55 protein-coding genes and 1 riboswitch (1 of these 56 cut by a window edge) are annotated in these 57,397 nt (G+C 62.7%); of the genes, 31 read left to right on the forward strand and 24 right to left on the reverse strand.

The window, feature by feature from the left end:
* The 3 genes from BJI47_RS14160 to BJI47_RS14170 all read right to left on the reverse strand — a co-directional run.
* Positions 1-1,162, reverse strand: a 1,162-nt coding sequence (locus BJI47_RS14160; protein ID WP_176224864.1) for a cbb3-type cytochrome c oxidase subunit I, incomplete at its 3' end; no start/stop codon positions are given.
* Positions 1,163-1,285: 123 nt separating this feature from the next.
* The gene (locus BJI47_RS14165; RefSeq protein WP_254900601.1) at positions 1,286-1,858 is read right to left on the reverse strand and encodes a DUF6764 family protein; all 573 of its coding nucleotides are present in this window, start codon (positions 1,856-1,858) and stop codon (positions 1,286-1,288) included.
* Between the two features lie 433 nt (positions 1,859-2,291).
* The gene (locus BJI47_RS14170; protein WP_176224865.1) at positions 2,292-2,756 is read right to left on the reverse strand and encodes a tRNA (cytidine(34)-2'-O)-methyltransferase; all 465 of its coding nucleotides are present in this window, start codon (positions 2,754-2,756) and stop codon (positions 2,292-2,294) included.
* A 33-nt stretch (positions 2,757-2,789) separates the two neighbouring features.
* On the opposite strand from BJI47_RS14170, the gene BJI47_RS14175 reads away from it, so the two are divergent.
* From BJI47_RS14175 to BJI47_RS14185, 3 genes are read left to right on the forward strand one after another with little or no spacing between them, the layout of a single operon-like run.
* Positions 2,790-3,398 (forward strand): pentapeptide repeat-containing protein, encoded by a 609-nt coding sequence (locus tag BJI47_RS14175; protein ID WP_088944334.1) that lies wholly within the window; start codon positions 2,790-2,792, stop codon positions 3,396-3,398.
* 54 nt (positions 3,399-3,452) lie between these two features.
* Entirely contained in the window at positions 3,453-4,322 is an 870-nt protein-coding gene (locus BJI47_RS14180; protein WP_217808544.1) for a bifunctional methylenetetrahydrofolate dehydrogenase/methenyltetrahydrofolate cyclohydrolase, read from the forward strand.
* 6 nt (positions 4,323-4,328) lie between these two features.
* Positions 4,329-4,604 carry a DUF3017 domain-containing protein gene (locus BJI47_RS14185; RefSeq protein ID WP_088944336.1) on the forward strand — a complete coding sequence of 92 codons (276 nt, stop codon included), beginning with the start codon at positions 4,329-4,331 and terminating at the stop codon, positions 4,602-4,604.
* Between the two features lie 20 nt (positions 4,605-4,624).
* Here the strand turns inward: BJI47_RS14185 and BJI47_RS14190 are convergent, their stop codons facing one another.
* Both BJI47_RS14190 and BJI47_RS14195 read right to left on the reverse strand, forming a co-directional pair.
* A complete protein-coding gene (locus BJI47_RS14190) occupies positions 4,625-5,779 on the reverse strand; it encodes a homoserine O-acetyltransferase (protein WP_088944337.1) in 1,155 nt (384 codons plus the stop codon).
* Positions 5,776-7,113: a bifunctional o-acetylhomoserine/o-acetylserine sulfhydrylase gene (locus BJI47_RS14195; RefSeq protein WP_088944338.1), complete on the reverse strand. Its 1,338-nt coding sequence runs from the start codon at positions 7,111-7,113 to the stop codon at positions 5,776-5,778. The genes BJI47_RS14190 and BJI47_RS14195 overlap by 4 nt, the downstream gene beginning before the upstream one ends.
* A 159-nt stretch (positions 7,114-7,272) precedes the next feature.
* A riboswitch (SAM riboswitch) is annotated at positions 7,273-7,399 on the reverse strand.
* A 344-nt stretch (positions 7,400-7,743) separates the two neighbouring features.
* Here BJI47_RS14195 and BJI47_RS14200 point away from each other — a divergent pair.
* The 5 genes from BJI47_RS14200 to BJI47_RS14220 all read left to right on the forward strand — a co-directional run bounded on the left by BJI47_RS14200 (position 7,744) and on the right by BJI47_RS14220 (position 13,738).
* Entirely contained in the window at positions 7,744-8,967 is a 1,224-nt protein-coding gene (locus tag BJI47_RS14200) for an NADP-dependent isocitrate dehydrogenase (protein ID WP_088944339.1), read from the forward strand.
* Positions 8,968-9,252: 285 nt separating this feature from the next.
* Entirely contained in the window at positions 9,253-10,404 is a 1,152-nt protein-coding gene (locus BJI47_RS14205; RefSeq protein WP_088944616.1) for an MFS transporter, read from the forward strand.
* Between the two features lie 102 nt (positions 10,405-10,506).
* Positions 10,507-11,181, forward strand: coding sequence for a response regulator transcription factor (locus tag BJI47_RS14210; RefSeq protein WP_088944340.1), 675 nt, complete (start codon positions 10,507-10,509; stop codon positions 11,179-11,181).
* Positions 11,178-12,179, forward strand: coding sequence for a HAMP domain-containing sensor histidine kinase (locus tag BJI47_RS14215; RefSeq protein WP_254900602.1), 1,002 nt, complete (start codon positions 11,178-11,180; stop codon positions 12,177-12,179). Before BJI47_RS14210 ends, BJI47_RS14215 begins: the two co-directional genes overlap by 4 nt.
* A gap of 53 nt (positions 12,180-12,232) precedes the next feature.
* Positions 12,233-13,738: a DUF4173 domain-containing protein gene (locus BJI47_RS14220; protein WP_088944341.1), complete on the forward strand. Its 1,506-nt coding sequence runs from the start codon at positions 12,233-12,235 to the stop codon at positions 13,736-13,738.
* Positions 13,739-13,991: 253 nt separating this feature from the next.
* On the opposite strand, the gene BJI47_RS14225 is transcribed toward BJI47_RS14220, so the two are convergent.
* A complete protein-coding gene (locus BJI47_RS14225) occupies positions 13,992-14,276 on the reverse strand; it encodes a hypothetical protein (protein ID WP_088944342.1) in 285 nt (94 codons plus the stop codon).
* 265 nt (positions 14,277-14,541) lie between these two features.
* Between BJI47_RS14225 and BJI47_RS14230 the strand changes: the two genes are divergently transcribed.
* From BJI47_RS14230 to yhjD, 6 genes are all read left to right on the forward strand, one after another.
* Complete coding sequence (locus tag BJI47_RS14230) at positions 14,542-14,829, forward strand: DUF6412 domain-containing protein (RefSeq protein WP_254900603.1); 288 nt, start codon at positions 14,542-14,544, stop codon at positions 14,827-14,829.
* A 63-nt stretch (positions 14,830-14,892) separates the two neighbouring features.
* Positions 14,893-15,519, forward strand: a complete 627-nt coding sequence (locus BJI47_RS14235) for an ABC transporter ATP-binding protein (protein ID WP_088944618.1) — start codon at positions 14,893-14,895, stop codon at positions 15,517-15,519.
* Complete coding sequence (locus BJI47_RS14240) at positions 15,507-16,895, forward strand: DUF6297 family protein (RefSeq protein WP_088944344.1); 1,389 nt, start codon at positions 15,507-15,509, stop codon at positions 16,893-16,895. The genes BJI47_RS14235 and BJI47_RS14240 overlap by 13 nt, the downstream gene beginning before the upstream one ends.
* 44 nt (positions 16,896-16,939) lie before the next feature.
* Positions 16,940-17,755 (forward strand): exodeoxyribonuclease III, encoded by an 816-nt coding sequence (locus tag BJI47_RS14245; protein ID WP_088944345.1) that lies wholly within the window; start codon positions 16,940-16,942, stop codon positions 17,753-17,755.
* 45 nt (positions 17,756-17,800) lie between these two features.
* On the forward strand, positions 17,801-18,841 hold the full coding sequence (gene trpS / locus BJI47_RS14250) for a tryptophan--tRNA ligase (protein WP_088944346.1): 1,041 nt from the start codon (positions 17,801-17,803) through the stop codon (positions 18,839-18,841).
* 41 nt (positions 18,842-18,882) lie between these two features.
* Positions 18,883-19,911 carry an inner membrane protein YhjD gene (gene yhjD, locus BJI47_RS14255; protein ID WP_088944347.1) on the forward strand — a complete coding sequence of 343 codons (1,029 nt, stop codon included), beginning with the start codon at positions 18,883-18,885 and terminating at the stop codon, positions 19,909-19,911.
* A 9-nt stretch (positions 19,912-19,920) separates the two neighbouring features.
* Here the strand turns inward: yhjD and BJI47_RS14260 are convergent, their stop codons facing one another.
* The 5 genes from BJI47_RS14260 to sdhC form a co-directional block, all read right to left on the reverse strand.
* Positions 19,921-21,222: a D-alanyl-D-alanine carboxypeptidase family protein gene (locus BJI47_RS14260; RefSeq protein ID WP_088944619.1), complete on the reverse strand. Its 1,302-nt coding sequence runs from the start codon at positions 21,220-21,222 to the stop codon at positions 19,921-19,923.
* A 165-nt stretch (positions 21,223-21,387) separates the two neighbouring features.
* Entirely contained in the window at positions 21,388-22,167 is a 780-nt protein-coding gene (locus tag BJI47_RS14265) for a succinate dehydrogenase iron-sulfur subunit (protein ID WP_084349039.1), read from the reverse strand.
* Between the two features lies 1 nt (position 22,168).
* Complete coding sequence (gene sdhA, locus BJI47_RS14270; protein WP_088944348.1) at positions 22,169-23,920, reverse strand: succinate dehydrogenase flavoprotein subunit; 1,752 nt, start codon at positions 23,918-23,920, stop codon at positions 22,169-22,171.
* A gap of 16 nt (positions 23,921-23,936) precedes the next feature.
* Positions 23,937-24,392, reverse strand: coding sequence for a succinate dehydrogenase hydrophobic membrane anchor subunit (locus tag BJI47_RS14275; protein WP_084349041.1), 456 nt, complete (start codon positions 24,390-24,392; stop codon positions 23,937-23,939).
* Positions 24,392-24,802 (reverse strand): succinate dehydrogenase, cytochrome b556 subunit, encoded by a 411-nt coding sequence (gene sdhC / locus BJI47_RS14280; protein WP_088944620.1) that lies wholly within the window; start codon positions 24,800-24,802, stop codon positions 24,392-24,394. Before sdhC ends, BJI47_RS14275 begins: the two co-directional genes overlap by 1 nt.
* Positions 24,803-25,064: 262 nt before the next feature.
* On the opposite strand from sdhC, the gene BJI47_RS14285 reads away from it, so the two are divergent.
* The 3 genes from BJI47_RS14285 to BJI47_RS14295 are packed head-to-tail and all read left to right on the forward strand — an operon-like array spanning position 25,065 to position 27,924.
* The gene (locus tag BJI47_RS14285) at positions 25,065-25,478 is read left to right on the forward strand and encodes a cytidine deaminase (protein ID WP_088944621.1); all 414 of its coding nucleotides are present in this window, start codon (positions 25,065-25,067) and stop codon (positions 25,476-25,478) included.
* Complete coding sequence (locus BJI47_RS14290) at positions 25,471-26,754, forward strand: thymidine phosphorylase (protein WP_088944349.1); 1,284 nt, start codon at positions 25,471-25,473, stop codon at positions 26,752-26,754. Before BJI47_RS14285 ends, BJI47_RS14290 begins: the two co-directional genes overlap by 8 nt.
* Positions 26,755-26,799: 45 nt before the next feature.
* Positions 26,800-27,924: an adenosine deaminase gene (locus BJI47_RS14295; protein WP_088944350.1), complete on the forward strand. Its 1,125-nt coding sequence runs from the start codon at positions 26,800-26,802 to the stop codon at positions 27,922-27,924.
* Between the two features lie 7 nt (positions 27,925-27,931).
* Here the strand turns inward: BJI47_RS14295 and BJI47_RS14300 are convergent, their stop codons facing one another.
* The 5 genes from BJI47_RS14300 to BJI47_RS14320 are packed head-to-tail and all read right to left on the reverse strand — an operon-like array spanning position 27,932 to position 31,312.
* Complete coding sequence (locus BJI47_RS14300) at positions 27,932-29,185, reverse strand: primosomal protein (RefSeq protein WP_088944351.1); 1,254 nt, start codon at positions 29,183-29,185, stop codon at positions 27,932-27,934.
* A gap of 15 nt (positions 29,186-29,200) precedes the next feature.
* The gene (locus BJI47_RS14305; protein ID WP_254900604.1) at positions 29,201-29,506 is read right to left on the reverse strand and encodes a YbaB/EbfC family nucleoid-associated protein; all 306 of its coding nucleotides are present in this window, start codon (positions 29,504-29,506) and stop codon (positions 29,201-29,203) included.
* Positions 29,503-29,826: a hypothetical protein gene (locus BJI47_RS14310; protein WP_088944353.1), complete on the reverse strand. Its 324-nt coding sequence runs from the start codon at positions 29,824-29,826 to the stop codon at positions 29,503-29,505. Before BJI47_RS14310 ends, BJI47_RS14305 begins: the two co-directional genes overlap by 4 nt.
* On the reverse strand, positions 29,823-31,016 hold the full coding sequence (locus BJI47_RS14315; RefSeq protein ID WP_088944354.1) for a C40 family peptidase: 1,194 nt from the start codon (positions 31,014-31,016) through the stop codon (positions 29,823-29,825). The genes BJI47_RS14310 and BJI47_RS14315 overlap by 4 nt, the downstream gene beginning before the upstream one ends.
* The gene (locus BJI47_RS14320; protein WP_088944355.1) at positions 31,013-31,312 is read right to left on the reverse strand and encodes a type VII secretion target; all 300 of its coding nucleotides are present in this window, start codon (positions 31,310-31,312) and stop codon (positions 31,013-31,015) included. The genes BJI47_RS14315 and BJI47_RS14320 overlap by 4 nt, the downstream gene beginning before the upstream one ends.
* 97 nt (positions 31,313-31,409) lie before the next feature.
* Here BJI47_RS14320 and upp point away from each other — a divergent pair, with 97 nt between their 5' ends.
* Positions 31,410-32,033, forward strand: coding sequence for a uracil phosphoribosyltransferase (gene upp / locus BJI47_RS14325; RefSeq protein ID WP_088944356.1), 624 nt, complete (start codon positions 31,410-31,412; stop codon positions 32,031-32,033).
* Positions 32,034-32,086: 53 nt separating this feature from the next.
* The gene (locus BJI47_RS14330; protein WP_254900605.1) at positions 32,087-32,932 is read left to right on the forward strand and encodes a DUF2797 domain-containing protein; all 846 of its coding nucleotides are present in this window, start codon (positions 32,087-32,089) and stop codon (positions 32,930-32,932) included.
* Here the strand turns inward: BJI47_RS14330 and BJI47_RS14335 are convergent.
* On the reverse strand, positions 32,914-34,533 hold the full coding sequence (locus BJI47_RS14335) for a phospho-sugar mutase (RefSeq protein ID WP_088944357.1): 1,620 nt from the start codon (positions 34,531-34,533) through the stop codon (positions 32,914-32,916). The genes BJI47_RS14330 and BJI47_RS14335 overlap by 19 nt on opposite strands.
* On the reverse strand, positions 34,530-35,342 hold the full coding sequence (locus tag BJI47_RS14340; RefSeq protein ID WP_254900628.1) for a purine-nucleoside phosphorylase: 813 nt from the start codon (positions 35,340-35,342) through the stop codon (positions 34,530-34,532). Before BJI47_RS14340 ends, BJI47_RS14335 begins: the two co-directional genes overlap by 4 nt.
* Positions 35,343-35,485: 143 nt before the next feature.
* Between BJI47_RS14340 and BJI47_RS14345 the strand changes: the two genes are divergently transcribed.
* The 3 genes from BJI47_RS14345 to BJI47_RS14355 are packed head-to-tail and all read left to right on the forward strand — an operon-like array spanning position 35,486 to position 38,573.
* Complete coding sequence (locus tag BJI47_RS14345; protein ID WP_088944358.1) at positions 35,486-36,190, forward strand: enoyl-CoA hydratase/isomerase family protein; 705 nt, start codon at positions 35,486-35,488, stop codon at positions 36,188-36,190.
* A 50-nt stretch (positions 36,191-36,240) separates the two neighbouring features.
* Positions 36,241-37,413, forward strand: coding sequence for a M20 family metallopeptidase (locus tag BJI47_RS14350; RefSeq protein WP_088944359.1), 1,173 nt, complete (start codon positions 36,241-36,243; stop codon positions 37,411-37,413).
* Positions 37,414-37,418: 5 nt separating this feature from the next.
* Complete coding sequence (locus BJI47_RS14355) at positions 37,419-38,573, forward strand: M20 family metallopeptidase (protein WP_088944624.1); 1,155 nt, start codon at positions 37,419-37,421, stop codon at positions 38,571-38,573.
* Between the two features lie 3 nt (positions 38,574-38,576).
* Here the strand turns inward: BJI47_RS14355 and BJI47_RS14360 are convergent, their stop codons facing one another.
* Positions 38,577-39,041 carry a gamma-glutamylcyclotransferase gene (locus BJI47_RS14360; RefSeq protein WP_084346807.1) on the reverse strand — a complete coding sequence of 155 codons (465 nt, stop codon included), beginning with the start codon at positions 39,039-39,041 and terminating at the stop codon, positions 38,577-38,579.
* Between the two features lie 171 nt (positions 39,042-39,212).
* On the opposite strand from BJI47_RS14360, the gene BJI47_RS14365 reads away from it, so the two are divergent.
* The 3 genes from BJI47_RS14365 to BJI47_RS14375 all read left to right on the forward strand — a co-directional run bounded on the left by BJI47_RS14365 (position 39,213) and on the right by BJI47_RS14375 (position 44,091).
* Positions 39,213-40,616, forward strand: a complete 1,404-nt coding sequence (locus BJI47_RS14365) for an NAD(P)H-quinone dehydrogenase (protein ID WP_088944360.1) — start codon at positions 39,213-39,215, stop codon at positions 40,614-40,616.
* Positions 40,617-40,776: 160 nt separating this feature from the next.
* Entirely contained in the window at positions 40,777-41,958 is a 1,182-nt protein-coding gene (locus BJI47_RS14370) for a PLP-dependent aminotransferase family protein (protein ID WP_088944361.1), read from the forward strand.
* 525 nt (positions 41,959-42,483) lie between these two features.
* Positions 42,484-44,091: an AMP-binding protein gene (locus tag BJI47_RS14375; protein ID WP_088944625.1), complete on the forward strand. Its 1,608-nt coding sequence runs from the start codon at positions 42,484-42,486 to the stop codon at positions 44,089-44,091.
* A 152-nt stretch (positions 44,092-44,243) separates the two neighbouring features.
* Here BJI47_RS14375 and glpK read toward each other — a convergent pair whose 3' ends face one another.
* On the reverse strand, positions 44,244-45,749 hold the full coding sequence (gene glpK / locus BJI47_RS14380; protein WP_088944626.1) for a glycerol kinase GlpK: 1,506 nt from the start codon (positions 45,747-45,749) through the stop codon (positions 44,244-44,246).
* Positions 45,750-45,847: 98 nt separating this feature from the next.
* Here glpK and glpD point away from each other — a divergent pair, with 98 nt between their 5' ends.
* Positions 45,848-47,605, forward strand: a complete 1,758-nt coding sequence (gene glpD, locus BJI47_RS14385; protein WP_088944362.1) for a glycerol-3-phosphate dehydrogenase — start codon at positions 45,848-45,850, stop codon at positions 47,603-47,605.
* A gap of 18 nt (positions 47,606-47,623) precedes the next feature.
* On the opposite strand, the gene BJI47_RS14390 is transcribed toward glpD, so the two are convergent.
* The 3 genes from BJI47_RS14390 to BJI47_RS14400 all read right to left on the reverse strand — a co-directional run bounded on the left by BJI47_RS14390 (position 47,624) and on the right by BJI47_RS14400 (position 53,575).
* Positions 47,624-48,166: a hypothetical protein gene (locus tag BJI47_RS14390; protein WP_088944363.1), complete on the reverse strand. Its 543-nt coding sequence runs from the start codon at positions 48,164-48,166 to the stop codon at positions 47,624-47,626.
* Positions 48,167-48,234: 68 nt separating this feature from the next.
* On the reverse strand, positions 48,235-49,017 hold the full coding sequence (locus BJI47_RS14395; protein ID WP_088944364.1) for a DNA-formamidopyrimidine glycosylase family protein: 783 nt from the start codon (positions 49,015-49,017) through the stop codon (positions 48,235-48,237).
* Positions 49,010-53,575 carry an ATP-dependent helicase gene (locus BJI47_RS14400; protein ID WP_088944365.1) on the reverse strand — a complete coding sequence of 1,522 codons (4,566 nt, stop codon included), beginning with the start codon at positions 53,573-53,575 and terminating at the stop codon, positions 49,010-49,012. The genes BJI47_RS14395 and BJI47_RS14400 overlap by 8 nt, the downstream gene beginning before the upstream one ends.
* Positions 53,576-53,638: 63 nt before the next feature.
* Between BJI47_RS14400 and BJI47_RS14405 the strand changes: the two genes are divergently transcribed.
* On the forward strand, positions 53,639-53,923 hold the full coding sequence (locus BJI47_RS14405; RefSeq protein ID WP_254900606.1) for a modification methylase HgiDII: 285 nt from the start codon (positions 53,639-53,641) through the stop codon (positions 53,921-53,923).
* A gap of 48 nt (positions 53,924-53,971) precedes the next feature.
* Here the strand turns inward: BJI47_RS14405 and BJI47_RS14410 are convergent, their stop codons facing one another.
* On the reverse strand, positions 53,972-54,577 hold the full coding sequence (locus tag BJI47_RS14410) for a ribulose 1,5-bisphosphate carboxylase large subunit (protein WP_088944366.1): 606 nt from the start codon (positions 54,575-54,577) through the stop codon (positions 53,972-53,974).
* A gap of 77 nt (positions 54,578-54,654) precedes the next feature.
* On the opposite strand from BJI47_RS14410, the gene BJI47_RS14415 reads away from it, so the two are divergent.
* The 4 genes from BJI47_RS14415 to BJI47_RS14430 form a co-directional block, all read left to right on the forward strand.
* On the forward strand, positions 54,655-55,839 hold the full coding sequence (locus BJI47_RS14415) for an NAD(P)H-binding protein (protein ID WP_088944367.1): 1,185 nt from the start codon (positions 54,655-54,657) through the stop codon (positions 55,837-55,839).
* Positions 55,839-56,549: a CPBP family intramembrane glutamic endopeptidase gene (locus BJI47_RS14420; protein WP_088944368.1), complete on the forward strand. Its 711-nt coding sequence runs from the start codon at positions 55,839-55,841 to the stop codon at positions 56,547-56,549. The genes BJI47_RS14415 and BJI47_RS14420 overlap by 1 nt, the downstream gene beginning before the upstream one ends.
* 83 nt (positions 56,550-56,632) lie before the next feature.
* Complete coding sequence (locus BJI47_RS14425; RefSeq protein WP_088944369.1) at positions 56,633-57,070, forward strand: Lrp/AsnC family transcriptional regulator; 438 nt, start codon at positions 56,633-56,635, stop codon at positions 57,068-57,070.
* A protein-coding gene (locus BJI47_RS14430; protein WP_088944370.1) for a YbhN family protein crosses the window boundary here: on the forward strand, positions 57,067-57,397 show its start. The gene runs 725 nt beyond the window's last position; only the first 331 of its 1,056 coding nucleotides appear in the window; its start codon is at positions 57,067-57,069; its stop codon lies beyond the right edge, outside the window. Before BJI47_RS14425 ends, BJI47_RS14430 begins: the two co-directional genes overlap by 4 nt.

The raw sequence follows: 57,397 nt of genomic DNA on the forward strand, positions 1-57,397 counted from the left end.
GGAAGTCGATCGGCGGGCTGGCGAGCAGCACTCCGGAGAGGCCGCCGAAGAGGAAGGTGATCAGAAAGCCGATAGCGAAGAGCATCGGGGTTTCCAGTGTCACCTGGCCCCGCCACATCGTGCCAATCCAGTTGAAGAGCTTCACACCGGTGGGCACCGCGATCAAGAACGACATGAACGAGAAGAACGGCAACAACACTGCGCCTGTGGCAAACATATGGTGCGCCCACACCGACATCGAGAGAGCCCCGATAGCGATCGTTGCGTAGATCAAGGTGGTGTAGCCGAAAATCGGCTTACGCGAGAAGACCGGGAATACTTCGGACACGATTCCAAAGAACGGCAACGCGATGATGTACACCTCGGGGTGACCGAAGAACCAGAACAGGTGCTGCCACAACACAGCTCCACCCGTCGCCGGATCGAACAGATGCGCACCGAGATGTCGATCCGCCGCCAATCCCAGTAACGCCGCCGTCAACAGCGGGAACGCCATAAGGATCAGGATGCTGGTGACCAGGATGTTCCACGTGAAAATGGGCATCCGGAACATCGTCATACCCGGTGCTCGCAAGCAGATGACCGTCGTGATCATGTTGACGGCACCCAAGATGGTGCCCAAGCCTGCGACGGCGAGACCGAAAATCCACAGATCCGCACCGACACCCGGCGAGTGCAACGCACTCGAAAGTGGGGTATATGCGGTCCAACCGAAGTCAGCTGCACCACCGGGGGTGATGAAGCCGGATGTAGCGACTATCGCGCCGAACAGGTAGAGCCAGTACGAGAACGCGTTCAGCCGCGGGAACGCTACGTCCGGGGCACCGATCTGCAGCGGCAAGATGTAGTTGGCGAAGCCGAACACGATCGGCGTCGCGTACAGCAACAGCATGATCGTGCCGTGCATGGTGAACAGCTGGTTGTACTGCTCGTTCGAGAGGAATTGCAAGCCCGGTACCGCGAGCTCGGCGCGAATGAGCAACGCCATCAAGCCGCCGATGAGGAAGAACGAGATGGAAGTTGCGATGTACATGATCCCCAACATTTTGGGGTCGGTCGTCGTCACCGCCTTGTGAATGAACGAACCTTTCGGTCCCATCCGCGGCGGGAAAGGTCTCACCGCTTTCACGGTGGCAGTGGGCTTGGGCTCAACAGCGGTCACTGATCCTCCTGACGATGGAAGTGACGATAATCATAAACCGCTGGAGGAGGAGTTACTACCTTTTGTCGTAGATCAACTCCGGCCAAAGCGCGCCTCGTGCGTGTGCACGAGGCGCGCCGAGGGTCAACTTCCGAGGATGCAGAACTGTCCGGAAGCGAGGTTCAACGCGAGAGAAAGTGGTCCGACGCAGTCGACGCCTGCAGCTTCGGCGGTTGCGCCGGAACCCCAACCGGCGATCGCGATGGTGGTCGAACCTGCGTCTGCCCATGAATGTGCGATGCCGCCGCCGATTGCGCCCGCATATGATGTGCCGCCTGCGCGTGACGCGCCGAGGGCCGTTCCGAATCCCGTCGCGTATGTGTTCGAGGTGCCGCCGGTTTCGGCAACGCTGACGGCCGTTCCACTGTCTGCTGCTGTGGCGGTCGAACGCGATCCTTCTGCGGACGTTGCCCCGCAGCTGGCGTTCCCGTCGACGAGAATTTGATTGGCCGACGGAGGGGATACGCACGTCACCGGAGCTGCATTTGCCACGCCGGCTCCGGCGAATCCGGCTCCGGCGAATCCGGCAGCGACGAAACCGCTGGAAACAGCGAAAACTGCTGCGGTACGGGATAACCGACTAACCGACCGTGAAAGGCCCTGTGATGTCGAGGTGAACGATGCTGAGCGGGCGAGCGAAGAAAAAGCGGAGAACAACAGGGGCTCCTTCAAGGAAACGAAATGGGTCGGTGCGGCACACCGTACCCCGGTTCTGCGCTGCGGTCATCAGTGATTTATCCCTACTCCGTGTAACGATTCGGCACGCCTTCGCGGGTCTCGTCCGGTCGCCTGAAGGCCTTGATCGTGGGAGCGCTCACCACTGCGGATCTGTTCGAGGTGGAATCTGCCGAGCACCTCAGGCAAGCACCGGGGCCGAACAACTTATGGGACGGCATTGTCGCTGGATGGAATTCGCTTCTCGACACCGGGAGAGACGCGCTGGTGGCCCTCGGCTGGGCTATTTACGTGGTTGGGAACTCTCACAGTGGGTGCTCTGGTCGTCTACGTCATCGTCGGGATCGTCCGCCGCGGCACCACCGAGAGGGTCGAGTAAGGGGAGGATGTCGAGGACGAAAAGTCGAGGTGACCGTCACACACTCCCGGCGAATCCGTGTTGGCGCCATGCCTCGTACATGACGACGGCGGCCGCGTTGGCAAGGTTGAGCGATCGTCGACCCTCGATCATCGGAATGCGCAGCTGTTCGGTGACCAGCGGATCGCGGAGCACTTCCTCGGGGAGACCTGTCGGTTCGGGACCGAACAGCAACACGTCATCGGGGCGATAGGAAACGTCCGCGTGAAACTTGCTCGCATGTGCGGTATAGGCGAACACGCGTTCCGGCGCCAGTGCCTCCCATGCGGCAGCCAGATTCTCGTGGACGGTCACCGAGGCCAGATCGTGGTAGTCCAGGCCGGCGCGCTTGAGTTTGGGCTCGGACATGTCGAACCCCAGGGGGCCGACCAAGTGCAGTTCACATCCGGTGCCAGCGACGAGTCGGATCGCGTTTCCGGTGTTCTGAGGAATGCGTGGCTGAAAGAACATGAGGCGAAACACCCGGTTCACTCTGCCATCAGCCCTACCGGGAGAATGGAAGAGGTGCACGAGAACCAGATTATCGGCGAGGACTACTCCGACGCGAGACTCGATCAACAGCAATGGCACGACCGGGAATACGTGGCGTGCAACTTTCGAGACGCCGACCTCAGCGGCGTGAAGACCACCGCGGTGGTCTTCACCGAATGTGATTTCACCGGCACGGATCTGACCGAATCGGTCCATGTCAACGCAGCGTTTCGCTCCTGCACCTTCGCACGAACCAATCTGCAACACAGCGTCTTCCGTCATTCGACCATGATCGGCTCGACCTTCGTCGATTGTCGGATGCGCCCGTCGACTTTCGACGAGGTCGACTTCACATTGGTAGGAATGGGGGGAGCTGACATGCGCGGGATGGACTTGACCAACTGCCGCATGGTCGAGGCGAACTTGGTGAACACCGACCTGCGTAAAGCGATTCTGCGTTCGGTGGATCTCAGTGGCGCACGAACCGTAGGCGCCAAGATGCAGGAATCCGATCTTCGTGGCGCTCGGATCGACGCACACCTCTGGATGTCTGCGACGGTGACGGGTGCCCGGATCGAGCTGACACAGGCGGTCGCGTACGCCCAGGCACACGGGCTTTCGGTCGAGGGCTGACTACTTGCGGACCGGCGTCCGCTCGACCCGCTGGCACCTGGAACAATAGCGAGCGTGACTGCGACGATTCTGGACGGCAAAGCAACTCGAGACGAGATCTTCGTCGATCTCACTCAGCGAGTGACAAAGCTACGAGAACACGGGATCGTTCCCGGGCTCGGCACGGTGCTGGTGGGCGATGATCCCGGCTCGGCGGCGTACGTCCGCGGCAAACACAACGACTGCGCCAAAGTCGGTATCACCTCGATTCGGCGGGATCTGCCTGCGGACATTTCACAGGCGGAGCTCGACGCCGTGATCGACGAGCTCAACGCCAATCCCGAGTGCACCGGTTACATCGTGCAGCTTCCACTTCCGAAGCATCTCGACGAGAACGCTGCGCTCGAACGGATCGACCCATCCAAGGATGCCGACGGACTGCACCCGATCAACCTCGGTCGACTCGTCCTGGGTAAGCAGGCAGCATTGCCCTGCACCCCACGAGGGATCGTCCATCTCCTCCGTCGCTACGACGTGGCGCTCGACGGAGCCCATGCCGTCGTCATCGGTCGCGGGGTAACGGTCGGCCGGCCTATCGGACTGCTGCTCACTCGTAAGAGCGAGAACTCCACCGTCACCCTGTGCCACACCGGGACCAAGGACCTGGCCGCCGAGGTTCGCCGCGCCGACGTCGTCATTGCGGCTGCGGGAGTTCCCGGAATTGTCACCGCGGACATGATCAAGCCCGGTGCCGCAGTGCTCGACGTCGGGGTTACTCGAACGGATGAGGGACTGCGCGGCGACGTTGCGCCCGAGGTGGCCGAAGTCGCCGGTTTCCTCTCGCCCAACCCTGGTGGAGTCGGTCCGCTGACGAGAGCGTTCCTACTGTCGAACGTGGTCGAGCGGGCCGAGCAGGCTCTCGCAACCACCACAGAAGCGGTCTGACCTTCGATGTGGTCCCAGATCCGCAAGAACCTGCCGCTCGTCATCGTGCTCGTGATCATTGCGGCGGCGCTCGTTCTCGTTCTTGCGGATCGGTGGCGCCGCGGTGCCTTCGTATTCGGTGTGGCGACGATAGCGGCCGCAGGCTTCCGGTTGTGTATGCCGGAGAAGAACGTCGGCCTGCTACAGGTCCGAAGTAGAACCTTCGACGTCTCGGCCATGGCGCTGGTCGGGGGAGCCATCGTGTTGCTGGCGGCGTCGATCGATCCGCTCGGCACCGACTGAGTATTCGTCCGGTCGAATACTCAGCTGGTGCGACCCGTCGAGACGCGCGCATGCTTCATCGTCTCGCCGAGTAGTGCGGATACTGCGTTGGCTTCGGTCAGAAACCCGTCGTGGCCATCACGTGACTGAATGACCTCGAGGCCGCGGCATTCCGGGAGGCCGCGGGCGAGCTCCTTCTGTAGCCGCAAGGGATAGAGTCGATCGGAGTCGACGCCGCCGACGATCGTCGGGACGGTGGCCATGGCCAAGGCGGCGTCGAATCCACCTCGCCCACGTCCGATGTCGTGTCTGTTCATAGCTTCGGTCAGCAATACGTAGGTGCTTGCGTCGAAGCGGTCGACCAGCTTGCTCGCCTGATGCTGAAGGTAGCTTTCGACCGAGTATCGTCCGCCCTGCCATGGATCTTCTTCGCCTTGACCGGAGTTGGCGAACCTCAGGTCTAGCTCGCTCTCGGTTCGGTACGTCAGGTGAGCGATTCGGCGCGCTATGCCCAGTCCGACCCGTGGGGCCCGGCCGGTTCCGTGGTAGTTGCCGCCCTGCCAGTCGGGATCGGCCTTGATCGCCTCGATTTGAGTTGTCTGCGTACCGATTTGGTCGGCAGTTGCGCGGCCTCCGACCGCGAGCACCAGAGCTGACGCGACGCGGTCCGGGTATCCCACTATCCACTCGAGCGTGCGCATGCCTCCCATCGAGCCGCCGACCACGGCTGCGAACCTTTCGATGCCGAGTGCATCGGCGAGAGCTATCTCCGCGGACACCTGGTCGCGGATCGAGATCTCCGGAAAGGTACTGCCGTAGGGGAATCCGCTCGTATTCAGCGAAGACGGTCCTGTCGTCCCACCGCAACCACCGAGCACGTTGGAGGCGATGACACACCACTCGTCCGTGTCGATCGGAGCGCCGGGCCCGACCATCCCGTTCCACCACCCGGGCAAGGCATGAGCGCCTCCGGCAGGTCCGGACACATGCGAGTCCCCGGTCAACGCATGCTCGACGAGCACCACGTTGTCGCGGTTCGGGGACAGCTCACCCCAACGTTGAACGGCGATGGTCACCTGTGGCAGGGACGCGCCGTTCTCGAGGTCCAACCGACCGATGTCGATACTGCCGAGCCGTCCGTCCGGCGCAGGAAACCCTGCGGCCGAACGGACGTCGTGCACTGAGCCGATGGTCAAGACGCCGCCGCAGCGAATCCGCGCTCGAGATCAGCGACGATGTCGTCGATCCCTTCGATGCCCACCGCGAGGCGCACCAGTCCCGGAGTGACACCCGCAGCGATCTGCTCCTCGGGTGAGAGCTGTGAGTGAGTTGTCGATGCGGGATGAATTACGAGTGAACGCACATCACCGATGTTAGCTACATGGCTGTGCAGACTCAGTGCGTCGACGAACTTCTTGCCGGCGTCGATGCCGCCCTTCAGTTCGAAAGCGACGATTGCGCCCTGCCCCTTCGGTGCCAATTCCTGGCCACGTTCGAACCACGGGGAGGACTTCAGGCCTGCGTAATTGACACTGACCACCTCACTGCGGGCCTCGACGAAGGCTGCTACCTTCTGAGCGTTCTCGACGTGGCGCTCCATCCGAAGGCTCAGCGTCTCGAGTCCCTGGCTGATCAGGAATGCGTTGAACGGTGCGACAGCGGCTCCGATGTCGCGAAGCAGTTGGACGCGAGCCTTGAGGGCGAAGGCCGGTGCGCCGAGGTCCGCGAACACCACGCCATGATAGCTCGGGTCGGGAGTGGTGAAGTTGTCGTGGCGCCCTTGGGTCCAGTCGAAAGTGCCACCGTCGACGATGACGCCTGCGATTGCCGTGCCGTGGCCCCCGAGGTACTTGGTGGCCGAATGGACGACGATGTCGGCGCCGTGCTTCAGCGGCTGAATGAGATATGGCGTCGCGACGGTGTTGTCGACGATCAGCGGAAGGCCGTTCTCGTGCGCGATCTTCGACACTCCGGGAATGTCGAAGATGTCGTTCTTGGGGTTCGAGATCGTTTCGCCGTAGAACGCCTTCGTCTTCGGCGTGATCGCGGAGCGCCACTCCTCGAGATCGTCGGGATCGGAGACGAAGCTGACGGTGATACCCAGTTTCCGCAACGTGTAGTGGAAAAGGTTGTACGTCCCGCCGTACAAGCGCGGACTCGAGACTATGTGATCGCCTGCTTCGGCGATGTTCAGGATTGCAAGAGTCTCGGCAGCTTGTCCGGAGGCCAAGAGCAGCGCTGCAACGCCACCCTCCAGCGCTGCGATGCGCTGCTCCACGGCATCCTGCGTCGGGTTCATGATGCGGGTGTAGATGTTGCCGGGCTCGGTCAGTCCGAAGAGCGCGGCAGCGTGATCGGTGCTGTCGAAGGTGTACGACGTCGTCTGGTAGATCGGTAGCGCGCGTGCGCGTGTGACGCCGTCAGCGCTCTGACCTACGTGGATTTGCTTGGTTTCGAAGCTCCACGACGCGGTGGGATCTTCGATGGGTGAGCCGGCGGCATCTACGACGTCGGGTGTGTTCTCGCTCATGGTGGGTAACTACTCCGTTTTCGATTCAAGAGTGCGATTCGGCTGGGGCTCGGCGTAGCGAGCCGGGCGGGGCGTATCGAAGCGACAACACATCGTGAACCTCCTAGGGGCTTGCAACCGAACGTGGTTGTGATCGGTTGTTGGGTTCGCCCCTGGGCGAACCCGCGCTTGTTCTCCGACTACGCGAACGCAGTCGACTAACCAGGTCTTCTCACCCGGGGCACCCCACCGCGGTTGGAGGGTTGCCGGCCAGCAAGCCGGGGCTTTGACGCTGACACTCATGACCTTTGCAGAATCCTAGCGTGTCCTCCGACACGTCGAATAGCGACACCGTTGTCGATGTCGATCGGGCCGTGACCAGCGCACTTAGTGGTCGGCGGTCGGAGCTTCCCCGAAAGGGTCACCGGCCATGCCTGAGCAGGCAAGCAGTACGCTTGTCTTGTTTCCTCGCACGCTCACGCACTGCGCGCGCGGCGTATACGTTCGAAGTCGAGTACACGCACTCGGCCCAGCAGCGAAGAGGCGTAATACGAGTGGGACCACTGATCGACCCACCACGTCGGTTCTGCGGCAACACTGGCAGCTACGGAAGACGAAACGGCATACTTCCCAGGAGGACGCGAACCCCACATGTCCAAGATCAAGGTCGAAGGCAAGGTCGTCGAACTCGACGGCGATGAGATGACACGCATCATCTGGCAGTTCATCAAGGACAAGCTCATCCATCCGTACCTCGATGTCGATCTCGAGTACTACGACTTGGGAATCGAATCCAGGGACAAGACGGACGACCAAGTCACCGTCGATGCCGCGAACGCAATCAAGAAGCACGGCGTCGGGGTCAAATGCGCGACGATCACTCCGGACGAGGCTCGCGTCGAGGAATTCGGCCTGAAGAAGATGTGGCGTTCGCCCAACGGGACGATTCGCAATATCCTCGGTGGCACCATCTTCCGGGCGCCGATCATCATTTCCAACGTCCCGCGACTGGTACCGGGCTGGACCAAGCCGATCATCATCGGCCGTCACGCCTTCGGCGACCAGTACCGCGCCATCGACTTCAAGGTGCCTGGACCCGGCACCGTGACCATCACCTACATGCCCGAGGACGGCAGTGAGCCGATCCAGCACGAGCTGGTCAGGTTCACCGAGGAGAGCCTCGGCGGCGTCGTGCAAGGTCAGTACAACTTCAACCAGTCGATCATCGATTTCGCTCGTGCGTCGCTCAACTACGGTTTGCAGCAGAACTACCCGGTGTACTTGTCGACCAAGAACACGATCCTCAAGGCCTACGACGGCCAATTCAAGGACACCTTCCAGCACATCTACGAAAAAGAATTCAAGGCGGAGTTCGACGCTGCCGGGCTGACGTACGAGCACCGCCTCATCGATGACATGGTCGCGTCGTCCATGAAGTGGGAGGGCGGCTACGTCTGGGCCTGCAAGAACTACGACGGCGACGTCCAGTCGGACACCGTCGCGCAGGGCTTCGGTTCGCTCGGCCTCATGACGTCGGTTCTGCTTACCCCGGACGGTAAGACCTGTGAAGCAGAGGCTGCACACGGCACGGTGACTCGCCATTTTCGTCAGCACCAGCAAGGCAAACCGACCTCGACCAATCCGATTGCGTCGATCTTTGCGTGGACTCGAGGTCTCGAGCACCGCGGCAAGCTCGACAGTACTCCCGAGGTCATCGGCTTCGCTCAGGCATTGGAAGACATTGTCATCAAGACCGTCGAAGGTGGCCAGATGACCAAGGATCTTGCCGCGCTCGTCGGAGGAGATCAGGGCTATCTGTCCACCGAAGAGTTTCTCGGCGCACTCGACGAAAACCTGCAGAGGGCCCTGAAGTAATTCAGTGAATCAGCTGATCACCTGCTCGGGTGAGGACAATCACCAGCTATGGACTCGGAAATCGGGTGCGTGCGGGATGAGAATCGAAGAAGGGGACGTTTCCTACCAGGGTCGTCCCTTTCTTCATGTTCGACAGTGATCGTGTTCCCATATCGATGAAAAGGTTGTTCTGCTGTGACTGTCCCCGATTCGGCGTTCGCCAGGAATGTCAGCGCTGTGCGCGAGCGGGTGTCGAACGGTCCTAGTGGCGGCCGCAGAACTTTGTCCACTCGGCGACGCTTCGCGATGCTTGCCTTGTCCATCGGCGGCTTCGGCATCGGCACCACCGAGTTCGTGTCCATGGGCCTGTTGCCCGAAATTGCGACGACCATGAACGTCTCCGAGCCGAGCGCCGGACATCTCATCTCGGCCTACGCACTCGGAGTGGTCATCGGCGCCCCCGTCATCGCGATACTGGCGGCACGGGTACCTCGCCGGGTGTTGCTGCTCGCCTTGATGGCCGCATTCACCCTCGGCAACCTCGGCACGGTCTTCGCGCCGAGTTTCTACGAGTTGATGGCGTCGCGTGTCGTTGCGGGCCTCCCGCATGGCGCCTACTTCGGTGTCGCGGCGCTGGTCGCCGCGCACTTGGCGGAGCCCGGCAAACGTGCCAAAGCGGTAGCCATGGTCATGATGGGTCTGTCGATCGCCAACGTCGTCGGGGTGCCGGTGGCCACGTGGGTCGGGCAGTCCTTCGGATGGCGTAGTGCCTTCGGCATCGTGACGGTCATCGGTGCCGTGACGGTCGCCGCGATCGCTGCGTGGATACCTCGCCTGGACGCAATGCCCACCACGCGGGCAATAACCGAGCTCGGTGCCTTGGGGCGTCCGCAAGTGTGGATGACGCTGATCATCGCCGTCGTCGGTTTCGGCGGGATGTTCGCCGTGTACACCTACATCGCAACCACTCTCACCGACGTCTCGGGCTTGTCGAAGGCTTTGGTTCCCGTTGCGCTGATGATTTACGGGCTCGGCATGGTCGCCGGCAACTATGCGGGTGGCCATATCGCGGACCGCATGCTGATTCGGGGGATGTACATCTCGTTGACCGCGATCGCCCTCAGTTTGTTCGGTTTCGTGTTCGCGGCGCAGAACCCGTACACGGCCTTGCTGTTCGTGTTTCTGATCGGCGCATCCGGTTCGTCGATGGTGCCTGGTTTGCAGACCCGCCTCATGGACGTCGCAGCCGATGCACAGACTCTTGCCGCCTCGCTCAACCATGCCGCGTTCAACCTTGCCAACGCGATCGGAGCAGCCGTCGGTGGTGCAGTGATTGCTGCCGGCTTCGGATACACCGCTCCTGCGGCTGTCGGCGGTGTGTTGGCGCTCGCTGGCATGGGCGTGCTGACTGTCGCGGTGATGATGCAGAAGAAGTCCGACGCGAAAGCCGCGCTCTAGCCGAGGCTCCGCCGGGCGGGTTGTGACTGTGCGGCGCGATCTTCACCGAACCTCCACATTTCCCGTCGTTCCCCTCCATAGCCGCCCTCTAGGGTCAGGGGCATGAACCGCACAGTCCTGGTCGTCGACGACGAACCGACTATCTCCGACGCTCTTGCCGCGCGCCTGCGTGGTGAGGGCTTCGACGTCGTGACGGCTGCTGACGGTCCTACTGCAGTAGAGGTGTGCGCGAGAACTCGGCCCGACGTGGTGGTGCTCGATGTGATGCTGCCGGGCTTCGACGGGCTCGAGGTGTGTCGGCGAATTCAGGCGCAGCGCTCGGTGCCGGTCCTGATGCTCACCGCGAAGTCCGAGGAGACCGACATGTTGGTCGGCTTGGGTGTCGGTGCGGACGACTACTTGTCGAAGCCCTTCAGCATGCGCGAGTTGGTTGCCCGCGTTCATGCGCTCGTCCGGCGCTCGGAACGCACGATGGTCGAGGAATCCGCTCCCACGTGTATCGGTTCCATTCGGATCGATCACGATGCACGCCGAGTCTCGGGCATCGACGGTGAAATTCATTTGACACGAACCGAATTCGACATTCTGAGCTACCTTGCCTCTCGGCCCCGGACCGCCGTCGGCCGTGACACGCTGCTGGCAGAGTTGTGGGGATGGGAGGACTCGGCGAGCAGTCGTACCGTCGACAGCCATGTGAAGGCATTGCGACGCAAGCTCGGTGGCGACCTCATCAGGACCGTGCACGGCGTCGGCTATGCGTTGGAGGTGCCGCGATGATCTCTGTGACCAGCGTATTCGCATCGATGACGCGCAGGTTGCCGCGCCCGCTCGATCCGCTGGGTTCGTTCAAGTTGAAGGTGTCCTTGATCGTCGGGTTGGTGCTGGCGGCGGCAAGTATCACGTTCTGGTTCGGGGCGGGTTGGCAGTTTCGCTATGCGTTGCTCGCAGCACTCGTCATCTCGTTGGTGGCGACGCAGGTTGTGGCGCACGGGATGACCTCGCCGTTGCGAGACATGACCGTGGCCGCGGGAGCGATGGCGCGAGGAGACTATTCGAGACGGGTGCGCGCTACCTCTCGGGATGAGATCGGGCAGCTCGCTGCGGCCTTCAACACGATGTCGACAGACCTCGAAGCGGCCGAGAAGTATCGACGAGAGCTGATCGGCAACGTCTCGCACGAACTGAAGACCCCTATCGCTGCGTTGCGAGCGGTACTGGAGAACCTGGTCGACGGGGTCAGTGAACCCGATCCCGCAATCCTGTCCGTTGCACTGCGGCAGACGGAAAAGCTCGGTGACCTCGTGACCGAGCTACTCGATCTGTCGCGGTTGGAAGCAGGAGTACTTGCTCTCCGCGAAGAGCGGTTCCTCGTGTACGACTTCCTGGCGGACACGACGAAGGGGCAACCCCGCGTCCATCTCGATGTGGTGCCGCCGAGCCTGTCGATCGTCGCCGACAGAGCTCGACTGACCCAGGTCGTGAACAACCTGGTGGACAACGCCGTTCGGCACGCGCCCTCTGGAACGGATGTCGCTCTCTCGGTTCGGCAGGTCGGTGGCCGACTTCTGTTCGACGTGGTCGACGACGGCCCGGGTATCGCACCCGAAGAACGGTCGAGGGTGTTCGACCGGTTCACTCGCGGTGGCTCCACCGATGGCGGCACCGGGCTGGGTCTGACGATCGCCCGCTGGGCGACCGAATTACACGGCGGCACAATCGAAGTGCTCGATCGCAGTCCCGGATGTCATATCCGGGTATCCATTCCTTGTAACTGAAACAGAAATCAGCTCACCACCACCGCGGCTTACCAGTGCCGTGGAGCTCTGTCATGCCTGCAACAGAAAGAGGTCTTCTCGTGATCATCGTAGACAAGCCCGAAGCCGTTGTGAGAAAGCAGAACTGGTCCCTGTGGCCACGTCGAGTCTGGCCGCCGCGCCGTTACGCAGCAGCGCCGCGCAATGTCTTGATCGGCGCGCTGGTCGTCGGGTGCATCGGTGCGGTCGTTCTCGGTGATCGCGGGATCGGCTACCCCATCACTGCCGTAGCGATCATCTTCGCGGCACTGCGTGCATCGAAGGGCGCACCGACGCGGTGGCAGATGGTCGGTGCTGTCGGAGTCGTCGCCCTGAGTTCGGTCGCTGCATTCCGTGCAGCAGAGTGGCTCGTGACGCTCGCCGTCGTAATGGCCGTGCTCGTCGCCGGGGTCGTGCTCTCCCGCTCGTGGACGTGGACAGGGGTCGCTCTCGGTGCACTGCTTCCCCTGCTGGTGCCGGCACGCGTACTGCGTTGGTGCACCCGCGGATCGCGCCGGATCGACATGCGGGGACTTGCGCCTGGTCGAATATTTCGCGTCGCCGCCACGACGGCCGTCCTGTTCCTCGTCTTCGCAGGTCTTTTCGCCGGAGCCGACCCGCAGTTCGCCGACGTCCTGTCCAGTGCGACACCTACAGTACGATTCGGCAGCGGGTTCACCCGAATTCTCCTCTTCGCACTGGTAGCCGCGGGGACTCTCGCGGTGTCGTACGTCGTCGCAAATCCGCCTCGATTCGATGATTTGGCCCGGCCGAGCGCGGGGTCACTCCGGCTGTGGGAGTGGGCTGTCCCGCTGGGATCGTTGGTCGTTCTGTTCACGATGTTCGTCTTCGTTCAGCTCCGAACCCTGTTCGGTGGGCAAGCACACGTCAGGACGACCGACGGATTGACCAACGCCGAATATGCACGCCAGGGGTTCTGGCAGCTTCTCGCGGTGACGGTCCTGACTTTGCTGGTGCTTGCGGTCACGATCCGAAAGGCGTCCCGCGTGTCCGGATCCGACCGCCTTGCACTGCGTCTGCTGCTGGGCGTGCTCTGCGCACTGTCCTTGGTGATCGTCGGATCGGCACTTCATCGTATGTCTCTGTACGAACAGCAATACGGATATACGACATTGAGGGTGTTCGTCACCGCGGTGGAATTGTGGCTCGGATCGGTGTTCGTCCTCCTGATGGCCACCGGAGTGTCGATGTCCGGCCGATGGCTACCCCGCGCGGTTGTGGGAAGTGCAGTTCTGACCGTCCTCGCGTTGGCAGTGATCAACCCCGACGCCTACATCGCTCGGCAGAACGTGGATCGCTTCGAGCAGACAGGAAAGATCGACACGACATATCTTTCACGTCTGTCCGCCGACGCCACCGAAGAACTCGACCGACTCGAAGAGCCTTATCGCAGTTGCGCGATCGGCAGAGCCGTCGCAGCGGAGTCGAGTTGGAATGAATGGAATCTGGCCGAGGACAATGCCCGTCGCATACTGACCGTACAACGGCAACGACAGTGCACAGACCATGCAGTCCGGTGACATCTCGAAGCGTCGAACTATGCCCTGCGTGGTGAGGGCTTCGACACGCTGATTGCTGCTGACGGTTCCACTGCAGTGAGTGTGTGCGCGAGAGTTCGGTCGTCAAGTCCCACGGCGCACAGCAAAATATGCCCACCGCCGCTGTCCCACAAACGCCGGAGGATGTACTCCTGGCCAGCATGTGTGGCGGCAGTCTGGCGACGTCTCATGGACCGTTCCTTGGAACAACCACCGAGGACCCGAGTTTCTCGGCTCAGACAGGCGCGATGTCCGCCACGCGTGCTCGTGGGCTGCCCTCGAGTGCAGGAGACTTGGCCGGATCCGACCACACCTGAGTCTCCAGGAACTGCTGAAAGCGCTGCGCGGCTTCGACAGTGGCGAACTCGAGGTCGATGAATACGTAGTGAGGGTCGTCGATGGGCTGCATGATTTTCTCGGCAAGTACGCCGCCATCTTTACGCCGCTCCGCGAACCGCCCGAAGGCGTCGTTCCAGGTGTCGAAGTCGGTGATGGAATGCTCGATACGCAGGGTGGCCATGGTACCTCCGTAATGTGCGTTGGGCGCTGCTCTCGATACTAGCGCCGAATCACCCCTGTGGAGTCGTCGCCGATGTGGTGCCACCTGTCCAGCAGAACGGGTGAAAGGGGCCTCGCTTCGCCAGGAACCGAAACAGGGCATGTGTTCGAGTGTGGTTTCACCAGCGGTCGTTGGGGTCTTCCGGAGATACCGTTGAGCAAGTATGGTCGAGACTCGCTTCTGGGATGCATCACTGCTTCACGACTGAATGTGGAAGGGGAGCCGAGTGAAGTTCCTCCACCTCGCTGCGACCTACCTCGTTCTACTCGTGGTGCTGGCGACGGTCCAAGATTCGTTGTTCGCTGCCGCATTCGGACTCGTGCTCGCAGCCGTCGTCGTCACAGTCGTGGTGATCTCGGGTCGGCGCGGTCTCATTCTCCTGCTTTCACGGACCGATCACGGCCCCGACCACGAGCAACGTCGACTTCGCGGGTCCTTCCGTAGACAGTATCGGCCCGACGAGCCAGGTCGGCCTATGCCGCGAGCACCCGGTTCCGTGGTGGGGGCACTCTGAGTCGTCGAGTTCTCCCACTCCTTCGCTTTTGTGCACTTGCGAGGAATCCACGGGAGAATTCGTATGCTTGTCATTACCAACGCCACCAGGCGTTTCGGTTCGCTGACCGTGTTCGGTGGCATCAATTTCAGGGTCGACGAAGGTAGCGCGTGCGCGATAGTCGGGTCCAACGGTTCCGGGAAAACGACCCTGCTGCGATGCATAGCAGGAGCGGATAGGCTTGACGAGGGCACGATTTCGCTCTTCGGTGACAACGTCGACGAATCTTCACCGGTCTTCCGAACTCGAGTAGCGTCCGTCCTCGACGACCGGGGCACGTTTCCGCATCTGTCGGTCAGCGAACATCTCCAATTGGTCGCAGCTGCTCATGGTGCCAGGAACTCGTTCGAAGTTGCAACGGAAATTCTCGAGGCAGTGGGACTCGGTCGGGCCGCCGACCAGCTGCCCGTCACATTATCCAGCGGCCAGAAACGCCGGCTTGCACTGGGATCGGCTTTCGTGCGACCGCGCAAGATGCTTGTTCTGGACGAACCAGAACAACGCCTCGACGCCGCCGGCAAGAAGTGGCTCGCGTCCGCGCTCGTCAGGGAGAAGCAGTCGGGCTGCATCATTGTGATGGCCTCGCACGATCGCGCACTCGTCGATGCCGTTGCGGATACGACTATGGACGGTGACGTATGGCCACGATAGTGCTCACGGCATCGCATCCGTCCGCGGCGTCGATTCGCCGTCGGATCCGCGGGTGGCGCCGGGAACGTCAGCCGATCGACCTAGGTGATCACCTGACGGTGTGGGGGCTACCGATCTTCGTCGGTGCCGGGTTGCTCTGGTGGCTGATCGGGCACGAATCGGGAGCCATGTCCTTCTCCAATGCTCTACCTGGTGGTGCGGCGAAAGTCGAGGTCGAGGTCGGGTTCGGTATCACGATGATCGCCTTCGCCGCTCTGATGAAGGCAATCTCGGAACTCGGTCCACTCGCGATCGGTTCTACGAACAGGCATTGGCTCTACTCATCTCCGGTCTCTCGCGGAGCGCTGTTGGCACCTCGATTCGCGATGTCCACCACATTCGGTGCGATCGGCGGGCTTGTTCTGGTACGAATGTCGACGCTGTTCACCACAACCCCGGTTCCATGGTGGTGGTGTGGCCTTCTCGGTGCGGCGCTCGGCGCGGGATCAGTCGGATTCGGTGTCGTTCGACAGCAGGACAGGCATGCCGCCACGCTCTATCGAGTGGCAATTTCAATGATTGCTTCGATCGGAGCGATCTGTTGTGCGGGGGTGTTCCCTTCGACCCCGAGAGTTTCGCCGCACGTTGCGCTCGCTCTCGCTGTCGGCGCGATCGTCGCATCGGGGGTCGGAGTAGCACTCGGGGCATACCGCTTGCGCCACTTGGACGCTGTCTCCCTGAGCGCCGGATCGGACCTGCTCACCGCCCTGCGTGCATCGACGACCATGATCGACGGTTCGATACTGTCCGCCGAGTTGGCATCCAGGACGTGGCGACTGATGGGCTCGGCACCCTCACGCCGTTTTCGCTGGAACGGCGCAAAAGCGCTGATCGAAGCAGACTTTCGCCGTGTCCATCGCGATCGTGGGGCGGTTCGCCTGCTCGGTTACATGTGCGTTCTGCCGTATGTGTCCGGTGCGACGGTCAGCGCGGCGGCGATTCCCGTCGTGGTGCTCTTGTGCGCGGTGACGGTCGCCGGCCGGTTCGGGCGAGGGTTGCGAGATGTGAATGCGTCGAACACGTTTCGAGCGGTGTTCGGAGGTAGCGACGCCGGGATCAGGATGGCGCATCTAGCGGTACCGGCTGCGGCAGTCTCGATCCTTTTCATGGTGTGCCTACCGATTCTCTGGCACGCTTCCGTGATCGCGGTGACGATCATCCCGGTAGTTGCGCTGCTGGCGCTCTACAGATCGACGAGTCGGCCGCCACTCGATTACGGTGGCCTGATCCTCACGACGCCGTTCGGCCAGATTCCGGTGGACATGATCCGTCAACTCATGCGGGGACCGCTCGTCGTCGCTGCGGCAGCATTCCTGCAATTTGCTGTCGGTATGTGAAGCGATGGTGGCGGTGACTTCGAGTGTCACAGGGCTCGGATACGGTGCCCCACGTGCCTATCACCGTATCCACAGTCAATGTCAACGGAATCCGTGCGGCCTCGCGTAAAGGAATGTTGCCATGGTTGGAGGCGACCGAAGCCGACGTGATCTGCCTGCAGGAGACCCGTGCGAACGACGGCGAGTTGACCAAGGCGCTGGCACCCGCATTGGACAGTGGCTGGCATCTGGCGTCGGCAGAGCCGTCGACCAAAGGCAGGAACGGTGTTGCCATTCTCTCGCGTACCGCTCCGGACGCCGTTCGTGTCGGGATCGACGCCGAGGAGTTTGCAGAGTCCGGCCGCTACATCGAGGCGGACTTTGCCGACGTGACGGTGGCCAGTCTGTATCTGCCGTCCGGTGAGGTCGGAACCGAGCGCCAGGATGAAAAGGAACGTTTCATGGCGGTCTTCGCGAAGTATCTCGCGAAGACGGCGACGTCCGCGATCGCCGAAGACCGCGATGTCCTCGTGTGCGGAGACTGGAATATCGCGCCCACCGAACTCGATATCAAAGCGTGGAAGACCAACCGCAAGAAGTCCGGATTTCTACCCGAGGAGCGCGAGTGGGTGGCCGCACTCCTTGCCCCGACGTCCCCATGGACCGACGTCGTGCGCGAGCTCAACCCTGAGGTCGAGGGCCCGTACAGCTGGTGGTCGTATCGAGGCAAGGCCTTCGACAACGATGCGGGCTGGCGGATCGACTACCAGTTGGCAACGCCTTCACTGGCCGAGCGCGCCAAGGACGCCGTCACCGAACGCGCCGAGGCATACGACCAGCGTTGGTCCGACCATGCCCCGGTCACCGTTCGCTACCGCTAGAACCTGCCCGAAATTCGGTTGTCACTACATGAAAAGATCGTGACCATGTCTGCCCCCGCCACCACCGATACACCGCAAGGTCCGCGACAACGCGTCCTGTCCGGAATCCAGCCGACTGCCGATTCGTTCCACCTCGGCAACTACCTGGGGGCAGTACGTCAGTGGGTTGCGCTCCAAGACGATTACGACGCTTTTTACTTCATTCCGGATCTGCACGCCATCACCGTTCCGCAGGACCCGAAGGCGTTACGTCAGCGGACTCGGATTGCTGCTGCGCAACTGTTGGCAGTGGGGATCGATCCGAAACGATCCACCTTGTTCGTGCAGAGCCAGGTGCCCGAGCACGCTCAGCTCGCATGGGTCCTCAATTGCATCACCGGTTTCGGTGAAGCCGGCCGCATGACTCAGTTCAAGGACAAGTCCGTCAAGCAGGGACGTGATCAGACGACTGTCGGGTTGTTCACGTATCCGGTTCTCATGGCAGCCGACGTTCTGCTCTACCGGCCCAATCTCGTTCCGGTAGGGGAGGATCAGCGTCAACACCTCGAACTGACGAGAGACTTGGCACAGCGTTTCAACACCCGGTTCAAGAAGACCTTCGTGGTGCCGGATGCTCACATCATCAAGGGCACGGCCAAGATCTTCGACTTGCAGGAACCGACGGCCAAGATGAGCAAGTCCGGTTCCAATCCTGCGGGCATCGTCAACATGCTCGACGACCCGGCTGTGTCGGCGAAGAAGATTCGTTCGGCAGTCACCGACAACGAGCGCGAGATCGCATTCGACCCGGAGAAGAAGGCCGGCGTCAGCAATTTGCTGGTCATTCAGTCGGCGCTGGGAGGCCGATCCGTGGACGCCCTCGTGGAGAGTTACCAGGGCAAGGGCTACGGCGACCTGAAGTCGGATACGGCGGAAGTGCTCACCGAGTTCGTCACGCCGCTTAAAGCCCGGGTCGATGGGTATATGTCCGATATTGCCGAACTGGACCGTATTCTCGCAGACGGCGCGGATCGGGCCAGGGAGGTAGCTTCACGGACATTGGCTCAGGTGTACGACCGAGTGGGGTTCCTGACTCCGCGCTCGTAACAGCGTCGGGAACACCGACGAGGCCAGCGACAGGCGAGAGGGTGATTGTCGTTCCCGACTTCACAGCGATACTGCAAGCACGCCGGGACAAGTGGCCTTGGCTGGACCACACCGTCAGGGCCGCACAGCGTTATCAGGCACAAATGGGCGACTACTACGCCGCCGGAATGACCTACTTCAGTGTGCTTGCATTGTTCCCGCTGCTGATGGTTGCGTTCGCGGTGGCCGGCTTCGTCCTCGTAGGACACCCGGAGTGGCTGGACGAAATCACTGCTCAGATATCGGAGAGCATCCCCGGCAGCTTGGGTGAGACCGTCAATTCGCTGATCGAGTCGGCCATCGAGTCCCGCGCAAGCGTCGGCATCATCGGTCTCTTGGGCGCTTTGTACGCGGGGCTGGGTTGGGTGGCGAAACTACGAGCCGCGCTGACTGCGATGTGGGAAAGTCAGCGCGAGCAGGGCGGTTTCGTCTCGACCAAGCTGAAGGATCTGGCGGCGCTCTTCGGTCTCGGTCTGGCGATCGCCCTGTCACTCGGCTTGTCCGCGCTCAATGGCGGGTCGGTGATGCGCAGCTTGCTCGAATTCGTCAAGCTCGACAATGCGCCGGGTGTCGGAATTCTCCTGCGGGTCGTGTCGGTACTACTGGCGCTCGTCGCCACGTGGGGCCTTTTCACCTGGGTGATTTCACGTCTGCCACGTGAGCCAGTGCCGTTTCGTAGCGCCTTGAAGGGCGGATTGCTGGCCGCCGTCGGTTTCGAGATATTCAAGCAGATCGCGGCCATCTATTTGGCGTCGGTGACCAGCGGGCCTGCAGGCGTCGTGTTCGGTCCGATCATCGGCTTACTCGTATTCGTTTTCACGACTTCACGGTTCGTATTGTTTGCGACAGCATTCTCGGCGACCACGAACGAGAGCATGGCCATGGCTTTCGTGCCGGCGCCGGACCCGGCGGTCATCAACACACGCGTCGAGGTCAACGACGGCCCTTCCATCAAGGGCGGCATCGCCCTCGTCGGTGTAGGAGCACTCGCTGCGGTCGGTCTTACCGGATTGCTCGGCCGTCGTAAATGACGGCTGGGTTCATCGGCGCCGGTTGAGTTGACGCGCCCCCAGCATCAGCCCGAGCACTACGAGTAGCCCGATAGCACCGATCCCGACCCGGACAGCCGTGTCCCCGCTCGACTCCACAGCGGACGCACGGCTGATCGACCCAGCATCCGCGGGCGGAGCTGCGAGCGCAGGGGCGGGGGTGATGGTTCGTGTGCTCGTGACGGCGCCGACCGAATCGGGGTCTACCAGCGTGCCGATACTCGTCCCTGATGGAAGCGCAAATCCGTAGTCCAGCAGGCGTGCCGCTTGCTCCGAGGGGCGGATGGGCAGGACGTCGCCCTGCATGATCGTCACCGCCAACCGTCTCCCGTCCTTCTGCGCACCACCGACGAAAGTTTGCCGGGCGTCATCGGTATAGCCGGTCTTGCCGCCGAGAGCGCCTTCGTAGTTGTAGAGGAGTTGATTGTCGTTCGACAGGATGAAGCCCGGGCGGTCTTGATCTTCCGGGATGCTGGGATCCTTGGGGAACCCTGGGAATTGAACATTCTCGGTCGAGATGAGCGCGGCGAAGGTCGGGTTTTCGAGTGCGGCACGGAAGAACAACGCGAGGTCGTAGGCCGAACTGGACATCCCTGGTGCGTCGAGGCCGGACGGCGTTGCAGTGTGCGTGTCCAGCGCACCCAGCGACTCGGCGAGCGCGTTCATCTTTTTCACCGTCGCGGCATCACCACCCAATTGGGTCGCCAGAGCGTGGGCAGCGTCATTTCCAGAGGCCATCACGAGACCCTGCATCAGCTGAAAGTTGCTGTAGACGCCGTCTTTGCCGATTCCGACCGCGCTACCTTCGGCATTGGCATCCTCTGCCGTCGCGACGACGACTTTGTCGAGATCGAGTTCGTCCAATGCCACCAGTGCCAACAGGATCTTGATGGTGCTCGCGGGCCGATAGCGGCCGTGTGGGTCCTTCGCGGCGATGACGTCTCCGGAATCGAGATCCGAGAGCACCCACCCGGTCGCGGAAATATCGGCGGGAAGCGGAGGCGCGTCGTCCGGGGTGATGGTTCCACATCGGCTCAGTTGGGAGCCACCGATTGGGTCGGCGGGGACGGGCCGCGGCGCAGGAACCGTCTCACCTGGCGACGGCACCTCGGAGAGGTCGATTGCCGGAGGCGGCGACGTGACGAACGGGCAGTCGTCGGTGTTCGGCGTCGTGAACGGTGGAGTCGTGACGGCCGGAGGCTCGGCAGCAGGCTGCGCGAGGGCAGGGCTGCCCACGGCGAACAGGGCAGCGGACGTGGCGAGGGCAGCGGTCACCCGGAGGATCGTTCTCATCGCGAACCACCGTATGCGGTCCGATCGGCGAATCTGCGCCGACCCACCGAATGCCCCGATCGTGCTCACTGCTGTATCGATTGCGCCCGTCGACTCTGAACCGCAAGAAAGGCGCATTCATACGATCGAATCGTATGAATGCGCCTTTCTTGCGGTTACAACAACTTAGCGAGCGAAGAGCAGAGCCCGCTTCACTTCCTGGATCGCCTTTGTCACCTGAATGCCACGAGGGCAAGCATCGGTGCAGTTGAAGGTGGTGCGGCAGCGCCACACGCCTTCGACGTCGTTGAGGATGTCCAGACGCTCGGATGCACCTTCGTCGCGGCTGTCGAAGATGAACCGGTGCGCGTTGACGATGGCGGCGGGTCCGAAGTAGCTGCCGTCACTCCAGAACACGGGGCACGAGGTGGTGCAGCAGGCGCACAGAATGCACTTGGTGGTGTCGTCGAACCGAGCACGGTCGGCGGCAGACTGGATACGCTCACGCGTCGGCTCGTTGCCCGTGGTCATCAAAAACGGCTTGACCGCACGGAACGCGTCGAAGAACGGCTCCATGTCGACGATCAGATCCTTCTCGACCGGAAGACCCTTGATGGGCTCGATCGTGATGGTCAGCGACTTCGACGAATCCTTCGGAAGCATGTCGCGCATCAGCACCTTGCAGGCGAGACGGTTGACTCCGTTGATACGCATCGCGTCACTGCCGCAGACGCCGTGGGCGCAGGAGCGACGGAAGGTCAGCGTGCCGTCGAGGTAGCCCTTGACGTACATCAACAGGTTCAGCAGGCGGTCGGTCGGCAACGTCGGGACCTGGAAGCTGTCCCAGCGCTGTCCGTCGCCGCTCTCCGGATTGAAGCGGGCGATCTTGAGAGTCACCATGACCGCGCCGTTGGGAACGGGCGGCTGCGAGGACTGGTCTGCCTTGTCGAGAGTAGGGGCGCTCATATCAGTACTTCCGCTCCATCGGCTCGTAGCGGGTCTGCACTACTGGCTTGTAGTCCAGACGGATGTCGGTCAGCAGACCTTCGCCTTGCTTGTAGGCCATGGTGTGCTTCATGTATTCCGCGTCGTTGCGGTCCGGGTAGTCCTCACGAGCGTGTCCGCCACGTGATTCCTTGCGGTTGAGTGCACCGACGACGGTGACCTCCGCCATTTCGAGCAGGAACCCGAGCTCGACGGCCTCGAGGAGGTCGCTGTTGTACCGAGCTCCCTTGTCCTGCACCGTGATGTGGTTGTAACGCTCCTTGAGGGCGCGAACATCCTTCAGCGCGGTCTCGAGTCGCTCCTCGGTACGGAATACCGAGGCGTTGTTGTCCATCGACTGCTGCAGTTCGGTCCGAATGTCGGCCGCACGCTCGTGGCCGTGATCGGACAAAACGAGTGCGAGCCATTCTTGGACCATCTTCGCCGGCTCTTCGGGCAGCGGCGTGAAGTCGACTGAGTTGGCATGCAGAGCTGCGGCGATTCCGGCGCGACGGCCGAAGACGTTGATGTCCAGAAGCGAGTTGGTGCCGAGGCGGTTGGCACCGTGCACCGAAACACATGCACACTCGCCGGCCGCGTACAGGCCATGCACGATGTCGTCGTTGTTGCGCAGAACCTCACCGTTGATCTTGGTGGGGATACCGCCCATGACGTAGTGGCACGTCGGGTAGACCGGCACGGGCTCCTTGACCGGATCCACACCGAGGTAGGTGCGGGAGAACTCCATGATGTCGGGGAGCTTCTCGTCCAGAACTTCTTCTGGGATGTGCGTGACGTCGATGTAGACGTAGTCCTTGTTGGGGCCGCCGCCACGTCCTTCGAGAACTTCGAGGACCATCGACCGCGCAACGATGTCGCGGGGTGCGAGATCCTTGATGGTCGGGGCATAGCGCTCCATGAAGCGCTCGCCCGATTCGTTACGAAGGATGCCTCCCTCGCCGCGAACGGCTTCGGAGATCAGAATCCCCAGACCGGCGAGGCCTGTCGGATGGAACTGATGGAACTCCATGTCTTCGAGCGGGAGGCCCTTACGGAAGACGATGCCCATGCCGTCACCGGTGAGGGTGTGGGCGTTGGACGTCGTCTTGTACATACGTCCCGAGCCGCCGGTTGCGAAGATGATCGACTTGGCGTGGAAGATGTGCAGCTCACCGGTAGCGAGCTCGTACGCGATGATGCCGGTTGCTACCGGACCGTCTTCGGTCTCGGTGAGGCACAGATCGAGCGCGTAGAACTCGTTGAAGAACTCGACGTCGTGCTTGACGCAGTTCTGGTAGAGCGTCTGCAAGATCATGTGTCCGGTGCGGTCGGCGGCGTAACACGCACGGCGAACGGGTGCCTTGCCGTGGTCACGGGTGTGGCCGCCGAAGCGACGCTGGTCGATCTTGCCCTCGGGCGTGCGGTTGAACGGCAGGCCCATCTTCTCGAGGTCGAGAACGGCGTCGATCGCTTCCTTGGCCATGATCTCCACAGCGTCCTGGTCGGCGAGATAGTCGCCACCCTTGACGGTGTCGAACGTGTGCCACTCCCAGTTGTCTTCCTCGACGTTGGCGAGGGCCGCGCACATTCCGCCCTGAGCTGCGCCGGTGTGTGAACGAGTGGGGTAGAGCTTGGTCAGAACTGCGGTGCGGGCGCGGGGCCCGGCCTCGATGGCCGCTCGCATGCCTGCGCCACCGGCGCCGACGATGAGCACGTCATAACGATATTCCTGCATGAATGCTTCAGTTCCCTTAGCTCGCCGAAATGTTCGGATCGAAGGTGAAGATGACGTACGTACCCAGGCCCATGATGAGAATCATGGACAGCACGAGCAGTGTCGTCAGCCAGAATCGCGTCGAATCCTTGCGTGAATAGTCCGCGATGATCGTCCGCAGACCGTTGCCGCCATGCAACTGAGCAAGCCAGAGCATGGAGAGGTCCCAGAACTGCCAGAACGGGCTCGACCAGCGGCCCGCTACGAATGCGAAGTTGATCCGGTGCACACCCTCGTCGAGCATCAGCATGATGAACATGTGGCCCAGGACGAGGACGACGAGCGCCAACCCTGAGAAGCGCATGAACAGCCACGCGTAGAGCTCGAAGTTGCTCCTCGACTTACGGCGCGGGGAACGTGGGTTGTCCAGACTTGCCGGACGGTCGTAGATCTTGCCGAGGGACTTGGCCTCGGGTCCGTGTGTCATTGCCATCAGTGCCCGCTCGCTGTGAACATGTTGTAGAAAATTCTGCCTGCCCCCGGAACCATGACCACGATCCATACCGCGGCGATGACCCACAACATCAACTTCTGGTACTTCGGTCCCTTGGACCAGAAGTCCACCAGCATGACGCGGATGCCGTTGAGTGCGTGATAGAGCACCGCAGCGACGAGACCGAGCTCCATCAACCCCACGAGTGGGGTCTTGTAGGTGTCGATGATCGCGTCGTACGTTTCGGGGTTGACACGAACCATTGCCGTGTCCAAGACGTGGACGAACAGGAAGAAGAACGTCAACACGCCCGTGATTCGGTGTAGGACCCAGGACCACATTCCCGGATCACCGCGGTACAGCGACCGCTTTCGCTCCTTGGCCGGAGCGGCTTCCGTCGTGCTACTCATCGAGTGCAATGCCTCCAACGTCATTGATGGACGCATCGAGCCTGGGCCCCGGACTGTGACCGGCTCGATTTGTCTTACTCCGGCTCAACGGTTACGGAAGAGCCTCTGTCTTCGAACTGTAATCCCCATGGAAACACGGAACTAATTCGACTCGAGGTTCGTACCGACCCCAAAATCTTTGTTAGGTATGCCTTCCCAATTTTACGTGATCGGTTCAGTAGTGAGGCTGCGCGCGACGGATCTTCGTGATTTGATTGCGGGTATGCCGGAAGTTGACTGGAAAACGTTGCGAGACAATGCTCATCGAGTTATGAGGCAAGCCTATGCACCGTATTCGAACTACCCCGTGGGTGCGGCCGCGCTCGTAGACGATGACCGAATCGTGACGGGATGCAATGTGGAGAATGTCTCATATGGTTTGGGGCTGTGCGCAGAGTGCGGACTGATCTCGAACCTGCATTCCACCGGCGGCGGACGTCTGGTCGCCTTCACCTGCTGCGACAGTCGCGGTGCGAAGTTGATGCCGTGCGGCCGATGTAGGCAACTTCTGTACGAATTCGGCGGCGCGCAGTTGATCGTCGACACCGACGCCGGCCCTGTGCCGCTCGGCGATCTACTGCCCTCCGCATTCGGCCCCGACGATCTCGCAGCGGGACGGGAAGGCGAGCATGTCTGACGCCGTATCGATCATCGCCGCCAAGCGCGACGGACACATACTGACCAAGCGGCAGATCGACTGGGTCATCGACGGGTTCACTCGCGGCACCGTCGCCGACGAGCAGATGTCCGCACTCGCGATGGCCATTGTGTGGCGGGGTCTCGACCGGAGAGAGCTGAGCGACTGGACGGCCGCGATGATCGACTCGGGCAGCAGGATGGACTTCTCCGATATCGCTCGACCGACCGTCGACAAGCACTCGACCGGAGGCGTCGGCGACAAGATCACCTTGCCGTTGGCTCCGCTCGTCGCCGCATGTGGAGCGGCGGTGCCGCAGCTGTCCGGTCGGGGCCTCGGCCATACCGGTGGCACCCTCGACAAGCTCGAGTCCATCGCCGGGTGGCGCGCAGACCTGAGCGCAGAGGAGATCCACTCGATTCTGGCCGATTCGGCTGTGGGCGCGGTGGTGTGCGCAGCGGGTGCCGACCTGGCGCCCGCAGACAAGAGGCTCTATGCACTTCGCGACGTCACCGGAACCGTGGAATCCATTCCGCTGATCGCCAGCTCGATCATGAGCAAGAAAATCGCCGAGGGAACCAGCGGGCTGGTGCTCGACGTCAAGGTCGGGGCAGGTGCCTTCATGAAGAACATCGACGACGCTCGTGAACTCGCTACGGCCATGGTTGCTCTCGGCTCCGATGCCGGGGTGCGCACAGTCGCACTTCTCACCGCGATGGACGCCCCGCTGGGGATGACTGCGGGCAATGCTCTCGAAGTCGAGGAATCGCTCGAGGTGCTGAGCGGCGGCGGCCACGCGGACATCGTCGAGCTGACGATCACACTGGCCCGAACCATGTTGACCGTGGCCGGTATCGAGGGAATCGACCCCGCGGACAAGCTTGCCGACGGCTCCGCGATGGATCGGTGGCGAGCGATGGTGGCCGCCCAGGGTGGAGATCCGGATGCGCCGCTTCCGGTGGCGAAGGAATCTCGGACCGTCACGGCCGAGCAGGACGGTTTCATCACCGAACTCGACGCCATGGCGGTGGGCGTCGCGGCCTGGAGGTTGGGTGCCGGACGTGAGCGACAGGGGGAGCCCGTTCAGGCCGGTGCGGGGGTACGCCTGCATGCCAAGCCGGGAGATCGAGTTGTTGCCGGCCAGCAGCTCGCCACGCTCTACACCGACACGCCGGAGAAGTTCGACTATGCGACCGAGGCGATCGACGCGGCCTGGGGCATCAGTGATTCGGCGCCCGTCCGATCGCCGATCGTGCTCGATCGTGTCGGCCGGTAGGTCGAGCCCAGGACAGCTCGGTCTCGGCGGGCTACCGTTCACGATATGAGCACTGCCGAGATTTTTTCGACACCTTCCGGCGGCGCGATGCCGCTCGACATGAATTCCATCAAGACTGCTCCGAAAGCGCTGCTTCACGATCATCTCGATGGTGGATTGCGCCCGCAGACGGTTCTCGAACTCGCCGATCAGTGCGGATACGACGATCTTCCCGCGACCGACGGTGCGGCGCTGGGGGAGTGGTTTCGCAATGCCGCCGACAGTGGTTCCCTCGAGCAATATCTCGAGACTTTTGCCCACACCGTAGCGGTGATGCAGACAGCCGAGGGCCTTTCGCGGGTAGCCCAGGAATGCGCCGAGGATCTGGCCGACGACTCGGTCGTCTATGCCGAGGTTCGATTCGCACCCGAACAGCATCTCGAGCGGGGGCTCTCGCTGGACGAGGTCGTCGAACATGTACTGGCGGGCTTTCGTGCCGGAGAATCTGCAGCGCAAGTGAAAGGCAAGCGTATTCAGGTGGGGTGCCTGCTCACCGCCATGCGGCATGCTGCACGCTCGCGGGAGATCGCCGAACTGGCCGTACGGTTCCGTGACCGCGGCGTCGTCGGCTTCGACATCGCCGGCGCCGAGGCCGGGTTCCCTCCGAGTCGCCACCTGGCTGCGTTCGAATACATGCGAGCAGCCAACGCACACTTCACAATTCATGCCGGCGAGGCCTTCGGTCTGCCGTCCATTCAAGAGGCTGTCGCATTCTGCGGCACGGATCGGCTCGGTCACGGTGTCCGGATAACCGACGACATCACCGTCGCGCCCGACGGCACGGCATCACTGGGACTACTCGCCGCCTACGTTCGGGACACGCGGATGCCCCTCGAATTGTGTCCGAGTTCGAACGTGCAGACCGGAGCCGTGGAGAGCCTGCAGAAGCATCCGTTCGATCTGCTTGCCAGACTCCGGTTCCGTGTCACGGTGAACACCGACAATCGGCTCATGAGCGACACCTCGATGAGCCGTGAAATGCACAAGCTGGTCACCACATTCGGCTACGGATGGACCGATCTCGAGCGCTTCACCATCAATGCCATGAAGTCGGCATTCATCCCGTTCGACGAGCGTCTCGAGATCATCGACGACATCGTCAAGCCCGGCTACGCAGTACTGATCGGCTAGCGGAACTTCACTCCTTGCGCAGACGCCCCTCGAACTCGCGCTCGAGTTCACGCCACGCCTCCGACTCGACATGGAACGGGGCACTGGGCGCGAGCCTGTTCGGATCGGGCTCGAGAGTGTAGGACACGAACCAGCCCAGCGGGGTGGAACTCGCCAGTGCCGTTTCGACGGAATCGTCCTCCGCGAAGTCGGCTGCGTCGGTGAACAACTCCACTGCAAGATCGAGCTGATCCGCGTCGACGACTGTGGGCCCGTCGGCCAGATCGTCCGCCAGTCCGGGAAGGACGTACACGTTCTCGTCGGTCACCTCGATACGGAGCGAGCCGTCCACCGCGGCGGTCTGTACTTCGGCGTACGTACTCACCTTCGCCAGTTCGTGGTCATGGTCGTCGGCGAGGTAGCGAGCCAGCGCGCGTTCGGATCCGAAGACGGTGATGGTGCCGGCGCGGCCGAGGAAGATCGGATCGTCGTCGATGTAGCAGCGCAGTGTGTAGAGCGTTTCGTCCGAGGTGATGATCCGGATCGGGTCGATGCCGACAGTGGTCCAGAAGCTCTCCTCCGCGGCTGCGTCGGCGATGGGATCCGGGGTTTCGTCGTCGGTCTCGTCGTCGTCATCGGATTCTTCGTCGTTCGATACATCGTCGACGTCGACGATGTTCTCCGCGGCCGCGAGCAGTTCCGCTTCGGCCACGTCGACGGCCGCGCTGTCGACATCAGGTGTTGTCACGACCGAGTCGATGGCGTCGATCACCGCACCCCAACTCTTCGCGATCGAGGTGCCGATTCGATCCCAGAGGTCCTGACCGTCCTTGCCCAGGTATGCCTCCACGCCCATTCCCACAGATCCCAGATGTGGGTTGCCGGCGAAAAATGCGGTGACCGTGCTCAGTTCACAGACATCACCGAGGGTCTGGACCATTTCGAACGTTGCCGCGAGCTCGCCGAGGACATCGGAGTCGGGATCCTCGGCGACCAGTTCGGGAACACCGACGAGGTCGAAACGGTGAAGATCATCGGGTTCGAGTTCATTGGCTGCGAGAGCCGAGACCACGGTCCACGAGGGGTGGTCGACGAGGTCGTTGTCGCTGTCGTTTCTGATGAACGCCGCGAGGTGCGCGACGGCCTCGAATCCGTAGAGGTCCTCGTCGCGTCCGAGGAATGCTTCCCACTCGTCGTCTCCTTCGTGCCACTCCGGAGCCCAGAGGGTGACGAAGTCGCCGCGGGTGAGACGGAGTTCGATCGGGATGATGTCGCCAGCCATGGCCGGAAGCCTATCTCAGGTCGCCGATAGCGAACTTCGCATCCGTTCGAGGATCCACCGACGCTGGTCGAGGGCATCGCGAGAAGCAGCGGTGGCGACTTCGGTGATGGACTCGGTGAGTTTTCGTGCGGACTGGCGAGAGAGATCTTCGGCCAATTCCAGACCCACCATCGCCCCGGTGCTGTCGACCGTCACACCGACCAGCCCATCTGCCGAATGCCTGGTGATGCGCAGGTGTGCGAGCCCCTCCGAGGCGAGGTGCATGGTGTCCAGGGCGAGGTCGGCTCGGGACACAAGTGCTTCGACGGCGTTATCGGTCATACCGACCTCAGCCAACTCGTCGGTGCAGGTTCTACGTCCAGTCGCCGATTCTCTTCAGCGGCTACCGTCGAGGCCCGCGGCAGCCCGAGGCGATCGAGAATGTGGGCCTCCATACCGTCGTTTTCGAGAAGGGCGCGGCGCTCGGCTTGCGCGAGTTCGGTGGCACGCGCGCACAAGTGCAGGATTGTTCGGGCCAATTCTGTTCCACCGTAGTGTAATTCGCGTTGATCGACATGGATTTCCGTCGGGAGTCCACTTTCGGTGGCTCGGACGCGAACCGAGTCCGAACGCGTGGCAGCAGTAGCCGAGATCTCGATCATTCGGTCGGCCTGTAGAAGCCTTTGAAGCCCATACCGCTGTTGGTGGTGCGGATATCGCTGACCTGCACGGGATCTCCAGCTTCGACGAATTGTCCGTTGCCGATCACCATGGCGACGTGACCGTCCCAGATTGCAAGATCTCCGGGCATGACCTCGTCCTGGGCGACCGGGGTGCCGATAGTTTGTTCCTGCGCCAGGCGGGGTAGTTCGACGCCCTGCTCCGCGTAGGCCCACTGAGTGAGGCCGCTGCAGTCGAGGCCGCGGCCAGGCTCGGTACCGCCCCACACGTACGGCGTGCCTTGTTGGCTCAGTGCGTTTCTTACCGCGCCCGCTGCCTGTTCGTTCGGAGCCGTCACGACGCTTCCGTCGGGAAGCGCGACCTCGACGCCCGTGCCCTTCGCGCCGACATCACTGGGCTCACGCGGTGGTGCGCCGCGGTACATCGCCGGCCCCTGATTCGGCATCGTTGCGGTGGGTGACGTCGTTGCGTTGGGTGAGGAGAGCAGGTTCGACGCACTGTCCGGGGTTATCGACGACGGGGGCATCGACGACGGGGGAGCGGAGACCGATTGAGCGAAGTTGCGCACGAACTGGCCTGCGGGATCGGAATTTGTGGGTGCTGTCGGTGCAGGCCCGACCGGTGGCGCTGCCGCAGGTCGTGTCGAAGCTTCGGTGCCTGCAGGGGCAGGTACCGAGGGCGGCGCGAGATATCGCCCGACCTCGGCCGCGTGCACTGCAAGCTCGGCTCGAACCCGCGCCACGACGGCAAGCGCGCGTTCCAAGTGCTCGATGGCTGCCGCGATGACCATCGACTGACCGGCAGGGGTGACGAGCGCCGGGGCCGCAGCGACGGCAATGGACACGAACGACTGAAGTATGCCGTTCAATTCGACGATCCCGGCCTGGACCTTCTCACACGCTCGATCCACGACGGTGGCGATCTCGTTGCCGTGATCGGCAAGTGCGATGGCGCTCCTGTGGGTGGCACCGGTCAACTCGATTGCTGCTATTGCTGCGGGTCCGCTCCACGAACCGGCCAGCTCGGCCACGGCGTTCACCCCGATCCGCTCGACCGAATCCAATGCGGAGGAGGAGGAACGAATGACGTCGGCGGGTCCGCCGGTGGGAATCTCACCCGACCCGAAGGCGCCGAGGAGGTCGATGATCGGACGAGTCAGTACGTCGATCACAGTAGGTGCCCGGCTGCTGCCGTGTCTGTTGCCTGGTAACCGGCAGCCGAACCCGCGGCCGCGCTACCGATGCTGCTCAGCACTTCGGCCAGGCGTGCCAACGCGGCGGTATGGGCGGTGTGGGCGGCGGTGAAGGCGGCCAGGAACTCGGTGCCGATTGCCCCGAACACCGGTGTCAGGACGGCGGGACCGCAGGCTGTGGCCGCTGCCGCGGCGCTCGTCACGTGCGCGGACATCGCCCCGGTCGTCGCGGAATACGCGAGTATTCCAGCCGCTGTTGCCGATACTTCTGCCATCGGTGTTCCCCTCGGGACTGTTCTGCGTACGAAATGGATCTACACAGGTTTTGACGCAAGTGAGGCCCGATCGGTTCCCGCACTTATCCTTCTTCTCATGGATACACATGTCGTCGAACATCCCTTGGCTGCTGCCCTACTGACGACGATGCGCGACGAGCGCAGCGACAACGCAACTTTTCGGTCGGCACTGCGCCAGCTCACCCACATGTTGGTGTACGAGGCCACCAGGGACGCCGCGATCACCACGTTCGAGGTGAAGACGCCGGTCGCGGTTACGCAGGGGACCCGTCTGTCGCAGCCGCCGCTGCTCGTGCCGGTCTTGCGTGCCGGGCTCGGCATGGTCGAGAAGGCGAGCGGTTTGATTCCTCAGTCCCGCGTCGGCTTCGTCGGAATGGCGCGCGACGAGAAGACTCATGAGCCGGTGCCGTACATGGAGTCGCTGCCCGAGGATCTGTCGAGCACCCCGGTCTATGTTCTCGATCCGATGCTCGCCACGGGTGGGTCGATGGTGCGCACCATCGAGTTGTTGGTGGAGCGAGGCGCGGCAGATGTCACTGCAATTTGTGTGGTGGTCGCCCCCGAGGGGGTCACTGCCCTCGAGAACTCGGGACTACCGGTTCGGCTCGTCACCGCCAGTATCGACGAGCGACTCAACGACGAGGCCTTCATCGTCCCGGGTCTCGGTGATGCGGGCGACCGCCAGTTCGGCCCACGCTGAGCACGTCACTCGTCCTCGGCGTAACCTGGCCGGCCAGTGAAGGCGACCCGCGTTTGCGCGTCGTAGATGTTCTTTCGCGTGAGGTCGATTATGTAGAACTGCGCGGCGGTCGTGTCGGGTTCGAGGCGCTCGGGCCGCAGCGGTGGTGCACGGGACGGATCGCATTCCGTAAAGGCGCGCCCTCCGAGTACGTACCGTGCCCCGAGCAGTTGCCGGTCGAGTCAGGTTCGCAGTGCGAACGGTGCGAGTCGAAGGACTCGTTTCGTTTCGTCCACACGATCCATCGCGGAGGCTTCGTCTCCCGTGAGCTCGAAGCCCATGTCATGCAGCCACATTGGCTGTACATCGCGACCTTCGCGAACGGGGTGCACAAGGTCGGCACTGCGGCCGACACCCGCAAATGGGCCAGGCTTGCCGAGCAAGGGGCCATATGCGCGCGCTACGTCGCGTGGGCAGCGGACGGAAAGGTGGTTCGGGTACTCGAAGATCGGGTGACCGAGCAACTGCAGGTGCGGCAGTCCGTGCGATCCTCGGTCAAAGCTGCGGCGCTCGCACTGCCCGTCGACACCGCCCGTCTCGACGCTGCGACGATGCGTCTGGCCGATCGAGTGCGGGACTCCCTTGCGCCGCCGGTCGGTGAGGACACCTATCGCACGGTGGACGAATCATGGCAGGTAGCTGGATTCCGTGAGCTCGCCACCGGCAACCGCGTCTGTTATCCGAGCGATCTCACGACCGGCTCGCACGGCTTCACCGTGCGCGCATGCATCGGACAAGCTGCGGTGGTGGACGTCGACGGCGCTTCCTACGTTGTGGACCTGCACGAACTGAAGGGCCGTCGGGTTCGGTTCGGTGATCACGAATCCACGTTGCCTGCGGTTCAGTCCGCGCTCTTTTGAAACAGGCTGGTCGCGAACTTTCGCAACGCGGCGAGCACAGCGTCGGCTTCGGCACGCACGGCGGACAAGTCTGCGCGGTCGCGGACCGGGAGAACAACCTCGAGGTACGCCTTGACCTTCGGTTCGGTTCCCGACGGACGCACGATGACGCGGATGCCATCTCCTGCCAATTCGACGGCATCGGTCTGTAGGGGGCCGTCGTCGGCGAGTAGGTCGGTGACCGTGATGGAGGTGCCCGCCAGTTCGGTGGGTGGCTTCGCGCGGAGTCGTTCCATCATGAGCGCGATGTCGGCGAGATCATCCACTCGGGCGGAGACCTGCGCTCCGGCGTGAACACCGAATTCGAGCGCCAGGTCGTCGAGGACATCGCCCAGGGTACGGTTCTCGGCCGCGAGCAAGGCGACGAGGTCTGCGAGGACGACAGCTGCCGAGATCCCGTCCTTGTCGTTGACGAACGAAGGGTCGACGCAGTGGCCGATTGCTTCTTCGTAGGCGTAGACCAGACCTTGGCCGGCGCGAACCAGCCACTTGAATCCGGTCAACGTACGAGCGTAGCGCGCGCCACGAGCAGGGGCGAGGACGGAGAGAAGTCGAGAAGAAACGATGGTGTTCGCAACCAACGAGTCCGGGGGCGCGGTGTGGAGTATGTGGTTGGCCAGCAGTGCTCCGGTTTCGTCTCCGCTGAGCATTCGCCACCCCGACGGCCCCGGCACGCCTATCGCGCATCGATCTGCGTCGGGATCGAGTGCAATCGCGAGATCTGCCTCCACCTCGGCGGCAAGGGCCAACAGTTTGTCCGCTGCCCCGGGCTCTTCCGGGTTGGGAAAGGCGACGGTCGGAAACTCGGGATCGGGCTCGAATTGATCGGCCACAACATGGACGTCTCGGAATCCGAGGCCGCGTAGCGCAGTGAGCGCGAACTCACCGCCGACGCCGTGCATAGGCGTCAGAGCAATCCGAATGTGCTGCTTCTGTGAACGGACCAGCGCAGGAAGTCGGTCAAGATATTGTGCTGTGACGCTCGATCCACCCGGTGAGACGAAGGTACGAGGCACGTCCACCGCGGGGCCGACGGCCGCGATCTCGGCCTCGATTTCCTTGTCGACCGGCGGGATGATTTGTGCACCACCGCGGAGGTAGACCTTGTAACCATTGTCGGCAGCAGGATTGTGCGAGGCGGTGATCTGGATGCCGAGGTCGGCATCGAGCGAGCGGACCGCGAATGCGAGCACCGGTGTAGGGAGTGGTCGAGGTAGTAGAACTACAGAAAAGTCCTGTGCAGCAAAGGTTTCCGCGGCTGCAGTGGCAAAGGCGTCCGATCCGTGCCGTGCATCACGACCCACGACGACGGTCGATCCGCCCAGCCCCTGCTTCTGCAGCCACGCGGCAATCCCCATCGAGGTGCGCACCACGACGGCGACATTCATTCCGTTGGGGCCGGCTCGAACCTCGCCGCGCAGACCCGCGGTGCCGAAGCTCAACGGAGCGCGAAACCTCTCACGTAGTTCGTCTTCCGGCAGTGAAGCCAATTCCGCACGCGTCGACGGGTCGGGATCACCTGCGATCCATTCCGCGACCTGCTGCGCCAATTCGGCCGTCACAGCGTCGACACCAGCTGATGCAGAAATGCACCCATCCGCGAAGCCGCTGTCTTCCCTGCTGCGAGCACCTCTTTGTGGTCGAGGTGGTCACCGGTTATTCCTGCGGCAAGATTGGTGACGAGAGAAAGCCCGAGAACGCGAGCTCCGAGGGCCCGCGCTGCGATCGTCTCGTGGACGGTGGACATACCGACCAGATCGGCACCCATCGTGCGCAGCATTCGAATCTCGGCGGGCGTTTCGTAATGTGGCCCTGGCAGTCCCGCGTACACGCCCTCTTCCAGCGAGGGGTCGATGCGGCGCGCCAGCGCGCGAAGTTCTGGCGAGTAGGCGTCGACCAGGTCGACGAACTCGGCACCCGTCAACGGCGAGCGTGCGGTGAGATTGAGATGGTCGGAGATGAGAACCGGTTGGCCGACGTGCATTCCATCTCGGATTCCACCCGCGGCGTTGGTGAGAACGACCGTGGTAGCCCCGGCCGCGATGGCCGTCCGCACCGGATGCACGACTCGGGCCAAGTCGTGCCCTTCGTATGCGTGAATACGGCCCTGCAACAGCAGCGCATGTGTGCCGTCGACGCTCACCGAGGTGACGGTTCCGGAGTGTCCGGATGCGGAGGGGGGACTGAAGCCCGGAAGGTCGGCCATGGCGATGGTCGCAGTCGGGGAACCGAAACGATCCGCTGCGGCCTGCCAGCCGGATCCCAGCACGATCGCCACCGCATGAGATGCGACACCGGTGGCCTCCGTGATCGCTGCTGCAGCGCGCGCCGCGGCGTCCTGAGGGTCGAGGGTCGGATCTGCTGGGTCGATGTTCGTTGTTCCCACGGGAAGCAACCCTAGGAGATGTGCGACCGTTTCCGCAGTAGGCCATGCGATGCCTTCGGTGGGCTCGGGATCGAGCTCGGTCGGGCAGACCTTCACCGAATGAAGTTACCGCCGGGTAGTATCCCTCCATGCCTTATCTCGAACATGACGGTGACGTGCACATCCTGTACCTCGGTGCACAGGACTCAGCTCAGAACCCGGAGAACCGGTTCCATCCGGACTGGATCGAGGGCGTGCACGCTCTTCTCGACGAGGTCGAATCGATATCGGGGCCCGGGGCACTGGTGACCACCGCAACGGGAAAGTTCTTCACCAACGGCCTCGACACCGACTGGCTTTTCGCCAACCTCGACAAGATCACCGGCTATCTGGACCGGGTGCACACGCTCTACACCCGGCTGCTCACGTTCCCGATGGCGACGATTGCAGCTGTCCAAGGCCACGCATTCGGCGCAGGCGCCATGTTCGCGACGGCTCACGACTTCCGGGTCGTCCGCGTCGACCGCGGCTTCTACTGCCTGCCCGAGGTGCAACTGAACATGCCGTTCACCGTCGGCATGTCGTCCCTGATCACCAGCAGGCTCCCCAAGCAGACGGCCATCGAGGCAATGACCACGGGTCGACGCTTCGGCGGAGCAGATGCCGTCACAGCCGGCATCGCCGACGTTGCTGTCGACGAGGACGCCGTGTTGTCCTGCGCTGTCGAGCGCGCCACGGCGTTGACGAGCACGCGCGGTGACAACCTTGCGGGAATCAAGCGCGCCATTCACGGTGATCTTCTTGCCGCGCTGAACACTCCGACCGACGAGAGTAATTTCGCATTCGGCAAGTAACGGGCCGCGCTGGATTCAGCTTCGGAGAGCACTAGTGACAGACTGAGCCGGTGATCGTCGAGACCGATGCCGGAGTGCAGCGCGCTGCAACTGATCTGCTTGCGTTGTCGCACTCGATTCATTCCGAGCCGGAACTGGCGTTCGAAGAGCACCGCAGTGCAGCGAAGGTCTGCGACCTTCTTCGCGATCGTGGCTTCGCCGTCACCACGGGCGTCGCCGACCTGCCGACCGCGTTCACCGCGACGTACGGCAGCGGCGAGTTGGTCGTTGCCCTCTGCGCTGAATACGACGCCTTGCCGGAGATCGGCCACGCCTGCGGCCACAACATCATCGCCGCATCCGCCGCCGGCGCGGCGATCGCGTTGGCTCCGCTCGCCGAGCGGCTCGGTATCACCATTCGAGTACTCGGAACTCCCGCCGAGGAAAGTGGTGGAGGAAAAGTGCTGATGCTCGAACGCGGCGTCTTCGACGGCGTGGCCGCGGCGCTGATGGTTCATCCCGGCCCGTTCGACATCGTGGGTGCAACTTCGCTCGCGTTGTCCGACATAGCCGTGTCGTTCACCGGCCGCGCCGCACATGCATCTGCAGCCCCTGAATGGGGAATCAATGCCGGTGATGCGGTGACCGTCAGCCAGGTTGCAATCGGCCTGCTGCGTCAGCATCTGGCGCCGGGGCAGCAGTTGCACGGAATCGTGACCGAAGGCGGGCTCGCGCCCAACATCGTGCCCGGGCACGCTGAGCTTGCCTACTACCTGCGGGCGAACACCTCGGAATCATTGGCGGCGTTGACCTCCAAGGCGCATGCGTGTTTTCAGGCCGGTGCGATCGCTACCGGTTGCACCCACCAGATTCGTACCGTATCGCCGATCTACACCGAGCTGACACCCGATCCGTGGCTCACCGCCACCTATCGAGACGAGGTCGAGTCGATCGGCCGCACACCCCTGGCACCCGAGTTGGAAGGATTCCGCCCTCTGGGCAGCACCGATATGGGAAATGTGACGAAGGTTCTGCCCGGGGTACACCCGGTGATCGGTCTCGACTCGGGCGGCGCCGTCACGCACCAGCCGGAGTTCGCCGCAGCGTGCATCACCGAGTCGGCGGACACGGCCGTACTCGACGGCGCCCGATTACTTGCACGAACGGTGGTCCGTACGGCCCTCGACGCAGACACAAGGAGCCGGTTGCTCGAAGGCGTCGAAGCTCGGATGACGGCTCGATGACCGATCTGCATACCGCTGTCGACGCCTGGATTCTCGACCACACCGCCGAATTGTCGTTGTGGCGACGCCATATTCACGCGCATCCGGAGTTGGCGCGTCAGGAATACGCGACAACTGCTTTCGTCGTCGGGCACTTGGAGGCCGCCGGGCTGTCGCCGAAGCTTCTCCCCGGTGGAACAGGTTTGACCTGTGATATCGGACCGAGCGGACCACGGGTGGGTTTGCGGGCGGACATGGATGCGCTCCCGTTGCAAGAATTCACCGGTGCAACCTATGGCTCGACCGTTCCCGGGGTTTCCCACGCATGCGGCCACGACGCGCACACGACGGTGTTGCTCGGAACCGCGTTGGCCTTGGCGTCGCTGCCCGATCTGCCGTTCGGTGTTCGGTTGATCTTCCAGCCGGCCGAGGAGGTCATGCCGGGCGGGGCTTTGGACGTCGTGGCGGCCGGTGCGCTCGAGGGCGTATCGAAGATCTTCGCCCTGCATTGCGATCCTCGGCTCGAGGTGGGCAAGGTCGGTGTGCGGGTCGGTGCCATCACGTCGGCGGCCGACACCGTCGAGCTTCGGCTGGACTCGCCCGGTGGCCATACTTCGCGACCTCACCTGACCACGGACCTCGTTTATGCACTCGGCACGGTCATCACCGGCCTGCCGGGGATGCTCAGCCGCCGAATCGATCCGCGGACAAGCACAGTGATGGTGTGGGGCGCAGTCGTGGCAGGCCAGGCGCCCAACGCTATTCCGCAGAGCGGCATGCTCACCGGCACCGTACGCACCGGTGATCACGAGACCTGGGCTCTGCTCGAACCCCTGGTCGGCGAGATCGTGGCTGGTCTTCTGGCGCCGACAGGGGTGCGTTACGAATTGCACTACAAGCGTGGGGTGCCGCCCGTGGTCAACGACCCGGCGGTGACGCGGACATTCGAAAACGCTATTCGACGCGTTGGACCGGCAGCGTTGGCCGATACCGCTCAGTCCGGTGGCGGCGAGGACTTCTCGTGGTATCTCGAAGACATTCCTGGAGCGATGGCTCGGCTCGGCGTGTGGTCCGGTACCGGTCCGCAGCTCGATATCCACCAGGCCACGTTCGATCTCGACGAGCGAGCGCTCGCCGTCGGTGTGAAGGTGATGACCGGACTCGCACTCGAACCGAACTGAAGTTCAGCTGGAGGTGCCGGGCCCGACGTTGCGACTGTTGCGTGTGCGCAATCCACGGACGTACTCTGCGGGAGCACCGGCGATTTCGGCTGCTTCGGCCATGACGCCCAGGTAGCGCGCAGACGGTAAGCCGCCCTCGTAGGCGTCGAGTACGTACAGCCAGGCCAGCACGGGGCCGTCCACGGTGTCGATGCGGAGCCGGACCTTGCGATGTATTCCGAGTTCGGAGCCCTCCCAGCGGTCGAGGCTCTCCTCGTCCTCTTCCGAGACGTCGTAGAGCACCACGAACACCTTCGAATCGGCGTCCTGCGCGACCGTTGCCAGTGCGCCTTCCCACCCGATGTCACCGCCGCCGAAGGTCAATCGCCAACCGTGTAGCCAGCCAGTTCCCGACGACGGGGAATGAGGGCAGCGCTGAAGCATTTGCTCCGGATGCATGTTGGACCCGTAGGCGGCATAGATTGGCACGTCGGCCAGCCTAAACCGTCCGGTGAATCGGCGCGGCGGCGGAAGGCCCGAGCGAGATGTTTCAGCAGGTGATACAGATGTTAACTAATCCTTACCGATGCGCGGAGACGTCGACTGGAATAGCGTTGGACCATAACTGTGCATTTTTTTGACAAACGTGGAAGAGGACAAATGACCCGGATCGTGATCATCGGTGGCGGACCCGCAGGGTATGAAGCAGCACTGGTGGCAGCGCAGCACGGGGGGACTGTGACGTTGGTCGATTCGGACGGCATCGGAGGTGCCTGCGTTCTGTGGGACTGCGTACCGTCGAAGACCTTCATTGCCTCGACAGGTATCAGGACCGAGATGCGACGAGCGAACGATCTGGGTATCGCGATGGATCCATCGCAGGCGACGGTTGCACTGCCGCAGATCCACGAGCGCGTCAAAGCGCTCGCGCAGGCGCAGTCCTCCGACATTGCAGCGAGGGTGCGCTCGGTCGGCGTCGAACTGATTTCCGGCCGCGCCGAAATGATCGACTCGCATGTCGGTATGGCCGCGCATCAGATTCGAGCGACCTCGGCGGACGGTTCGGAACGTGTACTCGACGCGGATGTCGTCTTGGTGGCGACCGGCGCGAGGCCACGTATCCTCCCGGGCGCGGAACCCGACGGTGACCGAATCTTGAACTGGCGCCAGCTCTACGACCTCGAGACATTGCCCGAGCATTTGATCGTGGTCGGGTCCGGTGTGACCGGTGCCGAGTTCGTCTCGGCTTACACCGAGATGGGCGTCAAGGTGACAGCAGTCTCCAGCCGCGACCGTGTGCTGCCGCACGAGGACGAGGATGCCGCGCTCGTGCTCGAGGACGCGTTCAACGAAAGAGGTGTCACTCTCGTCAAGCATGCGCGAGCAGAATCCGTCCAGCGGACCGAGAGTGGTGTGATCGTTCGCCTCGCCGACGGACGGACCGTCGAAGGTTCGCACGCGCTGATGACTGTCGGTTCCATTCCCAATACCTCCGGGCTCGGACTCGAGAAGGTAGGAATCGAACTGGATCGTGGCGGCTATCTACGTGTCGATCGAGTATCGCGGACCTCTGTTTCGGGCATTTATGCCGCGGGTGACTGCACGGGTCTGCTGCCTCTCGCCTCCGTCGCTGCGATGCAGGGACGTATCGCGATGTACCACGCTCTCGGTGAAGGTGTCACCCCGATCAAGCTGAAAACTGTTGCTTCAGCGGTGTTCACGCGTCCCGAGATCGCGTCGGTCGGGGTGAGCCAGTCCGCCATCGACAACGGCGACGTGCCGGCACGTACCGTCATGTTGCCCCTTGCCACCAACCCGCGAGCAAAGATGTCGGGCCTCAAGCGCGGTTTCGTGAAGATCTTCTGCCGACCGGCGACCGGTGTCGTGATCGGCGGGGTGGTTGTCGCTCCGACGGCGTCCGAGCTGATTCTGCCCATCGCCATGGCTGTTCAGAACAACCTGTCGGTCAACGATCTGGCGGCGACGTTCTCGATCTACCCATCGTTGACGGGGTCGATCACCGAGGCGGCAAGGCAACTGATGCGCCACGACGATCTGGACTGATGCGCAGGGTCAGTGTCAAATGTCTCATGATGTGAGAATTGAGTGTCATTCCTCGAGCAGGAGTGGCACAGTGAAGTGAGCCGACCACCATTCGGCTCACTTCATGCCCCAGCGGATCCTCGGGTACTTCGCAATCCGTACTCGATCCCTGGGAAAATCAATGACTTCCGCTCTGCCCTCGTTTGCCCGGCGTCTCGATTCGCTGAAGAGTTCTGCGATTCGAGACCTGCTCGCACTGACTGCGCGCGAGGACGTGATAAGTCTTGCTGGAGGTCTGCCGGCGACGGAGCTGATTCCCGCGCACCGCATTCGGCAAGCGGCGGAGGCGGTACTGAAGACACCCTCCGCGGTGCAGTACGGCGAAACCTCCGGTTGGCGTGGACTCCGCGAGATCATCGCAACCCGCGAATCCTGCTCGGTCGGAAGCGAAGTCACCTCTGACGAGGTCGTCGTCACGCACGGTTCTCAGCAAGCGCTCACCCTGCTCGCTCAGGTGCTGCTCGATCCCGGGGCTGTGGTCGTCGTCGATGAACCCGCGTACACCGGAGCACTGCAGGTCTTCTCGATCGCAGGTGCCGATATCCACGCAGTCCCGATAGGTGATGCGGGAATGGACACCGACGAATTGGCCCGCAAGTTGGAGGCCGGCCTTCGGCCCATACTCGTCCACACCGTGAGCAACTTTCACAATCCACGCGGCGTGACGATGTCGGATCTCGGCCGCAAACAGCTCGCCGCGCTCGCCGATCGCTACGGCTTCTGGATACTCGAAGACGACCCGTACGGCGAGTTGTGGTTCGGCGTGCAACCCCCGAAGTCCATAGCCGCGTACTCCGAACGCGTAATTCGGCTCTCCAGTGCGTCGAAGATCATCGCTCCTGCGCTTCGGGTCGGCTGGCTGACCGCACCGGTGGTTGTGTGCCAGGCCGTCGAATTACTCAAGCAAGGCGCCGACCTGTGCGGATCGTCGATGACCCAGCAGATGGCCGCCGACATGCTCGACGACGCTGCCTGGCTCGAGCGTCACCTCGGGGTCCTACGCTCGCAGTACAGTGCACGCGCACACGCCCTCGAAGATGCACTGAAAGGCACCTTCGGTGACCGAGTTGTCCTTTCACCCGCGACTGGCGGAATGTTCTTGTGGGCGGAGTTTCAGGACGGCACCGACACCACGGCATTGCTGCCGCGAGCGCTCGATCACGGCGTCGCCTTCGTCCCCGGGCGTGCCTTCGCGGACTCTCCCCAGTATTCAGGCGCGGCTCGATTGTGTTTCGCGAGTTCGTCTTCGGACATGCTCCGCGAGGCCGTGCGGCGACTGTCGGCCGCTCATACGCTGCCGTAGGTGCGGTCCACAGCGCATGCAGCAACCGCTCCTGCCACCACGCCGCCATATTCACTGGGAACCGAAACAACTCTCCGCGAGAGATCTCCGGTAAGTCCCGCAGACAGCCCGAAACGGCCGAGCAATCCTGACCGGGATTACGTCATATCCGTTTCTTCGGCCTTTGCGATCCGTTGCGCCAGAACAGCTTGACGTTCCGGAGATGCTTCGCCTCTACCATGAATCCCGCGCGAAGTACTAGGCATCGAAGTCGAAGAGTCAGCGCGTCGAAGAGTCAGCGCATCCGGTCGGTTGGGGGAGACCGAGGGTGCCGTAGCTCGGCCGGTCAGGAAGGTCGGACGAGGGGAAGTGTCAGTTGTGGAGACGCTGGCGGTCTGGAGAGTCGATCAGTGTCGTATCCCGTGCAACCGGTATGCGACCGAAACGGAACAAATCGGATTGTATTGCTCCGGTCAACCTAGAACGTGTTCTAAACTCGGGTCACCCGCTTCGAGATCGCGGTGCTGTCACTTGAAAGGAATGACGATGCAGTTCAACCTTGCCGACGTTTTCGAGACAGTCGCCGATGCAGTACCCGATCGCGTTGCATTGACCTACGAGGGTGAGAACCTCAGCTACGCCCAGTTGAACGCGGAGGCCAACCGGACCGCCCAGCTCCTCGCGCAGGCCGGCATCTCCCGAGGCCACCATGTCGCACTGTTTCTCAAAAACAGCGTAGAGCACGTGGCTTCCATCCTGGGATTGATCAAGATCCGCGCGGTCCCGATCAACGTCAACTACCGGTACACGCCCGCCGAACTCGAGTACATCTTCATCAACTCCGATTCGGTCGCGGTGGTCGTCGAACTCCCCGAGCATCAGCAAGTCCTTGCTTCTCTCTTGGACGCGTGCCCGATGATCCGGACGGTGTTCGTGATTGGCGAGATCGATCCCGAACTGTCGACCGCCGCGAAGGAGCACGCGGTTTCCGTGGTTTCATTCGCCGATGCTCGTGAACTGTCGCCCACAGCCGAGTTCGATTCCCGTACAGGCGACGACCTGTACCTGCTGTATACGGGAGGGACCACTGGATACCCGAAGGGTGTCATGTGGCGGCAAGACGACTTCTTCCGCAAGCCACTTTCCGGCGGAAACCCATACGGCGATGGGGCCCGACAGAACCTCGCCGAGATCGCCAGTGCTGCAAAGGAGTTTCCCGAACTCTCGTTCCTCATCGCCGCGCCCCTGATGCACGGTGCGGCGTTGTATTCGTTGTTCACCTTCTTCACCCTCGGCGCGCGCGTGGTCCTCAGGCGTGACTTCGATCCGCGCAAGGTCGTCGAATCGATCGAGAAGGATTCGGTGCAGGTGATCCTGATCGTCGGCGATGCTATGGGGCTGCCGTTGGTCGATGAGATGGAACGACGTAAGGGCGAGGTCGATCTCAGCTCCCTGTTCTCGATCGCCTCGGGCGGCGCGATCTGGTCCACCAGCGTTCGCGATCGCATGCTGGCGGTCAAACCGGACCTGCTGTTGCGGGACAACTTCGGCGCCTCGGAGTCTGGGAACGACGGCGCCTTCACCATCGACGAGGTCGGCACTCTGCGAATGCCACCCTCGCCGACCATGACCCTTGTCGACGAGCGTCTGAACGAGATTCCTGCCGGCTCCGAGGAAGTGGGCTATATCGCCCGGATCGGCAACGTCCCTCTCGGCTACTACAAGGACGAGGAGAAGACCGCCCGGACGTTCCCGACCCGCAGTGATGGCACCCGCCTGTCGGTGCTCGGCGACATGGGGAAGGTGGAAGCGGACGGCACGATAGTTTTCCTCGGACGCGGCTCACAATGTATCAACACCGGCGGCGAAAAGGTTTTCGCCGAGGAGGTCGAGGCCGCGCTCCACGCGCACCCGTCGATCAGCGATGCGCTCGTCGTCGCAACACCTGACCAGCGCATGGGCCAACAGGTCGCCGCGGTGATCGCAACCTATCCCGAGTCACCTGAACTAACCCTCGATGACGTTCAGGAGCACTGCCGTAAGACGCTGGCCGGCTACAAGATTCCGCGTTCGGTCGTGCTGGTCGAGGAGGTCAAGCGAACCCCGGCTGGCAAAGCGGACTATCGTTGGGCGACGACAGTGGCGTGCTCCTAGCAGCCCGGCGGAGCCGGGGGTTGCACGAGCACAGCGCATCGCGTGCGACCCCTCGGTGTCCCGATCAGCGATCCGGTATCGGATGGTGCCCCAGCTGGGCGAGCTGGGGTTGCGGATAGTCTCCGCGAGGCCGCGCGGCGGCTGTCGGCCGCTCATACGCTGTCGTAGGTACGTTCCACAGCGCGATTCCACTTGTCGTACATCGCCTCTCGGGCGTCGGATGCCAAATCGGGTTCCCAGGTCTTGTCTGCGGCCCAGTTCGCCACGATCTCGTCTTCACCGCTCCAGTAGCCGACGGCCAGACCTGCTGCGTAGGCCGCGCCCAGGGCTGTGGTTTCGTTGACGACCGGCCGGACCACCGGGACGCCGAGAACGTCGGACTGGAACTGCATGAGGAGCTCGTTGACGACCATTCCGCCGTCCACCTTCAAGGTCGTCAGCGTGACCTCGGAATCTGCGTACATCGCGTCGATGACTTCTCGTGTTTGAAATGCTGTCGCTTCCAACGCTGCTCGGGCGATGTGGCCCTTGTTGGCAAAACGCGTCAGGCCCGAGATGACTCCGCGCGCATCGGGCCGCCACCGAGGCGCGAACAGACCGGAAAACGCGGGAACGAAGTACACGCCGCCGTTGTCCTCGACCGTTCCCGCGAGGCGTTCGATATCTGCGGTGCGCTCGATGATGCCGAGGTTGTCGCGCAGCCACTGCACGAGGGAGCCGGTGACGGCCACCGAGCCCTCGAGAGCGTAGACAGCATCCATCTCGCCGAGCTTGTAACAGACGGTGGTGAGCAGTCCATGTTTACTGTGCACCGGCGTCGTCCCAGTGTTGAGTAGCAGGAAGTTTCCGGTGCCGTACGTATTCTTGGCCTCACCCGGGGACAGGCACGCCTGCCCGAATGTCGCGGCCTGTTGGTCGCCCAGAATTCCCGAGATCGGGACTCCGGCGAGCACACCCCGAGGACGAACCTCGGCATACACCTCGGAGGAAGTGCGTATCTCGGGCAGCATCGACATCGGAACCGCGAAGTCGGTGCAGATGTCCTCGCGCCAGGACAGTGTTTCGAGATCCATCAACAGCGTGCGAGACGCGTTGGTCACATCGGTGATGTGCTTACCGCCTTCGGCACCGCCGGTGAGGTTCCACAACACCCAGGAATCCATCGTTCCGAAGCAGAGCTCACCGGCTTCGGCACGTTCACGAACGCCGTCGACATTGTCGAGAATCCAACGAATCTTCGGCCCGGCGAAATACGTGGACAACGGCAGGCCGGTGATCCGTTGATAGCGGTCGGCGCCGTGGTCCCCGGCCAGCTCTCGACACAATTCGTCGGTACGCGTGTCCTGCCACACGATCGCGTTGTACACCGGTTTACCGGTGGTTCGATCCCAGACCAGCGTCGTTTCGCGCTGGTTGGTGATACCGACAGCAGCAATATCCTGCGCCTTGACGTCGGCATTCCCCAGAGCAGCGCCGACGACTTCGCGAACGTTTACCCAGATCTCCTCGGCGTCGTGTTCTACCCAGCCGGCGCGCGGGAAGATCTGACGGTGCTCCTTCTGCGCCGAGCCGACCGGCTTGCCGTCGTGGCCGAAAATGATGCAGCGAGAAGACGTCGTGCCCTGATCGATCGAGGCGATGAAGGTGCCGGCGGTCACGTCGGTGCTGGTGTCGGAAGTCACTAGGTTCCTTTGTTCGACTCGGAGGTGACGCGGGTATCGAACTCGAACGGTAGCCTGCAGGGGCGGTCAGGGAAATGGTCTATGTGGGGAGCGAGCTCGTGAGTAACAGATCGAACACCACTTTGCTGGGGCCTCAGGCGCGTGTCGATGCCTGGGAGCGGCTCGGATCCGAGTACTTCGACGTCATCATCATCGGCGGTGGCGTCGTCGGAGCAGGTGCTGCGCTCGACGCTGCGACCCGTGGTTTGAAGGTTGCCCTCGTCGAAGCTCGTGACTTCGCATCGGGCACCTCCAGTCGGTCCTCGAAGATGTTCCACGGTGGTCTTCGATACCTCGAGCAGCTCGAGTTCGGTCTGGTACGTGAAGCTCTGCACGAGCGTGAGCTGTCGCTGTCGACGTTGGCGCCGCACCTCGTCAAGCCGCTGAAGTTCCTTTTCCCGCTGACGCATCGCGTCTGGGAACGCCCCTACATCGCTGCGGGAATCTTTCTCTACGACAGGATGGGCGGCGCGAAGTCCGTTCCGGCGCAGAAGCACCTCACCCGATCGGGTGCATTGCGAATGACACCGGGCCTCAAGCGCAAATCCCTCATCGGCGGAATCCGCTACTACGACACCGTCGTCGACGACGCACGGCACACGATGAGTGTTGCTCGCACCGCGGCACATTACGGGGCCGTCGTTCGCACGTCGACGCAGGTCGTTGGATTCCTTCGTGAGGCTGATCGAGTTTCCGGTGTGCGCGTGCGTGATTCGGAAAACGGAGCCACCACCGAGGTGCGCGGAAGCGTGGTCATCAACGCCACCGGTGTGTGGACCGACGAAATCCAGGCGTTGTCCTCGCAGCGAGGACGGTTTCGTGTACGCGCATCGAAGGGCGTACATATCGTGGTGCCGCGAGACCGCATCGTCAGCGAGGCCGCGATCATTCTGCGCACCGAGAAGTCGGTGCTGTTCATCATTCCGTGGGGTGCGCATTGGATCATCGGCACCACCGACACCGACTGGAAGCTCGACCTGGCGCATCCCGCTGCCACGAAAGCCGATATCGACTACATCCTCGGCGAGGTAAACACAGTGCTGGTGACACCGCTGACGCACGAGGACATCGATGGCGTCTACGCCGGCTTGCGTCCACTGCTGGCCGGTGAAAGCGACGAGACGTCGAAGCTGTCCCGGGAACACGCCGTCGCGCGCGTCGCACCCGGCCTCGTGGCGATCGCGGGCGGCAAGTACACCACCTACCGCGTGATGGCCGAGGACGCCGTCGATCTAGCGGCCGAGGACATCCCTGCCAGGGTCGCGTCGTCGATCACGGAGAAAGTTCCGCTCGTCGGAGCCGACGGCTACTTCGCCCTGGTCAATCAGACGCATAATCTCGCGAAGATGTACGGCCTGCATCCCTACCGGGTGACCCACCTTCTCGATCGGTACGGCTCGCTGATCGACGAGGTGCTCGACATGGCGAAGGACAAGCCCGAACTCTTGCAGCCGATCACCGACGCGCCCAGCTACCTTCAGATCGAGGTCGTGTACGCAGCTGCCGCCGAAGGCGCGCTCCATTTGGAGGACATCCTCGCTCGTAGAACGCGCATTTCGATCGAGTACTCCCATCGTGGAGTCCATTGCGCGGGACAGGTCGCGGCTTTGGCTGCGCCCATTCTCGGATGGGACTCCGCGGCGGTCGATCGTGAGGTCGCGACGTATACCGCGCGTGTCGAGGCGGAAATCAAGTCGCAGATGCAACCCGACGACGAGTCCGCCGATGCACTACGCGTCGTCGCACCGGAGGCTCGTCAAGAAATCCTGGAACCGGTGCAGCCGAGTAGCTAGTGCGTGGAACTCGACCTGCTAATGGGTCAGAATCAACTTGATCGCGACAACCGCGGTGGCGACTCCTGCTAGAACGAGGGATCCGAGAAATGTCCCACGAGTCGGCTTTTCGCCTCGGAGACGGCCGACGACGAAGTTCGTCGACGCAATCCTGGCGATAACCGTTATTTCGGCCACGATCTGACCGATCCCTGGATCCAACAACCCCGCCCATCCGATAGCCAAGAGTCCCGCCGGGAGTACAGCCGCACTCAATACCGGAACGGAATCCCTGAGTTCTTCGATGCGGGCGCCTCTGGACAGATTGGCGCCGGTTCGGACGGTTTCACCGACGCCCTCGGCGAAAGCGTGCGCGACGAACGTCGACAGCGCTGTGCCGAGAACGATTGCCACACCCTGAAAGGTGTGTTCGTCCGGCGACGTGATCGGAATGAGCGCTGCGAGGATAAGCACGTTGCCGTACACGTAGGCACTGACCCGACTGGCAGCATTGGCTGGACTCAGCGGACTCGAACGTGAGAGCAACGGTCCGTGCAGGAGATTTCGTAGGTTCGGTGCCATGCCGATTGACAGTAGTCATCACCGGCGAACAAGGTGATACCGACCATCGTGGCGGCCGGACCTGTGAGTCAGCTGGGCGGGGGCTGGCAATATGGACAAAAATATATCTGGCGTTCCTCCAGCGGGTTGTCGCCGAGCAGTCCGAACTGCACAGTTGTGCCGCAGCGCCGACATGGCTTGTTCTCTCGCCCGTAAACCCAGAAGTGGCGGCCCGGCCGTCGATCCCCGGTGGTCACCCGTTGATTGCGATCCTTGTTGGCCATGATTGTGCGGAACGACAGGTCGACGATCTTGCGTAGATCGCCTGCAGAACCGACTGGGGTCCGCGGATCGATACCGCGGAGAAAGCAGATCTCGTTGCGATACACGTTGCCCAGCCCAGCCAGGATTCGTTGATCGAGCAACGCGGTTCCGATGGGCCGGGTCGGGTCGGCGCCCAGATTGGCTATTGCGACCGCCGCGTCCCAGGTCGGCCCGAGCAGATCGGGCCCGAGGTACCCGACGACGGACTCCTCGTCGTCCACGACGTCCAGTACACCGAGTTCGAAGCCCACCGCAGAAGCATTGTCGTTCGTCAGAATTGCCCGAGCTTGGAACGCAGGCTTGCGCCACCTTTCGCCGGGGGCATATACCTGCCAGGTTCCTTCCATCTTCAAATGGCTGTGGATCGTATACTCACCGACCCGGATGAGGAGATGCTTGCCGCGTGATTCCACCGAGTCCACTGTCCGACCCGTGAAATCGACTGTCGCGTAGCGAGGTACACGAATATCGCAACCCGTCAGCACCCGTCCGACGAGCGCGTCTCTGAGCTTGTTCGCCGCCCGATAGACGGTGTCTCCCTCAGGCATGAAGCTGCCCCCGCAGACGCAAGCCCCGAGGGGTCGCGGAGAAGCCTGCCTCGGTCAAGGTCTTGGAAAATGCCGTCCCGTGGATGTCGTGACCATCCACCCGTTCGACCATCAACTTCTCTACCCCGCCCCTCTTCACAGTCGCAGCGAGCGCACGGGCCGACGCTTCGATGACGGCTTCGTCGTCGGAGAATGTCAACACGGTCTTGCCGCCCCGTTCGACATACAGAGCAAGATCGCCTTCATGGAGTACGACTAGTGCTCCCGCTTTCCGTCCTGGCCGATGTCGAGTCGAATCATCTTTCTCGTCGGGCTTCGGCCAGGTGAGCGCCGCACCGTAGGGGTTGGCCGGGTCGCAGGCTGCCAAGACCATTGCGCCGGTCTTTTCTCGTTCGTCGTACGTGCGCAATCTATCGACGACATCGGAAGTGGAGAACTGCGCGCCACCGAGCGAATCGACGAAGTATCCGCGGCGGCTGCGGCCGGAATCCTCGAAGGTGGTGAGCACCTTGTACATCATTGCGAATCCGCCGGGTACCCCTTCGTTCATCACCGCACCTCGCGTGACCACGCCGTAGCGCTCGAGCAGTATGTCGGCGGTAGCGTGTGCTCGCACTGTGGGATCCGGTTCGAGCTCTGGGAGTCTGGACCAGCGCCCTCCTGCTGTGGGAGGCCCGGTCCGGGTCGGCAGCGTGGGCCGTTCGAATCGACGGTACGAGCGCAGACGCGGTGTCTTCCTCGGCGCTCGGTGGCTCGGCGCCGCGCGGGTCGTCGCGTTGAGGAGTGCGCGCAAGGGTGCGAAGGTGTCGTTGCTGAGCCGGCCGGCCCACACGAGTTCCCAGAGTGCGGCGTGCAGAGCGTCGTCGTCGGTACTGCCTACCGTGTCCGACAGCTGTCGGAAAAAATATGCGCCTCCAGCTGCGACCGCGTCCAACACGCGCAGTTGAAGTTCGGAAAGATCCGATTCGGCGGGCGGAGCGAGAGTCAACGGGGCGGTCTCGGCCATGTGTAGACAGACCCAACCGTCCTTCGAGGTGATGGATCCGTGGCCGGACCAGAGCACCTCGCCGGTGGAGGTCAATTCGTCGAGCATCGCGGGGGAGTAGTCGCGGACTCGCGAAGCGAAAATGAGCGGCTCCCAGGCCGATGCGGGGATCGGTACCCCAGCGAGCTGCTCGACAACTGTTGCGACACCGTCGATTCCGTTGAGTTGCCGACTGCCCACATGTTGCCACGCGGGGAGGAATCGGCCGAGGGTTGCGGTGCCGACCGGCTCGACCTCATGACGCGCCGCAGCGAGCGACCGTCTGCGCAGACGGCGTAGTACCTCGTTGTCGCACCATTCGCTGCCCGTCGTGTCGGGTCGGAACTCTCCCTCGACGACTCTTTTGTCGGCACCGAGCTTGGTGAGAACACCGCGAGCGACCGCCGTTCCGATCCCGAACCTGGTCGCGAGATCGGTGACCGCGAACGGGCCGTGGGTGCGCGCATACCGGCTCACGAGGTCGGTCAGCGGGTCTTCCACCGGTTCGATGAAGGCTGCCGGTGTGCCGATGGGCAGTGGAACACCGAGGGCGTCGCGCAACCGGCCCGCGTCTTCGATGGCAGTCCACCACGTCCGACCTGCGAAGCTCACCTCCATCGCGCGCTTGGCGGCCCCGAGCTCGATGAGCCACTGTAGAGACTCGTTTCCTCTCGTGCGCTCGGCCACCTCCTCGACGGTCAGCGGTCCAAGCATTCGGAGTAGATCCGCGACCCCCTCGATGTCCTTGGCAGCTCGGTCTTCTGCGAGTCGCTGCAGTTCGAGTTCGGTCGTCTCAATCACGGACAGATCCAAGAGCTCACGCAGCTCGACGCGCCCCAGCAGTTCGGCGAGCAGTGTCGAATCCAGCGACAAGGCTTGCGCGCGACGTTCCGCCAAGGGGCTGTCGCCCTCGTACATGAACGCGCCCACGTAGTTGAACAGCAGGGAATTCGCGAAAGGAGACGGAGATGCAGTCTCTATCTCGACGATGCGGATCTGCCGTCGGCTGATTTGGGCGAGAATCTCTTCCAGGGCAGGCAAGTCGTAGACGTCCTGTAGACATTCACGCACCGTCTCGAGCAGAATCGGGAATGTCGGATACTTGCGTGCGACGTCGAGAAGTTGGGCAGACCGTTGTCTCTGCTGCCACAACGGCGCGCGTTTTCCCGGGTTGCGGCGGGGGAGAAGTAGTGCGCGAGCGGCACATTCGCGGAACCTCGACGCGAAAAGTGCCGAGCCGCCGACCTGCTCGGTGACGATGTCGGCAATTTCATCGCGTTCGAACACGAACAGATCCGCACCGGGAGGTCGATCCTCGGTGTCCGGTAGTCTCACGATGATCCCGTCGTCGGACGCGGTCGGGGCAGCGTCGATGCCGTACCGCTCGATGAGACGGGCGCCGATGGCAAGCGCCCACGGCGCGTGAACCTGCTGGCCGTACGTCGAGTGCAGAACGAGTCGCCAGTCGCCCAGCTCGTCGCGGAATCGTTCGACGATCATCGTTCGGTCGGTGGGGAGCTGGCCCGTCGCATCCCTCTGTTCGTCGAGAAGCGCGATGAGATTGTTGACCGCGTTGACGTCGAGGCCACTTCCGTTCAGCCGCTCGGACAACCCCTCTCGTTCAGCAGTGCTGCGAAGGAATTCGCCCAACGCCCTGCCCAGTTCCGCGGGGCGTCCGAGCCCGTCGCCGTGCCAGAACGGCAGTCGCCCGGGTTGACCGTATGCAGGGCTCACCAGGACACGATCGTGGGTGATTTCCTCGATCCGCCAGCTGGTGGCGCCGAGGGCGAAAACATCGCCCACGCGTGACTCGTACACCATCTCTTCGTCGAGTTCACCTACCCGAGAGGCCTTCTCGCCGACCATGTACACCGTGAACAATCCGCGATCCGGGATCGATCCTCCCGAGGTCACGGCCAGTCGTTGTGCGCCCGGACGGCCGGTAAGGGTGCCGGCGTCACGGTCCCAGACCAATCTCGGTCTCAGTTCGGCGAATTCGTCCGATGGATAGCGGCCCGAGAGTAGATCCAGTGTCGACTCGTATGCGGAGCGGGGCAGAGTCGCGAAACTACCGGTGCGCCTGACCGCGTCGAACCAGTCCTGCGCATCGATCGCTTCCAGCGCGCACGCCGCGACGGTCTGCTGAGCCAGGATATCGAGCGGATTGGCAGGAACGAAGAGCGACTCGATCTTCCCTGTCTTCATGCGCTCGACTGTCACAGCGCAATGGATCAAGTCGGTTCGGTGCTTCGGGAAGAGCACTCCCTTGGAAATCTCACCGACCTGGTGGCCTGCACGACCCACTCGTTGCAACCCGCTGGCCACCGAGGGTGGGGCCTCGACCTGAACCACCAAATCCACTGCACCCATATCGATTCCGAGCTCCAGGCTGCTGGTGGCAACGACGCATCGAAGCCGACCGGTTTTGAGATCGTCCTCGATGAGTGCTCGTTGATCCTTGCTTACGCTTCCGTGGTGAGCGCGGGCCAACAACGTCTCGGCGCCGTGGTTCACCTCTGCGGGAGTGCCCATCTGGGACGCGGGTTTATGCGCTGTCTCGACAGCGTCACCCATCCGTTCGGCATATATTTCGTTGAGCCGAGCGGTCAGTTTCTCGGAGAGACGCCGAGAGTTTGCGAAGACGATGCTCGACTTGTGTTCGAGGATGAGATCGACGATCTTCTCCTCGACGTGCGGCCAGATGGACCCCTGCTGTGGCGCCGCTGACGCGGAACCGTCCGCGGGTTCGGTGACACCGAGTTCGGTCATGTCCTCCACCGGTACCTGAACCGTGAGGTCGAACATCTTTGGCGACGGCGGCGCAACGATCTCGATGGGCGCGATACCGGTGAGGAATCGACCGACTTCCTCGTGCGGGCGGACCGTCGCCGAGAGACCGATACGTTGAGCGGGCTTGGGAAGCATCAGATCGAGGCGCTCGAGAGACAGTGCCAAGTGGGACCCGCGTTTGGTCCCGGCGACCGCGTGAACCTCGTCGACGATGACGGTGTCGACTCCGACCAGTGACTCCCGGGCTGCCGAGGTGAGCATCAGGAAGAGAGATTCCGGCGTGGTGATCAAGATGTCGGGTGGGGTCTTGATCAGACTGCGTCGATCGGCGGGGCTCGTGTCACCGGATCGAACGCCCACGGAGATATCGGGTGGTTCGAACCCGAGGCGCTTGGCCGTCTGAGTGATGCCGACCAGCGGAGCCCGGAGGTTGCGCTCGACGTCGACGGCCAGCGCTTTGAGCGGCGAGATGTAGAGAACTTTCGTGGTGCGGTCGCTCTGCGACGCTCGCCCGGCGAGCTGGTCGATCGACCAGAGGAACGCGGAGAGCGTCTTGCCTGATCCGGTAGGGGCTACGACGAGGGTATGGCGACCACTGGAGATTGCCTCCCACGCTCCGGCCTGGGCCGCCGTCGGACTATGGAATGCGCCGGCGAACCACTCCTGGGTGGGCGCGGAAAACTTCGCGAGAGCTCGATTGCCCGACTTCGGCGTCTCGGGTTGAGAAGAAGTTTTTCTGGCCACTCGCCCATGATGCCCCGAGCCACCGACAAGCAACCATCATCACGGCCAGTCGACTATCGAGGTGTGAAGTCGACCGGGTACGGGTACGGGAAGTTGATGACCGACGACCAAGAGACAATGCAGATGATTTCCGCAAAACTCGACGCGCGACTCGGCGAGCGCACCAATGGCCTGCAGAACGAGGTGCCGCCAGGGGCCAGCGCGCAGGCCGACGACGAGGACGGCGAACACGGACCGCTCGGGCACGACTACCGCCTAGCGAACAAGTACGCCGAGGCGCTCGCTATCGGTGAACCGCAGTTGATCGACCGGGCCGAATTCGATCGGCTCGTCGCCGAACACGGCTGAATCGACGCCCGCTTCGTAGTGCCGCTTCTGTGGCAAGCGGAGGAGGAATCAGTGGCCTTCCTCCTCCGCTTCCTCCGCCAGTTTCTCCTCGCCCCTTTTGCGTAGGAACTTGAATCCTGGGATCCCGATGACGGCGCGTCGAACATCCTTTGTCACGTTGAGCAATTCGTGAATTTCGGGCGACACTGTGTCGAGTGTGGCCAAGATCGGAAGGACGGCTTTCATATGCTCGACAATTTCGGGAAGTTGGTCGACCATCGCGATGGTGGCGTCGACTTCTTGCTCGGACAGGTGGTCGACGAACTTTTGCGCGAACGGTGCCGCCTGTTGCGCCATCGGCTCGAACAGTTCGACCAACTCGAACGCGGCCGCCGACGTTTTCGATGCCGTATCGACGACGCCTTCGGCCGAGCGAGTAGTGACCGCGGCCTCGATGACGACGAGTTGTGCGGCAGTGACAACCTCGTCGATGCGAGCCATGAGCGTCGTCACCTCATCGAGCAACGTCTCGACGCGACTGGGAAGCTCCCACGCGAAGTTGGCGGTGTCGCGGGCCCACCGCGTGCTCGACAACGCCACGTCTCGACCGAATTTTGCCGCAGTCAGACCCCCGAAGGGGACGGGAAGCCGAACGCCCGCCAGTACCAGTGCCATCACCCGACAATGCCACAGGTAGGCCGTCAGGCCCCGCTGCTGCGGCGGCGCCGATCCGATGTCGTTAGCCTCGAGTCATGAGAGTTCTCGTTACCGGTGCGAGCGGATACATAGGGTCGAGGTTGGTCGCATCCTTGGTGAAGGCGGGTGACGACGTCTGTGCGGCGTCGAGGCACCCCGAGACGCTGACGAGATTCGACTGGTGGCACGACGTGGACTCCTGCGCTCTCGACGCGGGTGACCCACTCTCGCTTCGTGAGGGTTTCGAGCAAGCGGGCGACGTCGAGGTGGCGTATTACTTGGTCCACGCGATCGGGCAAGCCGACTACCGTAGCCAGGACTTGACCTCGGCCCGGCAGTTCGCCGAAGCGGCTGCTGCCGCCGGTGTCCGCCGGATTGTGTACCTGGGCGGGTTCGTGCCGGAGGGCGAAGAGTTGTCGGAGCATCTGGCGAGCCGAGCCGACGTCGGGAAGGCGCTCTCGGTCGACGGCGTCGAGGTCGTGTGGCTTCGCGCTGCCATCGTGATCGGTGCCGGCTCCACCTCCTACGAGATGCTGCGCTATCTCGCCGACAGGCTCCCGGTGCTGCCGCTGCCGAGCTGGCTGAGCCACCCAGTGCAGCCCATCGCCGTCGACGACGTCCTGTTCTATCTCCTGGCGGCTCGCTCCACTGTTCCGCCCGGCTCGTACGACATCGGCGGCCCGGACACTGTGCCGTACCAAGATCTGTTGTTCGCGTACGTGGAGGCGGCAGGACTGACCCGGGTCGGGCTGCGCACCCCAGGCGTTCCTACTGGACTGGCCGGACGTGTCATCGGCAAGATCATTCCCATTCCAGATGCGCTCGCCGAAGACCTGGTCGGGTCACTGCACAACACCATGACGACATCGGAGGATCGGATCGTCGATGTCGCGGGTGAACCCGAAGGCGGTAGAACCACGATCGCCGATGCGATGCAGCGCAGTGTGCAGGGCCGCGTCGGCACCCCGCCCGGAGTGAGCGAACTCAAGGATCCACTACGACTTGCCGTCACCGACGCAGCGTGGAGCGGAGGCGACGCGTCGGTGATCCGCCGCTACGGCGTGGCGGCCTCGTCGAAACCGACGTGGGACCTGTTCGAGTCCCTCGGCGCGCGTTCGTTGTTGTATTCCTGGCCCGTCGCAGCGGTGGTGCGCACGAACCTCGATGTGGTGGACAGTGTTTCCGGCCGGACAAGATCGGCAATACGACGTCTGTTCGACGACAGAAACAGGGAGGCTTGATGGCGACGTGGCAGACGAGCGTGGTCGACGTTGTGAAGGCGGCCCTGGTAGAAAAGGTCGATCGGGACCACGAGGAATCCGACAAGGCATTTATGCGACGCCGGATCGTGGTGGTGATCACACTCGTGGTCGGGGCGACGCTGCTGGGTCTTTCGCTGGCAGTCGAACCGGGTGACAGTTTGTTCTATGTGCTGACCCTCGGGTTGGCGGCTGCGTGGATCGTAGGCGGATTCGCTTCGGGCCCACTCCATCTCGGTCGAATTCGGATAAACGGTTCGATGCGACGGCCGATCATCACCCCAATTCTCACCGGGCTTGCCGCGAGTGCTGTCTTCGTCATCGGCGCTTTGATCGTGCGACAGATCCCGCCTCTGGCGGACTTCACCGAGAATGTTCTGGCGCATGCGCGGTTCGGATCTCTGGCACTGATCGTGTTCATCACCCTGCTCAACGGGGTCGCCGAGGAGATTTTCTTTCGAGGTGCTCTGTTCGCGGCGATCGGTCGTCGAAAGCCGGTTCTGATATCGACCATCATCTACACGGTGGTCACCCTGGCGAGCGGGAATCCGATGCTTGCCTTCGCCGCTGTCACGCTCGGTTTCGTTCTCGCCCTGCAACGGCGGGCATCCGGTGGCATCTTGGCGCCGATTCTGACTCACGTGGTCTGGTCCACCGTGATGATTTTCGCGCTGCCGCCCCTGTTCGCCTGACTCGATCACATTTCGCACGTCTTCAGCGGCATTCTGGGCTGTCCAGTGGGTCGAGTCGGGTGGCACTGAGCTAGATTGCGCAGGTGAGCGAAAACCTCGACCGGATAGACCGGTTGATCATCGACGAACTGGTCGCCGACGGCCGCGCGACTCTGGCTGCGTTGGCGGAGAAGGCCACCCTCTCGGTGTCCGCTGTGCAGTCTCGTGTCCGACGTCTCGAGGCCCGTCGAGTCATCCGTGGGTACACCGCACAGGTGGATCCGGATGCGCTCGGACGCCCGCTGTCTGCGTTCGTCGCTATCACCCCCATCGACCCAGCGCAGCCTGACGACGCACCCACGCGTCTTCGCCACATCACAGCTATCGAATCGTGTCATTCTGTGGCCGGGGAAGAGAGTTACGTTCTGCTCGTCCGAGTGGAATCACCGCGCGGCCTCGAGGGCTTGCTGCAGGAAATTCGGGCAACAGCGAATGTTCGGACTCGAAGCACGATCATTCTGCAAACCTTTTACGACCGATGACACCAGGCCCTGCCCGTAAGGTCGCTTCTGCAGTCCTGTCGTACGGGGTGGTCGGGCTCGTGATGTGGTTGCTGTATCGCTCGGTCGGGAATTCGGAGGCGGTAGAGGACGCGCTGAATTCGATTTCGTTGGGCGACGTTCTCATCGTGAGCGTTTTCGGCCTGCTCTATTTGGCGTCGATGTTGTGGCCGATGATCTATACCTTGCCGGGCCTGACCGTTGCGCAGGCCGGCGTAGCACGGACGGCATCGCTTGCGTTGACCAACACGGTTCCCGAGGGCGGGACGGTCGCAACGGGTTTGACGTTCGGGATGTACCGATCTTGGG

The organism is Rhodococcus sp. 1168, assembly GCF_002091955.1.
Classification (GTDB): Bacteria; Actinomycetota; Actinomycetes; order Mycobacteriales; family Mycobacteriaceae; genus Rhodococcoides.

Coding starts and splice junctions, on each gene's coding strand:
- BJI47_RS14260 (WP_088944619.1), bottom strand. CDS start 21,222: ATGAGAACGATCCTCCGGGTGACCGCTGCCCTCGCCACGTCCGCTGCC.
- upp (WP_088944356.1), top strand. CDS start 31,410: ATGGATACACATGTCGTCGAACATCCCTTGGCTGCTGCCCTACTGACG.
- BJI47_RS14285 (WP_088944621.1), top strand. CDS start 25,065: ATGCCGGAAGTTGACTGGAAAACGTTGCGAGACAATGCTCATCGAGTT.
- BJI47_RS14195 (WP_088944338.1), bottom strand. CDS start 7,113: ATGAGCGAGAACACACCCGACGTCGTAGATGCCGCCGGCTCACCCATC.
- BJI47_RS14175 (WP_088944334.1), top strand. CDS start 2,790: ATGGAAGAGGTGCACGAGAACCAGATTATCGGCGAGGACTACTCCGAC.
- BJI47_RS14310 (WP_088944353.1), bottom strand. CDS start 29,826: ATGATCGAGATCTCGGCTACTGCTGCCACGCGTTCGGACTCGGTTCGC.
- BJI47_RS14225 (WP_088944342.1), bottom strand. CDS start 14,276: ATGGCCACCCTGCGTATCGAGCATTCCATCACCGACTTCGACACCTGG.
- sdhA (WP_088944348.1), bottom strand. CDS start 23,920: ATGCAGGAATATCGTTATGACGTGCTCATCGTCGGCGCCGGTGGCGCA.
- trpS (WP_088944346.1), top strand. CDS start 17,801: ATGTCTGCCCCCGCCACCACCGATACACCGCAAGGTCCGCGACAACGC.
- BJI47_RS14240 (WP_088944344.1), top strand. CDS start 15,507: ATGGCCACGATAGTGCTCACGGCATCGCATCCGTCCGCGGCGTCGATT.
- BJI47_RS14295 (WP_088944350.1), top strand. CDS start 26,800: ATGAGCACTGCCGAGATTTTTTCGACACCTTCCGGCGGCGCGATGCCG.
- BJI47_RS14375 (WP_088944625.1), top strand. CDS start 42,484: ATGCAGTTCAACCTTGCCGACGTTTTCGAGACAGTCGCCGATGCAGTA.
- BJI47_RS14275 (WP_084349041.1), bottom strand. CDS start 24,392: ATGGCAATGACACACGGACCCGAGGCCAAGTCCCTCGGCAAGATCTAC.
- BJI47_RS14320 (WP_088944355.1), bottom strand. CDS start 31,312: ATGGCAGAAGTATCGGCAACAGCGGCTGGAATACTCGCGTATTCCGCG.
- sdhC (WP_088944620.1), bottom strand. CDS start 24,802: ATGAGTAGCACGACGGAAGCCGCTCCGGCCAAGGAGCGAAAGCGGTCG.
- BJI47_RS14370 (WP_088944361.1), top strand. CDS start 40,777: ATGACTTCCGCTCTGCCCTCGTTTGCCCGGCGTCTCGATTCGCTGAAG.
- BJI47_RS14395 (WP_088944364.1), bottom strand. CDS start 49,017: ATGCCTGAGGGAGACACCGTCTATCGGGCGGCGAACAAGCTCAGAGAC.
- BJI47_RS14235 (WP_088944618.1), top strand. CDS start 14,893: ATGCTTGTCATTACCAACGCCACCAGGCGTTTCGGTTCGCTGACCGTG.
- BJI47_RS14420 (WP_088944368.1), top strand. CDS start 55,839: ATGGCGACGTGGCAGACGAGCGTGGTCGACGTTGTGAAGGCGGCCCTG.
- BJI47_RS14215 (WP_254900602.1), top strand. CDS start 11,178: ATGATCTCTGTGACCAGCGTATTCGCATCGATGACGCGCAGGTTGCCG.
- BJI47_RS14300 (WP_088944351.1), bottom strand. CDS start 29,185: ATGGCTGGCGACATCATCCCGATCGAACTCCGTCTCACCCGCGGCGAC.
- BJI47_RS14200 (WP_088944339.1), top strand. CDS start 7,744: ATGTCCAAGATCAAGGTCGAAGGCAAGGTCGTCGAACTCGACGGCGAT.
- BJI47_RS14210 (WP_088944340.1), top strand. CDS start 10,507: ATGAACCGCACAGTCCTGGTCGTCGACGACGAACCGACTATCTCCGAC.
- BJI47_RS14220 (WP_088944341.1), top strand. CDS start 12,233: ATGCCTGCAACAGAAAGAGGTCTTCTCGTGATCATCGTAGACAAGCCC.
- glpD (WP_088944362.1), top strand. CDS start 45,848: ATGGTCTATGTGGGGAGCGAGCTCGTGAGTAACAGATCGAACACCACT.
- BJI47_RS14185 (WP_088944336.1), top strand. CDS start 4,329: ATGTGGTCCCAGATCCGCAAGAACCTGCCGCTCGTCATCGTGCTCGTG.
- BJI47_RS14265 (WP_084349039.1), bottom strand. CDS start 22,167: ATGAGCGCCCCTACTCTCGACAAGGCAGACCAGTCCTCGCAGCCGCCC.
- BJI47_RS14365 (WP_088944360.1), top strand. CDS start 39,213: ATGACCCGGATCGTGATCATCGGTGGCGGACCCGCAGGGTATGAAGCA.
- BJI47_RS14205 (WP_088944616.1), top strand. CDS start 9,253: ATGCTTGCCTTGTCCATCGGCGGCTTCGGCATCGGCACCACCGAGTTC.
- BJI47_RS14345 (WP_088944358.1), top strand. CDS start 35,486: ATGCCTTATCTCGAACATGACGGTGACGTGCACATCCTGTACCTCGGT.
- BJI47_RS14410 (WP_088944366.1), bottom strand. CDS start 54,577: ATGGCACTGGTACTGGCGGGCGTTCGGCTTCCCGTCCCCTTCGGGGGT.
- BJI47_RS14415 (WP_088944367.1), top strand. CDS start 54,655: ATGAGAGTTCTCGTTACCGGTGCGAGCGGATACATAGGGTCGAGGTTG.
- BJI47_RS14390 (WP_088944363.1), bottom strand. CDS start 48,166: ATGGCACCGAACCTACGAAATCTCCTGCACGGACCGTTGCTCTCACGT.
- BJI47_RS14290 (WP_088944349.1), top strand. CDS start 25,471: ATGTCTGACGCCGTATCGATCATCGCCGCCAAGCGCGACGGACACATA.
- BJI47_RS14305 (WP_254900604.1), bottom strand. CDS start 29,506: ATGACCGATAACGCCGTCGAAGCACTTGTGTCCCGAGCCGACCTCGCC.